This window comes from Anabaena sp. CCY 9402-a, from assembly GCF_963920945.1.
Lineage (GTDB): Bacteria > Cyanobacteriota > Cyanobacteriia > Cyanobacteriales > Nostocaceae > Trichormus > Trichormus minutissimus.
Genome location: NZ_CAWUDL010000026.1, coordinates 1 through 57671, shown reverse-complemented (window position 1 = coordinate 57671; position 57671 = coordinate 1). Strand labels below are relative to the sequence as shown.

53 protein-coding genes (1 of these 53 running past the window's edge) are annotated in these 57671 nt (G+C 41.9%); 29 read left to right on the top strand and 24 right to left on the bottom strand.

Annotated features, from left to right (window positions below; translation table 11 throughout):
• Positions 1 to 854, bottom strand: the 5' portion of a protein-coding gene (locus tag ACM0OR_RS11900; protein WP_414576365.1) for a hypothetical protein. It extends 364 nt beyond the left edge of the window; only the first 854 of its 1218 coding nucleotides appear in the window; the start codon lies at positions 852 to 854; its stop codon lies beyond the left edge, outside the window.
• A gap of 123 nt (positions 855 to 977) precedes the next feature.
• Between ACM0OR_RS11900 and ACM0OR_RS11895 the strand changes: the two genes are divergently transcribed.
• Positions 978 to 1535 carry a DUF721 domain-containing protein gene (locus tag ACM0OR_RS11895; protein WP_414576364.1) on the top strand — a complete coding sequence of 186 codons (558 nt, stop codon included), beginning with the start codon at positions 978 to 980 and terminating at the stop codon, positions 1533 to 1535.
• Between the two features lie 354 nt (positions 1536 to 1889).
• Complete coding sequence (locus tag ACM0OR_RS11890) at positions 1890 to 2204, top strand: hypothetical protein (RefSeq protein WP_190696111.1); 315 nt, start codon at positions 1890 to 1892, stop codon at positions 2202 to 2204.
• Positions 2205 to 2520: 316 nt separating this feature from the next.
• Here ACM0OR_RS11890 and menB read toward each other — a convergent pair whose 3' ends face one another.
• Both menB and ACM0OR_RS11880 read right to left on the bottom strand, forming a co-directional pair.
• Positions 2521 to 3354: a 1,4-dihydroxy-2-naphthoyl-CoA synthase gene (gene menB / locus ACM0OR_RS11885; protein ID WP_414576363.1), complete on the bottom strand. Its 834-nt coding sequence runs from the start codon at positions 3352 to 3354 to the stop codon at positions 2521 to 2523.
• Entirely contained in the window at positions 3320 to 3490 is a 171-nt protein-coding gene (locus tag ACM0OR_RS11880) for a hypothetical protein (RefSeq protein ID WP_414576362.1), read from the bottom strand. Before ACM0OR_RS11880 ends, menB begins: the two co-directional genes overlap by 35 nt.
• Positions 3491 to 3531: 41 nt before the next feature.
• On the opposite strand from ACM0OR_RS11880, the gene ACM0OR_RS11875 reads away from it, so the two are divergent.
• Complete coding sequence (locus ACM0OR_RS11875) at positions 3532 to 4773, top strand: HhoA/HhoB/HtrA family serine endopeptidase (RefSeq protein WP_323266285.1); 1242 nt, start codon at positions 3532 to 3534, stop codon at positions 4771 to 4773.
• A 66-nt stretch (positions 4774 to 4839) separates the two neighbouring features.
• Here the strand turns inward: ACM0OR_RS11875 and ACM0OR_RS11870 are convergent, their stop codons facing one another.
• Both ACM0OR_RS11870 and ACM0OR_RS11865 read right to left on the bottom strand, forming a co-directional pair.
• Entirely contained in the window at positions 4840 to 5211 is a 372-nt protein-coding gene (locus tag ACM0OR_RS11870; RefSeq protein WP_190696129.1) for a sulfite exporter TauE/SafE family protein, read from the bottom strand.
• 24 nt (positions 5212 to 5235) lie between these two features.
• Positions 5236 to 6201, bottom strand: coding sequence for an acetamidase/formamidase family protein (locus tag ACM0OR_RS11865; RefSeq protein ID WP_414576361.1), 966 nt, complete (start codon positions 6199 to 6201; stop codon positions 5236 to 5238).
• Between the two features lie 337 nt (positions 6202 to 6538).
• On the opposite strand from ACM0OR_RS11865, the gene ACM0OR_RS11860 reads away from it, so the two are divergent.
• Positions 6539 to 6775, top strand: a complete 237-nt coding sequence (locus tag ACM0OR_RS11860) for a hypothetical protein (protein ID WP_414576360.1) — start codon at positions 6539 to 6541, stop codon at positions 6773 to 6775.
• A gap of 684 nt (positions 6776 to 7459) precedes the next feature.
• Here the strand turns inward: ACM0OR_RS11860 and glsA are convergent.
• Positions 7460 to 8434: a glutaminase A gene (gene glsA / locus ACM0OR_RS11855; protein ID WP_414576359.1), complete on the bottom strand. Its 975-nt coding sequence runs from the start codon at positions 8432 to 8434 to the stop codon at positions 7460 to 7462.
• 827 nt (positions 8435 to 9261) lie between these two features.
• Between glsA and ACM0OR_RS11850 the strand changes: the two genes are divergently transcribed.
• From ACM0OR_RS11850 to era, 3 genes are all read left to right on the top strand, one after another.
• Positions 9262 to 10377: a septal ring lytic transglycosylase RlpA family protein gene (locus ACM0OR_RS11850; RefSeq protein WP_323269165.1), complete on the top strand. Its 1116-nt coding sequence runs from the start codon at positions 9262 to 9264 to the stop codon at positions 10375 to 10377.
• Between the two features lie 232 nt (positions 10378 to 10609).
• Positions 10610 to 12211, top strand: coding sequence for a bifunctional pantoate--beta-alanine ligase/(d)CMP kinase (locus ACM0OR_RS11845; protein WP_323269164.1), 1602 nt, complete (start codon positions 10610 to 10612; stop codon positions 12209 to 12211).
• Positions 12212 to 13124: 913 nt separating this feature from the next.
• A complete protein-coding gene (gene era / locus ACM0OR_RS11840) occupies positions 13125 to 14099 on the top strand; it encodes a GTPase Era (protein ID WP_414576376.1) in 975 nt (324 codons plus the stop codon).
• Positions 14100 to 14134: 35 nt separating this feature from the next.
• Here the strand turns inward: era and ACM0OR_RS11835 are convergent, their stop codons facing one another.
• Positions 14135 to 16732, bottom strand: coding sequence for a U32 family peptidase (locus tag ACM0OR_RS11835; protein ID WP_414576358.1), 2598 nt, complete (start codon positions 16730 to 16732; stop codon positions 14135 to 14137).
• A 244-nt stretch (positions 16733 to 16976) separates the two neighbouring features.
• Here ACM0OR_RS11835 and ACM0OR_RS11830 point away from each other — a divergent pair, with 244 nt between their 5' ends.
• Complete coding sequence (locus tag ACM0OR_RS11830) at positions 16977 to 19472, top strand: ATP-dependent helicase (protein ID WP_414576357.1); 2496 nt, start codon at positions 16977 to 16979, stop codon at positions 19470 to 19472.
• 99 nt (positions 19473 to 19571) lie between these two features.
• On the opposite strand, the gene ACM0OR_RS11825 is transcribed toward ACM0OR_RS11830, so the two are convergent.
• The gene (locus ACM0OR_RS11825; RefSeq protein WP_414576356.1) at positions 19572 to 20984 is read right to left on the bottom strand and encodes a DUF3370 domain-containing protein; all 1413 of its coding nucleotides are present in this window, start codon (positions 20982 to 20984) and stop codon (positions 19572 to 19574) included.
• Between the two features lie 229 nt (positions 20985 to 21213).
• On the opposite strand from ACM0OR_RS11825, the gene ACM0OR_RS11820 reads away from it, so the two are divergent.
• Positions 21214 to 21600 (top strand): hypothetical protein, encoded by a 387-nt coding sequence (locus tag ACM0OR_RS11820; RefSeq protein WP_414576355.1) that lies wholly within the window; start codon positions 21214 to 21216, stop codon positions 21598 to 21600.
• Complete coding sequence (locus tag ACM0OR_RS11815; RefSeq protein ID WP_190706996.1) at positions 21600 to 21932, top strand: hypothetical protein; 333 nt, start codon at positions 21600 to 21602, stop codon at positions 21930 to 21932. The genes ACM0OR_RS11820 and ACM0OR_RS11815 overlap by 1 nt, the downstream gene beginning before the upstream one ends.
• Positions 21933 to 21946: 14 nt before the next feature.
• Here the strand turns inward: ACM0OR_RS11815 and ACM0OR_RS11810 are convergent, their stop codons facing one another.
• The 3 genes from ACM0OR_RS11810 to ACM0OR_RS11800 form a co-directional block, all read right to left on the bottom strand.
• A complete protein-coding gene (locus tag ACM0OR_RS11810; protein WP_414576354.1) occupies positions 21947 to 22378 on the bottom strand; it encodes an NUDIX hydrolase in 432 nt (143 codons plus the stop codon).
• A gap of 9 nt (positions 22379 to 22387) precedes the next feature.
• The gene (locus tag ACM0OR_RS11805) at positions 22388 to 22840 is read right to left on the bottom strand and encodes a DUF3531 family protein (RefSeq protein WP_190707002.1); all 453 of its coding nucleotides are present in this window, start codon (positions 22838 to 22840) and stop codon (positions 22388 to 22390) included.
• 165 nt (positions 22841 to 23005) lie between these two features.
• Positions 23006 to 23935 (bottom strand): Sll0314/Alr1548 family TPR repeat-containing protein, encoded by a 930-nt coding sequence (locus ACM0OR_RS11800; protein ID WP_323268388.1) that lies wholly within the window; start codon positions 23933 to 23935, stop codon positions 23006 to 23008.
• 322 nt (positions 23936 to 24257) lie between these two features.
• On the opposite strand from ACM0OR_RS11800, the gene ACM0OR_RS11795 reads away from it, so the two are divergent.
• A complete protein-coding gene (locus ACM0OR_RS11795) occupies positions 24258 to 24932 on the top strand; it encodes an energy-coupling factor ABC transporter ATP-binding protein (protein WP_323268389.1) in 675 nt (224 codons plus the stop codon).
• Positions 24933 to 25020: 88 nt separating this feature from the next.
• Positions 25021 to 25758, top strand: a complete 738-nt coding sequence (gene rsmG / locus ACM0OR_RS11790; protein WP_414576353.1) for a 16S rRNA (guanine(527)-N(7))-methyltransferase RsmG — start codon at positions 25021 to 25023, stop codon at positions 25756 to 25758.
• 63 nt (positions 25759 to 25821) lie between these two features.
• On the opposite strand, the gene ACM0OR_RS11785 is transcribed toward rsmG, so the two are convergent.
• From ACM0OR_RS11785 to ACM0OR_RS11775, 3 genes are all read right to left on the bottom strand, one after another.
• On the bottom strand, positions 25822 to 26430 hold the full coding sequence (locus ACM0OR_RS11785) for a Uma2 family endonuclease (protein ID WP_323268392.1): 609 nt from the start codon (positions 26428 to 26430) through the stop codon (positions 25822 to 25824).
• Positions 26431 to 26558: 128 nt separating this feature from the next.
• A complete protein-coding gene (locus tag ACM0OR_RS11780) occupies positions 26559 to 27689 on the bottom strand; it encodes an aldo/keto reductase (RefSeq protein ID WP_414576352.1) in 1131 nt (376 codons plus the stop codon).
• Between the two features lie 304 nt (positions 27690 to 27993).
• Positions 27994 to 28491 (bottom strand): bifunctional nuclease family protein, encoded by a 498-nt coding sequence (locus ACM0OR_RS11775; protein ID WP_190707018.1) that lies wholly within the window; start codon positions 28489 to 28491, stop codon positions 27994 to 27996.
• A 338-nt stretch (positions 28492 to 28829) separates the two neighbouring features.
• Here ACM0OR_RS11775 and ACM0OR_RS11770 point away from each other — a divergent pair, with 338 nt between their 5' ends.
• Positions 28830 to 29507, top strand: a complete 678-nt coding sequence (locus ACM0OR_RS11770; protein ID WP_414576351.1) for a riboflavin synthase — start codon at positions 28830 to 28832, stop codon at positions 29505 to 29507.
• 86 nt (positions 29508 to 29593) lie between these two features.
• Here the strand turns inward: ACM0OR_RS11770 and ACM0OR_RS11765 are convergent, their stop codons facing one another.
• Together ACM0OR_RS11765 and ACM0OR_RS11760 are read right to left on the bottom strand one after the other, a co-directional pair.
• A complete protein-coding gene (locus tag ACM0OR_RS11765) occupies positions 29594 to 31168 on the bottom strand; it encodes a peptidoglycan DD-metalloendopeptidase family protein (protein WP_414576350.1) in 1575 nt (524 codons plus the stop codon).
• A 100-nt stretch (positions 31169 to 31268) separates the two neighbouring features.
• Positions 31269 to 32150: a biotin--[acetyl-CoA-carboxylase] ligase gene (locus ACM0OR_RS11760; RefSeq protein ID WP_414576349.1), complete on the bottom strand. Its 882-nt coding sequence runs from the start codon at positions 32148 to 32150 to the stop codon at positions 31269 to 31271.
• Positions 32151 to 32218: 68 nt separating this feature from the next.
• On the opposite strand from ACM0OR_RS11760, the gene pgeF reads away from it, so the two are divergent.
• The gene (pgeF, locus tag ACM0OR_RS11755; RefSeq protein ID WP_414576348.1) at positions 32219 to 32992 is read left to right on the top strand and encodes a peptidoglycan editing factor PgeF; all 774 of its coding nucleotides are present in this window, start codon (positions 32219 to 32221) and stop codon (positions 32990 to 32992) included.
• A gap of 15 nt (positions 32993 to 33007) precedes the next feature.
• Here the strand turns inward: pgeF and ACM0OR_RS11750 are convergent, their stop codons facing one another.
• Positions 33008 to 33703, bottom strand: a complete 696-nt coding sequence (locus tag ACM0OR_RS11750; RefSeq protein WP_190707031.1) for a potassium channel family protein — start codon at positions 33701 to 33703, stop codon at positions 33008 to 33010.
• A gap of 177 nt (positions 33704 to 33880) precedes the next feature.
• Positions 33881 to 35215 carry a TrkH family potassium uptake protein gene (locus tag ACM0OR_RS11745; protein ID WP_414576347.1) on the bottom strand — a complete coding sequence of 445 codons (1335 nt, stop codon included), beginning with the start codon at positions 35213 to 35215 and terminating at the stop codon, positions 33881 to 33883.
• A gap of 234 nt (positions 35216 to 35449) precedes the next feature.
• Between ACM0OR_RS11745 and ACM0OR_RS11740 the strand changes: the two genes are divergently transcribed.
• The 3 genes from ACM0OR_RS11740 (at position 35450) to ACM0OR_RS11730 (ending at position 37903) form a co-directional block, all read left to right on the top strand.
• Positions 35450 to 36292 carry a methyltransferase domain-containing protein gene (locus ACM0OR_RS11740; RefSeq protein ID WP_414576346.1) on the top strand — a complete coding sequence of 281 codons (843 nt, stop codon included), beginning with the start codon at positions 35450 to 35452 and terminating at the stop codon, positions 36290 to 36292.
• Positions 36293 to 36474: 182 nt separating this feature from the next.
• Positions 36475 to 37431 carry a homogentisate phytyltransferase gene (locus ACM0OR_RS11735; RefSeq protein WP_414576345.1) on the top strand — a complete coding sequence of 319 codons (957 nt, stop codon included), beginning with the start codon at positions 36475 to 36477 and terminating at the stop codon, positions 37429 to 37431.
• A 4-nt stretch (positions 37432 to 37435) separates the two neighbouring features.
• Entirely contained in the window at positions 37436 to 37903 is a 468-nt protein-coding gene (locus tag ACM0OR_RS11730) for a tetratricopeptide repeat protein (protein ID WP_414576344.1), read from the top strand.
• A gap of 129 nt (positions 37904 to 38032) precedes the next feature.
• Here the strand turns inward: ACM0OR_RS11730 and ACM0OR_RS11725 are convergent, their stop codons facing one another.
• Positions 38033 to 39094: a hypothetical protein gene (locus ACM0OR_RS11725; protein ID WP_414576343.1), complete on the bottom strand. Its 1062-nt coding sequence runs from the start codon at positions 39092 to 39094 to the stop codon at positions 38033 to 38035.
• Positions 39095 to 39363: 269 nt separating this feature from the next.
• On the opposite strand from ACM0OR_RS11725, the gene cobA reads away from it, so the two are divergent.
• The 9 genes from cobA (at position 39364) to ACM0OR_RS11680 (ending at position 47980) form a co-directional block, all read left to right on the top strand.
• Entirely contained in the window at positions 39364 to 40917 is a 1554-nt protein-coding gene (gene cobA / locus ACM0OR_RS11720) for a uroporphyrinogen-III C-methyltransferase (RefSeq protein ID WP_414576342.1), read from the top strand.
• Positions 40918 to 40981: 64 nt separating this feature from the next.
• Positions 40982 to 42139 (top strand): DUF58 domain-containing protein, encoded by a 1158-nt coding sequence (locus tag ACM0OR_RS11715; RefSeq protein WP_414576341.1) that lies wholly within the window; start codon positions 40982 to 40984, stop codon positions 42137 to 42139.
• A 185-nt stretch (positions 42140 to 42324) separates the two neighbouring features.
• Positions 42325 to 42690 carry a ferredoxin thioredoxin reductase catalytic beta subunit gene (locus ACM0OR_RS11710; RefSeq protein ID WP_190707050.1) on the top strand — a complete coding sequence of 122 codons (366 nt, stop codon included), beginning with the start codon at positions 42325 to 42327 and terminating at the stop codon, positions 42688 to 42690.
• Positions 42687 to 43079 (top strand): DUF309 domain-containing protein, encoded by a 393-nt coding sequence (locus ACM0OR_RS11705; RefSeq protein WP_414576340.1) that lies wholly within the window; start codon positions 42687 to 42689, stop codon positions 43077 to 43079. Before ACM0OR_RS11710 ends, ACM0OR_RS11705 begins: the two co-directional genes overlap by 4 nt.
• Before the next feature lie 207 nt (positions 43080 to 43286).
• Positions 43287 to 43781, top strand: a complete 495-nt coding sequence (locus tag ACM0OR_RS11700) for an LptA/OstA family protein (protein WP_414576339.1) — start codon at positions 43287 to 43289, stop codon at positions 43779 to 43781.
• 28 nt (positions 43782 to 43809) lie between these two features.
• Positions 43810 to 44538 carry an LPS export ABC transporter ATP-binding protein gene (gene lptB / locus ACM0OR_RS11695; RefSeq protein WP_323268406.1) on the top strand — a complete coding sequence of 243 codons (729 nt, stop codon included), beginning with the start codon at positions 43810 to 43812 and terminating at the stop codon, positions 44536 to 44538.
• Between the two features lie 127 nt (positions 44539 to 44665).
• The gene (locus ACM0OR_RS11690; protein WP_414576375.1) at positions 44666 to 45781 is read left to right on the top strand and encodes an LptF/LptG family permease; all 1116 of its coding nucleotides are present in this window, start codon (positions 44666 to 44668) and stop codon (positions 45779 to 45781) included.
• Between the two features lie 117 nt (positions 45782 to 45898).
• Positions 45899 to 47128, top strand: coding sequence for a hypothetical protein (locus tag ACM0OR_RS11685; protein WP_414576338.1), 1230 nt, complete (start codon positions 45899 to 45901; stop codon positions 47126 to 47128).
• Between the two features lie 162 nt (positions 47129 to 47290).
• Positions 47291 to 47980, top strand: coding sequence for a M15 family metallopeptidase (locus ACM0OR_RS11680; RefSeq protein WP_414576337.1), 690 nt, complete (start codon positions 47291 to 47293; stop codon positions 47978 to 47980).
• 42 nt (positions 47981 to 48022) lie between these two features.
• Here ACM0OR_RS11680 and ACM0OR_RS11675 read toward each other — a convergent pair whose 3' ends face one another.
• Complete coding sequence (locus ACM0OR_RS11675) at positions 48023 to 48496, bottom strand: TspO/MBR family protein (protein WP_190707135.1); 474 nt, start codon at positions 48494 to 48496, stop codon at positions 48023 to 48025.
• A gap of 87 nt (positions 48497 to 48583) precedes the next feature.
• Positions 48584 to 49057, bottom strand: coding sequence for a TspO/MBR family protein (locus ACM0OR_RS11670; RefSeq protein ID WP_414576336.1), 474 nt, complete (start codon positions 49055 to 49057; stop codon positions 48584 to 48586).
• A gap of 228 nt (positions 49058 to 49285) precedes the next feature.
• On the opposite strand from ACM0OR_RS11670, the gene ACM0OR_RS11665 reads away from it, so the two are divergent.
• Complete coding sequence (locus tag ACM0OR_RS11665; RefSeq protein ID WP_323268410.1) at positions 49286 to 49858, top strand: DUF3611 family protein; 573 nt, start codon at positions 49286 to 49288, stop codon at positions 49856 to 49858.
• Positions 49859 to 49897: 39 nt separating this feature from the next.
• Here ACM0OR_RS11665 and ACM0OR_RS11660 read toward each other — a convergent pair whose 3' ends face one another.
• Positions 49898 to 50524, bottom strand: a complete 627-nt coding sequence (locus ACM0OR_RS11660) for a TetR/AcrR family transcriptional regulator (protein ID WP_414576335.1) — start codon at positions 50522 to 50524, stop codon at positions 49898 to 49900.
• A 143-nt stretch (positions 50525 to 50667) separates the two neighbouring features.
• Between ACM0OR_RS11660 and ACM0OR_RS11655 the strand changes: the two genes are divergently transcribed.
• The gene (locus tag ACM0OR_RS11655; protein WP_414576334.1) at positions 50668 to 51963 is read left to right on the top strand and encodes a glycosyltransferase; all 1296 of its coding nucleotides are present in this window, start codon (positions 50668 to 50670) and stop codon (positions 51961 to 51963) included.
• A gap of 18 nt (positions 51964 to 51981) precedes the next feature.
• Here ACM0OR_RS11655 and murD read toward each other — a convergent pair whose 3' ends face one another.
• Positions 51982 to 53364: a UDP-N-acetylmuramoyl-L-alanine--D-glutamate ligase gene (murD, locus tag ACM0OR_RS11650; RefSeq protein ID WP_414576333.1), complete on the bottom strand. Its 1383-nt coding sequence runs from the start codon at positions 53362 to 53364 to the stop codon at positions 51982 to 51984.
• Positions 53365 to 53447: 83 nt separating this feature from the next.
• The gene (glyS, locus tag ACM0OR_RS11645; protein ID WP_414576332.1) at positions 53448 to 55598 is read right to left on the bottom strand and encodes a glycine--tRNA ligase subunit beta; all 2151 of its coding nucleotides are present in this window, start codon (positions 55596 to 55598) and stop codon (positions 53448 to 53450) included.
• 723 nt (positions 55599 to 56321) lie between these two features.
• Between glyS and ACM0OR_RS11640 the strand changes: the two genes are divergently transcribed.
• On the top strand, positions 56322 to 57614 hold the full coding sequence (locus tag ACM0OR_RS11640) for a glycosyltransferase family 4 protein (RefSeq protein ID WP_414576331.1): 1293 nt from the start codon (positions 56322 to 56324) through the stop codon (positions 57612 to 57614).
• The last annotated feature ends 57 nt before the right edge of the window (positions 57615 to 57671 follow it).

Genomic DNA, 57671 nt, shown 5'->3' with positions numbered 1-57671 from the left:
GGTTGAATTTTTGGCTGCAAGCCAACTACATCATTAGGGTCTCTGACTTCAGGAAATTCTTGGGCGGCTAGGTTGGGATATTTGGGTATGGGTGTGAGTTCTGGCTGGAGTTGGGGCTGGGCATTCGTAACAACTGCGTCTGAATTTTCGCTCCTGGGAGAGGAGTTACTGTTGAATAATTTACTTAGATTCAGTTGGGGTAAACTCTTCGGGTTAAATACCACATAGCCTAATGTCAGACTGGCTAATAATAACAGCAGCATAGAACCTATACCCAAAGGTGATAGTAGACTATCACTAGAATTGCTTGGTTGGTTGTCGGCTGATGACTGCTCATCCGTTAAACTACGTAGTAGTGCTTCACTAGATTCTAGGTAGTCATCCGGCTGACTAGGAGTGTCATTAGTTAAAAGCTTGTCATTTTGATTAGTCTGGGTACTGGCCGGAACTATGCTACTAGCAAGGTTGGGTGGAGGTAGAGGAATCTGAGTGTTGGATTCGGTGTGAGTAGACACCGATGTATGTTCTGGTGTTTCTTTGTTGGTAGTAGTTAGTGCTGATTGTTCTGGTGGGGTTTCAGGAACAGGGGTTGTATCGTTTCTAATTTCTACTGTTGGGGGCTGAGGATTACCCACTGTGGTAGTTTTTGTCGTGACATCTTGAGGCGGACTGCTGACATAAGTATGCACTGATGACTGGCTGGTTGTTCTCACTCCCATCCGTGAGCGGCGGTAACGGGCTAATTCTTGCTCTAACTGTACTTCTAAACTCCCTAGTGCTGCTGCTAATGCTGGCTTCAAACTAGGTTTTTTAGGCGATCGCGTACCAGAATCGATCAGGGGTTTTTGACTCATTGCCTCATGCCTCCAACGTGGGCTGCTGGATTAACTTTAGATAATTTTGTGCCAATCGTAACGAAAATTGTTGATTAGTATAGATCCCAGAACTAATCTTTATTTTTACTACTTTTTGACAAGATGTCTTTGAAACCAATTAATGATATTTTAGGTGTTCTGGAACAGCAAGCTAAATGGCGGGAAGACCCATTTCAACTTCTCATCCAGTCCTGGGCAGAAATTGTTGGTACGGTTGCGGCTAAACACTCTCGCCCATTATCAATGCAGCGTGATGTGTTACGCGTGGCAACTTCTAGCGCGGCTTGGGCGCAGAATTTGACATTTAGCCGTCAAGCATTACTTGTGAAGTTAAATGCAAAGTTATCTATGTCTTTGGTGGATATGCGCTTTTCTACTGCTGGCTGGCAAAAGTCAAAAGAGGTATCACAGCCACAACCTAGTTTCTTACCCAGTGAGCATCCTAGTTACTTAGGTGACATTCCTGATTATTCCACTGTTAGTAAAACTACTGAGCAGAATGCCAATCAGGCTTTTGAGTCTTGGTCTAGGATCAGGCAGGCGCGATCGCAAGGCTTACCCCTTTGTCCTCAATGTCAATCTCCCACACCACCCGGTGAACTTCAGCGTTGGGGTGTATGTGCCTTATGTAGTGTTAAACAATCATCAAACAATATTTGAAGGCTTGAGCTAAAAATCTACTTTTAGTATTTAAATTTACTTGTATATCCTATAAAATGGTAAGTAAATAGCTCAAAAGATACATATTATAGATTAGTTGAAAATTTGCATAACATTTAAAACTTTGTTTTTACCGTTGATCCCCAATGAGTTATAGGCAATAATTTATATGTGACCACTACAGCAAATATTGAAAAATATAACACAAATCTAAAAACAATCTAAAGTTTATTTTGGTAGAAAAAGGCTATGATCTAGATATAATCACGGGTTATGGGTTCATTACGTATTTATATCTAGAAGGAAAATAAAAAGACAGAAATTAGCCCTAGACGGCGTTAAAGATGAACCCAAATGAAACCTATTAATTATTTGACATCTGCCTGTCGATATTGCCGCCACTATAAGCCAGAAGGCCGTCGTGGTGGAAATTGCCAACAGTTGGGCGCACCAGTCCAAGCTAATTGGAAGGCTTGCTCTTTAGCTCTACCACCTTTTGCCCCGTCTTGGGAAACGTTGGAAGATGCTTGGAGTTTACCAGATGCAACACCAGTTTTAATTAAATCTGATTGTCAAATATCAACTTTAGATCACGATACTTTTGTTTCTACTCAGGAAAAGACTGCCGCCACTTCTGAACAAACAAAAGTTGAGACAGTATTTATCTAACCAACATTAATATTACCTGACTCTATGTGCAGTCTGTAACAAATTAAAATTTGATTTTAAAATTTTTAGTGCTGTCAAGTGCAACATTTGGAAGAATCGCACCCTGTCTAGAGGTGCGATTTTTTAGTTTCAGGAATTACAGAAATTAAATTAGCCAATTTTGAGAGCGAAGAGAAGGATCATATTTTTCCTCTTCCAATGACTCTGTTTCCTCTGCTCCCTCTGCTACTTCTGCTTACACAGCCGTACCGCTTTTTTAGGGAAGGCTACGCGTAGCATCCCTCAGAGATGAGATATTTGTTCAATTGGAAGTCGTTTAAGGTAGCCAAGGAAAACTGCGGAAATTCGGCGGTCGTTTTTCTAAAAAAGCTTGCTTACCTTCAGAGCCTTCTTCTGTCATGTAATATAACAAAGTGGCATTTCCGGCCAGTTCTTGCAAACCAGCTTGTCCATCACAATCGGCGTTAAATGCAGCTTTTAAACAACGAATAGCAATCGGACTTTTTTCTAAAATTTCTTGCGCCCATTTAATTCCTTCTGTTTCTAATTCATCTACTGGGACAACACAATTTACCAAACCCATATCTAAAGCTTGTTGGGCATCATATTGACGACAAAGAAACCAAATTTCTCGTGCTTTTTTTTGTCCAACTATCCGGGCCATATAACTAGCACCAAAACCCCCATCAAAGCTGCCAACTTTCGGCCCTGTTTGACCAAAAATTGCATTATCTGCGGCTATAGTTAGGTCACAAATTAAGTGGAGAACGTGTCCACCACCGATCGCATACCCAGCGACAAGGGCAATTACGACTTTCGGCATGGAACGGATCAGGCGTTGTAAATCCAACACATTCAAGCGAGGAACGCCAGCATCATCTACATAGCCAGCTTGTCCCCGCACACTTTGGTCACCACCTGAACAGAAGGCGTATTTGCCATCAGTATGGGGTCCAGCACCTGTAAATAAAACTACGCCAATAGTGGTATCTTCGCGAGCATCACAGAAAGCATCGTAGAGTTCAAAGACGGTTTTCGGTCGAAAAGCATTACGTTTGTGGGGACGGTTGATGGTAATTTTGGCGATACCGTCGGTTTTGTGATACAGGATATCTTCATAGGTTTTCACAGATTGCCAGTTGATTTGCATGGGAATGAAGTCCGCTTTGGTGCTTGAGAATTTTATCTCGGACGTAGGGTGTTGCGATCGCTAACGAAACAGTTTCATTATTAATATTGACTTCATATCGCCGCAATATGAGCGCAACATAACTGTAATAAAGCATCGCTACATTAGTAATACATATTGATATTGTTTAAGATAGCCATGCAAAACCAAGTACAAGATGATTCTCACCCATTAAATAGTAAACGTCATAATTACGCACCTTGGAAAAAAACAGCCGCTTCTCTATCACTAGTGTTTCTAGGTTCGGGGATGACCTTAGCAGGTGGTTATCTAGCTGGAAACCATCAGCAGTTAACCAAGAGTGCATCTAACTTGGCGGTGAGTCGAGTTGATGCAGCACCACCTTTACCAACTTTGACAGATGCTAACTTTGTCACGCAGGTAGTGCAGACAGTGGGGCCAGCTGTAGTGAGAATTGAAGCGTCTCGCACTGTCAGAACATCCTTACCTGAAGAATTTAACAACCCATTTTTCCGTGACTTCTTGGGTTCTCAAGTACCGCAACGCCAAGAGAGAGTACAACGTGGTACTGGTTCTGGCTTTATCATTAGCGCAGATGGTAGTATTCTCACCAACGCTCACGTAGTTAATGGTGCTGATACCGTGAGAGTCATACTCAAAGATGGGCGTAGCTTTCAAGGTAAGGTGTTAGGCAAAGATGAATTAACCGATGTAGCGGTGATCAAAATTCAGGCTGAGAATTTACCAATAGTAAAATTGGGTAACTCTGACGAACTACAACCAGGAGAATGGGCGATCGCGATCGGTAATCCTTTAGGTTTAGATAATACAGTAACTACAGGTATCATCAGCGCAACTGGACGCTCTAGTAATCAAATTGGCGCACCTGATAAGCGCGTAGAATATATTCAAACTGACGCAGCCATTAACCCTGGTAACTCTGGCGGGCCATTACTCAATGCTCGTGGTGAGGTGATTGGGATGAACACAGCTATTATCCAAGGCGCACAAGGACTAGGTTTTGCCATCCCGATTAAAACAGTACAACGAATTTCTAACCAATTAATCGCTACAGGTAAAGTACAACACCCTTACTTGGGTATTCAAATGGTCGGGTTGACTCCGCAAATCAAGGAAAATATCAACTCTGACCCTAACAGTGGTTTGAGTATTAATGAAGATAAAGGTGTCTTAATTGTCAGAGTGATGCCAAACTCACCAGCTGCTCAAGCAGGAATACGTGCAGGTGATGTCATACAATCACTGAACGGTCAATCAGTCACCGATGCTAGTAGTGTTCAAAGAGCAGTAGAAAATACGCAAGTCGGCGAACAGTTGCAATTAGCATTAAAACGTAAAGGGCAAAATGTCAACCTAGCTATCAGATCGGGTGCTTTCCCCACTGAGAAATTACAGTAAGGGGTTTAGGGGAGACAAGGGAGAATCAAGGGAGAATGTTTTCCTAGTTCCCAATCTCCCATCTCCCTAACGTATGAATAAATACCGTATACCAATAGCTAACAAAAATATGCCATAAAGCTTTTTCATTATTGCACTGCTAATAAATGGCTGATTGGCAAACATCGCTCCAAACAGATTACCAATTACTAGCCCAATAGCTATAATCACTGCATATTTAATATCAATTTTACCGCTACGATAGTAAACTGCTGCTCCTAAAATCCCAATTGGTAATACTTGGGCGGCGATGGATGTGCCAGTAGCAAATTTTTGATCCATTCCCATTAATAACACCATTGCCGGCACCATAATTGCACCACCACCAATGCCAAACATTCCACCTGCAACGCCAGCAGCTAAACCAATTAGCAATAGTTGAATGAGTAAATTAGACATAGAAAACTGTGAGTTTTGTCTTAACTATAAACTGATTTTAGGTGACAAGATAGCTTTGGGAAGCATACCATGTACACCTTTGTTGGGACTATTTACAACTTGGGTGATGCGAAAATTGACGGCTAAACTACACAAAACATAAGCATCTTCTGGTGATAAATTGACAAAATGCTCCAGAAAATCAATCATATTTTTCAGAGCCATTTCTAAAGCTGCATCTAATGTGGGAGCAAAACCCATTGTGATGATATCAGTCGCTGTTTCTGCAATCGGTGTTTTAATTGGTAAATTCTCACGGAGTTTAATTTTGATGCGGCCGTTCATGGAAGTTTCGATGGCGGTGACATTTACTTCCCCGTCTCCCTGTGCAGAATGTCCATCACCGATAGAAAATAATCCTCCAGGAACGAAAACAGGTAAAAATATGCGTGAGCCTGCTTGTAGTTCGCGATTGTCGATGTTACCACCATAACAGCCAGGTGGAACAGACGATCGCTCGTTTTCTGGGGTGGCGACACCAAGAATCCCAAAAAAAGGTCTGAGGGGAATTTTGATCCCGCTATTAATCGGAAATTCGGCGGTGTTGTTGACTAAATCTAAGGGGATAAATCTCAAAGCAGGTTGAGGAAACTGATTGGGTAATGCTCCCCAACCTGAACGAATGGCATTAAACCCGACTGGTAAACTAGGTGCGATCGCTTCTAATTTTACTTCTAAAACATCCCCCGGTTTTGCCTCTCGAATGTAAATTGGCCCTGTGAGTAAATGAGGCCCTGCGGCAATTTTGCGTTCTGGAGGTAAGTTTTTGCAGATATCTAAAAATTCAGGGGTGATAAATTCTGGTGGTGCTTTGTCGTAAATGTAGTAACCAGTATAGGTTTCTACGTCAATTGTGTCGCCAGAATCAATAGTTAATACAGGTTCTAGTCTGTGAGAAAAACCCCCTAGATGCACATTTGATTTGGTGGCTTTTAAAATGTGGTGGGTCATTACCGCTATATTTGTTTTGTCAGTAGTATTGATTAGAATAGCGGGATTGTAGTGATTATAGATATCTATTGATATCTCTAGCAGCTAGTTATAAGAATTGAAAAGTTTATAAATTAAACATCTTAAATATATTCACTCAAAGCTTAATTAAGCTTTGTTTAACTGCCTCAATCAACAAACGCATACACGAATGAGGTTTACATGAATTTTTGTTGCAAAACTTTACATTGTGTATTTTATTTACGTAAAACCAAAGTTTTAGTTAAATTATCATTTAAATCAATATTTATAGGGTAGGTAAAGTGGCAATCACTACTATGTTACCCAGAGGATAAAAGTGTTTCTACTTACTTATGATTGGAGCTTAGTTTATCTTTTAGCTCAAAGTGACTCAAGTGCTGGAGCTGGTGCTGGAGGTTTATTTGGTTTAATATTTGGGCTTGTGGGCTATGTTTTTGGTTCTTATTGCTTCTACACAATTTATCAAAAGCTAGGAGAAGCTAACGCTTGGTTTGCTTGGGTTCCCATTCTCAATACTTGGATCATGTTAAAAGCAGGCGATCAGTCTCCTTAGTGGATTATCGGATTATTCATACCTCTTGTGAATTTTGTGGCTTTAATTTTCTTGATTATGGCCTTTGTAAATATTGTCAAGAAGTTAGGTAAAAATCCTTGGCTGATTTTGTTAATGATTGTACCTTTAGTTAACTTTGTAATTTTATACAATTTTGCTTTTGGTTAATTGCTGATTCAGCAATAAAATTAAAGGAATTAAAATGTTAAGTCAAAAAACATCCCATAGCAAATGCTTAAATTTTAATTCCTTGCGCCCCAGATTCAGTACGAACTGTTTCGTTTTGTAATGTAACTTTAACTAAACGTAAACTTTCTCGTTCAATAATTTCAAAATTTGCCATTTTATTTTCCTGACTGTACCAAATTTGCAGAATTTACCTATAGTTTTGGCATCTCTTTTTCTAGATGGCAAGTCAGAAATTTAGTGCTGAGTGCTGAGTTTTGAGTGCTGAGTTTTGAGTTTTGATTCTCCGAGATCCATGTTGGGTTGCGCTGCGCTTAACCCAAGCTCGTATATTGAGAGAAGTAGTAGATAGTCCAGTAGGGTATGTTAGGCGTAAGCATAACGCATTGATATTTTTAAGTGCAAGTGCAGGCTACGCCAACATAAATCAAATCGGATTCCTATATATGGATTCCTATATATATATATATAGATATAGTTGCTCTAAAAGTGTCTCCATTAAACTTGCGAACCTGAGCAATCAAATAGATGTAAGCCTAAACGCTGGGATAGTTCTTCACAAACTTTTACTCCCCTGACACTGTTACCACGGCTATCTAAAGGTGGTGAAAACACAGCAATTCCCATTTGATGGGGAACAACGGCCATAATTCCGCCACAAACACCACTTTTAGCAGGGATACCAATTTTGTAAGCCCATTCACCTGCAAAGTTATACATCCCGCAGGTGTACATGACGCTGAGAATATCTTTGATGTAACACTTATCTACAGCTTGTTCACCTGTGACTGGGTTTGCACCTCTGTTGGCTAAAGTAGCAGCCATGACGGCCAAGTCCCGGCAGTTCATCATCACGGCGCATTGTTGAAAATATAGGTCTAAGGCTTCTTCAATATTTTGGTCAATCATGCCAAAGTTGAGCATTAGATGTGCAATTGCGCGGTTGCGATGTCCTGTGCTGCGTTCGGAGGTAAATACGGAAATATCCACAAATACATCATGACCAATGTACCGCCGGAACATATCCAGTAACCGATTGAGGCGTTCTGTTGCTCCCGCTCCTTTAATTAAACTGGTTGTGGCGATCGCTCCAGCATTTACCATTGGGTTATAAGGTCGCTTTGATTGCTCATCAAGGATAATCGCATTAAATGCCTCCCCTGTTGGTTCTACTCCGACTTTAGTCAACACATAATCCCGTCCATGATCTTCTAAGGCCAGTCCGTAAGCAAATACTTTAGAAATTGATTGGATAGTAAATAGCTGTTGATAATCCCCAACTTCGTAAACCTGACCGTCTACGGTAACAATACAAATACTAAATAAATCTGGGTTAACTTTTGCTAGTTCGGGAATGTAATTCGCTAATATTCCTTCCTTCAGTGACTGGTATTTAACGTGCAATTCATTGATCACCTTCAACAGTGGAGAGGAAGTTATTTCTAAATTTTCTTGATTTCCTGGGTTGGGCATGAGGCTAATAGCTTGATATTTAAAAGCTTAGTTGATCAACTGACTTAAAATTTACTGTTCAAGTGTAACTTTTAATACTTAGCAAAATAGTCTACACACTTTTCGATGATAATTTTTCACTTTTTCCTAATCAACTTTATTTTGATGAAATAAAATATCTGCTACAGTAAGTGGCATCTTTTTTTACTCATGATTACTGTAGTGCTATGTCACTGTCACTACATCTTTAAGCTACCTAAAAAGTATTATTACAGATTCTGCATTATAAAAAATATATAAATTTATTTCCCTCTTTTTACTAAAATACAAAACTATTCTGGCTATAAATCTCTATGTGACTAGTTTGTAAGATAATGTAAAAAAACATAAAATAAATTAAGTTCAATAAAACTTTTGCTATTTTTTTGTATTATATGGGATTACTATTGGTATTATCAGTAAGATTTATACCATTCAAAATATTACATTAGTTGTTAGAAAAATTACTGATAGAGTTATTCTTCATCCCAGCATTTTAAAATCCGGAAAATCTTAAGTTTAAATAAAAAAATGTTAGTAGTTTGAAAAAAACGTTACATAGGCGAAATCCGCATTTGACCAAGGTTTAGCCCTTGTCCTCAGAACTTAAATTGGAGAAACATGATAATTTCTACGCTAAAACCCTGATCCCCAAGCTTAGAACTTCGTGCTAGTCTGTTGCAGTTATAAACAGAAAGTAAAAGCGGAACGAGTTCGCATCTTAGGAGAGTTTGCTAATAAATAAAATTTTTTACAAGCTCCCAACTAATAAGAAACTGCTGTTCTATAGTCGCTTTAAAATCGGACGCATGAATCAAAGACATTTTTGGACTATTGTCGCCCTGTCTCTGACCATAGGGGGTTCACCCTCAGTTGGTCGGACTCAAACCACTAATCTAAGTACACCAGCTGCACCAAAAGCAGCAGCTGGTGATGTAGTCAAAGTGGGAGAGTTGAAAACTTCAACAGGGGGAAATACCTCTGATGCTGTGAATACGAGCATTCATCCTCACAACGTTGGCGGTCGGAGGGCGGCGACCCTGTATATCCGAAACATTCCAGTTATTACCTTTTTGAGTTCTAAACCAATTGCCAGCACTGAAAAGAAAGTAGGTGTGGTGGGAGAAGATGATCAGGGCGTGCAATTGTACGCCCTTAATACTGGGAACTCATTTCAGGTAGCGAGTCTAGGCAATATAGCAAATGCCAAGAAGATTCCAACTGGCTCGCTGCAAGATGACCCAGTGCATAAAGCCGGTCTCATAGCAGCCAGGATCAACCAGATGATCCGCAATAATGTTAAAGCTGATCAAATCAGCGTCAGTTGGAAAGGACAAGACGAAGCGAGAGTTGCCAATCCATCTCGAAACAAAAACGTCTCAATCCAACAACAGCCAGGCGATCGCTACACCATCAAAATCAACAACCAAGAATTGGTGGAAATTAATCAAAATACCCGCCTGGCAGATACCACCAATGACCTAGCAAAAGACGCGTTGCAAGCCACAAACCGCCTACGGAGACTCATCGGCAACGCCTCTCCTCTCAAAGAGATTGCTAACTTACCATCACGTTCAGGTTCATCACAGTCAGTAGCTAATTTGCCCCAACAAATTGCTAGCAACATTAGACTCAGCTTCCAAGGGATAGCATCCTTTTACGGTAGTGGTTTTCATGGTAGACCCACTGCAACAGGTGAGAGATTCAATTCAGAAGCCATGACCGCCGCCCATCGCAGTTTACCCTTCGGTACAAGGGTGCGTGTTACCAATACCCGCAATGGTCGTTCTGTTGTAGTGCGAATCAACGACAGAGGCCCATACATTCGGGGGAGAGTGATTGACTTATCGACCGGTGCAGCCAGAATGATAGGCATGATTGGTAGTGGCATTGCACCAGTGAAAATTGAAGTCCTGGGTCGATAGTTTGGGGGAAGGTGACAGGTTACAGGTGACAGGTTACAGGTTACAGGGGAAGTTTTAAATTTTAGATTTTGGATTAGGGATTTTTCAAACTAATCCAAAATCCCTAATCCCCAATACCCAATCCCTAATCCTCAATCCCCAATCCCTAATTTCCCCTAGTTCTTTCTCTTACCCCTAGTTCAGATATAAACTAACGGAGGAGAGGCGAAAGAAGAACTAGGGGTATTTTTTTGTGCGTCTGCTGACAACAGTTGCAGCTTTACGTTGCTATTTAAATCAACATCGCTGGGAAACTCAGCTTACAGGAACAGATGATCTAGTCCTGGATGGGATGAGCGGTTGGTATCAGACAGCCATTGGTCTAGTACCAACGATGGGGAGTTTACATCAAGGGCATTTAAGCTTGATTGCACGAGCGCGACAAGAAAATTCGGCGGTGATTGTGAGTATTTTTGTCAATCCCCTGCAATTTGGCCCCAATGAGGATTTTGAACGCTATCCTCGGACTTTGGAACAAGACCGAAAGTTGTGTGAACAAGCTGGGGTCAATGCGATTTTTGCACCGACTCCGGAAGAAATGGGAATAGACAAGAATATACAAGAATATAAGGTAACACAAGTAATCCCTCCATCTGCTATGATATCTGGCTTGTGTGGTCGTTCTCGGCTAGGTCACTTTCAAGGTGTGGCGACGATTGTGACTAAGCTTTTTAACTTAGTACAACCTGACCGAGCCTACTTTGGTCAAAAAGATGGTCAGCAACTAGCTATCATTAAACGGTTAGTGGCTGATTTAAATTTGCCGGTAGAGATTATTGCTTGTCCGATAGTGCGGGAAGCTTCGGGTCTGGCCTTGAGTTCTCGCAACCAGTATTTGACTGCGGAGGAACAACAGCAAGCAGCCGTATTGTATCGCGGCTTGCAACAAGCTGAGACGGTATTTTGTGCAGGTGTACGCGATCGCAATCAGTTGATAGCAGCAGTAGAACAAGAATTAGCCAAGGTCAGTACAGTCTCAGTGGAATATATTGAATTAGTTGAACCGACTACATTGATGTTTTTAGATAAAGTTACGGAGGAAGGAATGCTTGCGATCGCAGCTCGTCTTGGGTCTACACGGTTGATTGATAATACCATCTTGCGCGATCGCCAACCTATCATCGCTATTGATGGGCCAGCCGGGGCTGGAAAATCCACAGTAGCCCGTCAGGTGGCAGCAAAGTTAGGTCTAGTTTATCTAGATACAGGCGCGATGTACCGTGCTATGACTTGGTTAGTCCTAGAACAAGGTATTGCCATTGATGATGAGTGTGCGATCGCCCAATTAGCTAATAAATGTAAAATTGAACTGACTCCCAGCCCGGACTTGCAATCTCCGGTGCGGGTTTGGATTAATGAAACTGATGTGACTCAAGCCATTCGTTCTATTACCGTTACATCTCAAGTATCTGCGATCGCTGCCCAAGGTGCTGTCCGGGAAGCCTTGGTGAAACAGCAGCAAAGCTGGGGCAAAAAAGGTGGTTTAGTGGCTGAAGGTAGAGACATTGGTACTCATGTATTCCCCGATGCGGAAATCAAAATCTTCTTAACCGCCTCCGTTGGTGAACGCGCCCGTCGTCGCCAACAAGACTTTCAAAAACAAGGACAACCAGAAGTCAATCTAGAACAACTGGAACGAGATATTGCTGAACGTGACTGGAAAGATAGCACTCGCAAAGTCTCGCCCCTGAAAAAAGCAGCAGATGCCATTGAACTTCAAACCGATGGTCTTACCATCTCTGATGTTACAGAAGAAATTGTTAAGCACTATCAGCAACGCTTATCTCAAGGCTGAGAGGATGTTTGAAAAGTTTTGGGCAAATATAATTTGCTACTACACAGGCTAAGTCCTGATGATGTGCGGACTAACCAAACATTAGGTCTTTTAAACCCACGTTCGCCCTTCTCTGCGTTCTCTCCGTTCTCTCCGAGAGGCTGCGCCAACGCGAAGCGTGTCCCAAAGGGAAGGGTAGGTGGGTTTTGTCTGTGTAGCCAAGCCACTGCTTTGGGCGGGTTTCCCGACTTGTAGCAAGTGGCGCGCGATTTATAATCGCCAGGGTTGGTTTTTTTATATTCTAATTACTATTAGTTAAACATCAAAATAGGGATTTAGAATCAAATTTATCAGGAAAATCACCTACCTAGAGTCGTTGATATATATGCGATTAAAGATTGCTTAGTTGATAACTGAAGTTGCAATTGTAGCTTTATTAAGCTAATAAAACTTACACATTGACAGAGAAGCCAAAATAACGGGTATATTTTCAAGGCTTATCACTAGATTTTTTCATGATATTTTGGCGGTGGTGTTCTGTTCACCACAAGCGATGGCGTACCCGCCCACCGGAGGTGATCTCAACCCATCAAGCGTGATCGATAAAAGACTGAAAAAAACATATTTACGTTAATACACAAGATAGTTATTTTGTACAGTGCGTAAGTCTTAGATAAATATATATTCTCGATGCTTTGTAATTAAACGTAATTAGAACATCACAACATTAAACTAAAAGCAATCCTCTCTAAGAAATATAATATTAGAGATTTTTTTCGTTATCATCTCATTTTTTGAGATTAAAGCAAAATATATTTAGTAGTAGATTAAACTAAAATTAAAGACTAGTTCCCCGCACATCTCAGGGTGAATTGATGTTTTGTTGAGTATGTTCGTAAAAAAACTTATAACCACTATATCCCAACTATAAAATATAACGGTGGAACTGACAGTGACTAGTATTGATAATCACATCTTATCTTTTTCAGAAGGGGTATCGATTCCCCAAGCTCCCCCTGAATTTAAATCAGGTTTTATCGGCATTATTGGCCGTCCTAATGTTGGTAAATCTACGTTGATGAATCAATTAGTCGGGCAAAAAATTGCTATTACTTCGCCAGTAGCACAAACTACACGCAACCGTTTAAGAGGGATTGTTACAACACCAGAGGCACAATTAATATTTGTTGATACACCAGGAATCCACAAACCACATCATCAATTAGGTGAGGTATTGGTGCGGAATGCCACAATAGCGATTAATTCGGTGGATGTAGTCTTGTTTGTGGTAGATGGAACAGTAGCTTGTGGTGCAGGCGATCGCTTTATTGCTGACCTACTAATCAACAGTAAAACACCAGTGATTTTGGGTATCAATAAAATTGATCAACAGCCAGCAAATGCCCAAAACATCGACGAGAGTTATCAAAAGATGGCAGATTCACATAAATGGCCGACAGTCAAGTTTTCTGCGATGACTGGCGCAGAATTACCCGAACTGCAAACATTATTAATTGAACATTTAGATCATGGGCCGTTCTACTACCCACCGGACTTAGTAACAGATCAACCAGAACGGTTTATTATGGGCGAGTTAATTCGAGAACAGATTTTGCTGCTAACTCGTGAAGAAGTACCCCATTCTGTAGCGATCGCAATTGATAAAGTAGAAGAAACACCAGCTATTACCCGCGTCATGGCTACCATCCACGTTGAACGCGATTCCCAAAAAGGGATTCTCATCGGTAAAGGTGGCTCAATGCTTAAAGCCGTAGGTAGTGCAGCGCGAGAGCAAATTCAAAAGCTGATTTCTGGCAAAGTTTATCTAGAGTTATTTGTCAAAGTCCAACCCAAATGGCGACACTCCCGCGTCAGGTTAGCAGAATTGGGCTACCGTGTGGAAGAATAATTACGAATTACGAATTACGAATTACGAATTACGAATTACCTTAACGGCCCACGAGTTACACCTAATTGACTCTGCAATTTTAACTCGCGCCAGAGTTGAGAACCTGTGATTTCACCTTTTAATAGATGATCATATTGCTGTATTGTTTTCGTCACCTGTTCTGGAGTTTCATTCACAAATTCAATCCGAAAGTGACGCAATCCTAATTCTATCAGACGCTGTACGTACTCTGCTCCAGTTTGGGCTATACCATTAAATACCGTATTGCGGCAACCTGCATCAGCTTGCAGAACGTGTTCACTACCGACGCGATGTCTACCGACAAGCCTCTCTGTGTCTACGCGTAATTTCACTTCATGCTTATCGCAAGGTCTGCCACAATTAGTATAGTCTGTCCCCTCAGAGAGAAACGCACAAAAAACGCAATGTTCCATATGGAACATCGGCATATGTTGATGAATTGTCACCTCAAACCATTCACTAGGGCAAGTTGTCAGTAAATCTTCCAGTTGCGTAATATTCAAGTCATAGGATGCTGTTAGCCGTTCCAAACCAAAACGCTGCTTGAAATAGTCTGCTGTTAAAGGATTAGCAACATTAAGAGAAAAATCACCTATACAACGGTCTGCGGCAAAAAATTCGAGTTGGTCGTAATTCCGCACCAAATAGCCATCAGCTTCGGAAGCGCGTACTTGTTGCAAAATCCAGTTTTCCCCAGGTTTGGTAATGCGGGGAGGGGCGACCCAAATGCAGGGGACAGGGGACAGGGAACAGGGGACAGGGGATTCACGAACTAACTGCACGGCTTCCCGATAAGCGCGGGGGTCGTCAAATTCACAGTAAAGTGTCTCCACACCTGCTTTTAGAGCGGCTTGGAGTTGTTTGAGGTTGCGGACTAGGACGATGAGTGAGGGAGATGTGGGGGATGGGGGAGATGTGGGGGGGAGTAGGTCTTGGAAGGAAGCGTGAGGATTTAGTTCCCAGCGTTTAGGTTGACTGCGTAACTCTTCTAACTGGGTGACGATTTCGCGCCGCATCCGGTTTAATTCACTTACAGGTAACATCACGTTACCACTGAGATGATTCGTTAATGTTCCCAAACGGAAGGGGGTGTTACCAAGACGACCAAACTGTTCTTTAATGCGTTCAATATGTAGAGGTTTGGTGTGTGCTTCCACCACGGGAATTTCTGATTTTACCTGTACAATGTTACCGAATTCATCGCGGGCGATCGCAATTAATAATTCACCAATCTCTCCATAAATTTCCACGTCAATCGGACGCTGAAATTGGGGGTTATCCCCGGCGAAAGTCTGGCGTAATTGTTTATCTAATTCTGGGTCACTGGTTTTCCATAGCTTATCGCCTATATGAACACGCTGGAAGTTGACATTACCTCGGCCAAATGTGATCACAGCTTCTTTTCCCTGCTGTACCACCCCATAGACTCGACCGCCTTCTTCCTTAGTCTCTGGATGACCACAATCAAATACCACACCGTCCCCAGGTTTCAGGGGGGCTGCTAATTTAAGTGTCACCTGTTCATTACGAATGCGGGTAACTTCGCCTAAATAAACCCCCCGCTTCTTTCCGAACCGCGCATGAACTAATTCTTGATTATTAATCCCCTCAAACCAACCCGTGTAAAGTCCGCGAGAAAATGCCATCTCTAGGTTGTAGCGTTCTTGACCTCTCCCGTTGTTCGATGTAGACAGGGAAGCTTTTATTCCCCCTTCCCTAGTAGGGAAGGGGGTTAGGGGGTTAGGTCTTGCCAATTTTCCCATCACCTGGTCTAATGCTTGGCGATAAACACGGGTGACATTAGCAACATACTCCGGTGCTTTTAAACGACCTTCAATTTTGAGACTAGTTACCCCAGACGTAACTAAATCAGGTAATACTTCCAAGCCGGCTAAATCTTGGGGACTAAGTAAATATTTGCGTTCGTCTAAGTCTATAATTTCCCCATCAACAATTAAATCATAGGGCATCCGACAAGCTTGAGCGCATTCACCCCGGTTCGCTGAACGTCCGCCTAAAGCTTCACTAGTTAAACACTGACCAGAGTAAGCCACACACAACGCACCATGCACAAACACCTCAAGTGGTAGCGAAACGGCCTGTTGTGCAATTTGCTGCTGAATTTTGTTAATCTCTTTTAAAGAACATTCACGAGCTAACACCACTAACTGACAACCGAGAGATTTAGCAAACTCTACCCCAGCTGCACTGGTGACAGTCATTTGTGTTGAGGCGTGGATGGGGAAATCTGGGGATAGATGACGAATTAGGCGACAGATACCTACATCTTGAACAATCATTGCATCCACGCCAGCCGCAATAATTGTGCGGAGATATTGCTGCGCTTCTGCTAACTCTTGCGGGAAAATCAATGTATTGACAGTGACATAACCTTTCACACCTCGATGGTGCAAAAATGTCATCAATTCCGGTAAATCAGCCTCAGTAAAATTTTGCGCCCGCATTCTGGCGTTAAACCGATCTAAACCAAAATAAATTGCATCCGCCCCATTTTCCACAGCAGCTTTAGCACACTCCCAATTACCAGCAGGTGCAAGGATTTCAGGACGTTGTAAAGAAGATGGGGGATGGTGAGAACTAGCAATTTCCATTAGATTTAAATTAGATTTATATGGCTGACACGGATTTTTGATTTTAACTCAATATATCAAGTGGCGTTGCCTAATTGTGGGGTGATTTATCGCTAGATGCAGCAATGCTTATCCAGTTTGATCAATCTGAAAAATTATATAAACAAACTCATCATCAAAGATAATAAAGCAATCATATATAGTTAGCTTGCTAGAGGCGATCGCAATTAATTACGAATTACGAATTACGAATTACGAATTTTAAATGTCAGATACTAACTTTACTGCTATTGCACCGCCAGCATCTCAAGCGTCATCGATGGAAGTTTTACAGGAGAAAGTTTTAGCCATTCGTAAGACACTGCGCCCTGGACAACAGCAAATGGCTGATTGGCAATCAGGCCCACTGGCTGTTTCTGCTGTTCCTGGTGCTGGTAAATCTACGGGGATGGCGGCAGCGGCGGCGATCGCAATTGCTAGGCAATATCAAAATACAATACAGTCGCGCCCATCTAATCGTCGTCAGTTGGTGGTAGTAACTTTTACGCGATCGGCGGCTGCGAATATTAAATTAAAAATCCGCGAATACCTCAAACAATTATCTTTACCTCAAACAGGTTTCACTGTTTATACCTTGCATGGTTTGGCGTTAAATATTGCCAGTCGTCACCCAAATTTATCTAGTTTAGAGTTAGAAAACGTCACCCTAATCACACCCAATCAAAGCCACCGCTTCATTCGCACCGCCGTAGAACAATGGGTGGCTAATCATCCCCGACTGTATTTGCAGTTATTAGAAGGACAGCAATTTGACGGCGAAGAAACAGAAAGATTACGTCGTCAGTCGGTGTTAAGAACAGAAGTTTTACCAGATTTAGCCACTACCGTCATTCATGAAGCCAAAAGTTCCGGTATCTCCCCAGCCAAACTGCGGGAATGGAGCGAACAAACCATAGATGCGTATGAAATTTTAACTATAGCGTCAGGATTGTATGAAGAGTACCAGAACCTGATGCGATCGCGTGACTTCATTGACTACGACGACATGATTTTAGCTGCCCTACGCGTCCTAGAAAACGACAGCGCACGCCGCATCGAGCAGAACCAAGTTTTTGCTGTATTTGAAGACGAAGCCCAGGATTCTAGCCCATTACAGACCCAGCTATTAGAGATTTTGGCAAGTGATGGAAGTTGGGGACTGGGGACTGGGGACTGGGGATTAGGAAGCAAGGGAGCAGGGGGAGCAGGGGGAGCAGAGGAGAATACTAATAATTTCACACTCCCCACTCAGCACTCCCCACTCAGCACTCAGCACTCCCCACTCAGCACTCAGCACTCAGCACTCAGCACTCAAAATTCCCCACTCCACTTAATCAGAGTTGGCGACCCCAACCAAGCGATTAACTCGACCTTTACCCCAGCTGATCCGATTTACTTTCGGGAATTTTGCCAAGAGTGCGATCGCTCTGGCAAACTAGCAACAATGGATCAAGCTGGTCGCAGTACCCAGATGATTATCGAAGCGGCTAATTTTGCGCTGCAATGGGTGAATAGCTTTTATGGGGCTAAAAATCAAAAGTCTCCCCATCTTCCTAGTCCATTTAGTTTGCAAATGATTCGTCCTGTCAACCAAGCTGATGTCAATCCAGCCGCAGTAGGTGGAGGATTAGAGTTATGTACGCCCCATGATATTCATCACACAGCCGAATTGCTAGGTAATAGGGTGATTGAGCTATTAACAGCAGACCCAACTAAAAGCGTGGCGGTATTAGTACGGGAAAATCGTCAGGGACGTTGGTTATCACAGGCACTAGAACCACTGTGTAAAGAGCATAAAATTACTATATTTGATGTCGGAGAAAGCGATCGCCGTTCCCATGTTCCCCAGGAAATTTTAACACTGCTGCAATTTTGCGATCGCCCCCATTCTCCCGACTACCTCAAAACCGCCTTAGAAGTATTGGTAAAGCGTCAATTAATTCCCACCCAAGACCTCAACGCCCTAGCCAGTCTCCCAGAAGAATTTCTCTATCCCGGCCCCTTAGCTACACCCCAAGCAGAGACGGTACAAAAAGCCTCTCACATATGCCGTAGTTTACTCCGCGCCCGCTTGGAATTGCCTTTATATCAGCTAATTTCCTTTTTAGCTTTAACTTTAAATTACGACCAAGCCGAACTAGCCACGGCTGATAAACTCTCCGAACGAGTCAACAAGCAAATCGCTGGTAATAACTCAATGGGGTCAATGCTGTCAGTTTTAAGTGAAATTGTCAGTTCTGAACGCTTTGAACCAGTGGAAACAGAGGATGTAGAAGCCCGTTACACCCGCGCTGGTCAACTAACAATTATCACCATGCACAAAGCCAAAGGGTTAGATTGGAACTATGTATTTCTACCCTTCCTCCATGAAAACCTCATTCCTGGGCGGTTTTGGGTCCCTCCCCAAAGCCAATTTTTAGGTGACTTTACCTTATCAGAAGTCGCCCGCGCCCAGATTCGCGCCGCCCTCCACGGTGAAGTCAGTATTCCAGAAGTAACCCCAGCGTGGGAACAAGCCAAACACCTCAAAACAGCCGAAGAGTATCGTTTACTATATGTGGCGATGACCAGAGCCAAGCAATTATTATGGATGTCTGCGGCAAAAAAAGCCCCCTTCACCTGGAGTAAACCAGAAAACCTACAAGAACAAGCACCCTGTCCAGTATTTTCAGCCTTAAAACGACAGTTTCCTGAGAGTGTAGTTAGGGGTGTAGGAGTGTAGGGCTATCAGGAAGTTGGAGGAACAGAAAAGCGAAGGAACTGGAATGTAGGACTTAACGCTTTGTTGGGTTGCACTATCGCTTAAGAGAACCGTATTGTTTTATAAAGTTCTCACAGTCAAAACCTGTGGTGGTGTCGAATCTGGGGGATAAATTACATCTACCTGCACATTACGTCTAGTTGCAGGCGGCATAACAAACTGTACCAATGGTTCTAAAACTTGACCAGTTCTATGCCAGAGATGAACATAACGCGTTTGTTGTTTCCCTTGGTCATCAAAATAACTCAGCTTTACCGTACCTCGGAAAAATGGAAAATCTAGGGATGGTTTCCGAAAACGCACGCCACCTTGCGATAATTTATCTTCCTTCAAAGGTGTTTCTAAAGTAACTGTCACCTTTTGAGTTTGATTGGTATTATTTTTCAAGGGCAGACTGAGATTATATTCCACGCCATAATTACCATGCGCTTCATAGGCTGTATCAGAATAACGTACCAACATTTTTGCGGTTTGGTTTTGTGCAGTACCCAAGCGACCACCCCGCAAAGTTACTAAGGGATAAGAAATTCCTTTCCCAGCTTGAGGAATAGTGAGTGTTTTTGCTTGAGGATTATCCACTAAGTTCGCTTTCCATTGTGAACCTTTGGAAACACCAGCTACCCGGCCATAAATCAACACCCCACTGGTAGCATTAGGAGGAGAGGGAGTTTTATCTCTTGGCCCAGCGAAGTTACCGTTATTGAGTAAAGCTTGCCATTCAGCCTGAGTTGGCGCACGGTCTGAACCATTAGCATTTTTCTTGGCAAACATCGCCATACTAGCCGTGTAAACTTTGCCATTACTCCGCAGGCGCATAAAGCTAGACCGACCATTGACAGGTCTTTCTAAATTCCGCACCGGGATAGGATGATTGATTAACATTCGGCTTTGTCCTGGTGGAATGACTAGTTTTGCTGGAAATTCAGCCTGTCGCACCCCCCGCAGTACATCAGCCACAGCCCTAGCCCCTGGCCCGGAGTATACTTTACCATCATTATTTTCTCGGTAAGGGGGTAAGGTGACAAAGGCTGCATCCTGCATCAAATAACTGGCTGCTTGTAATACGCCAATCGTTACAGGTTTTTTACTAGGGTTCTGGATAATTACCCCTATGTATAGGGTTTGTAAATCTTTGGGGGTGTGAGTATAGTGGTGAGCAAATAAATCAAACCGTCCCTGAAAAGGAAAATTGAGGTGGGCGGCTGGGGTTTTCTTATTAGGTGAGGGGAAGGTAGACAGTAAAATTCCCTCTGTTTTAATCCATTCTGGGCTATTGCTGTTAAATACAGGGATATTATCTAATTTGCCAGGTAAAGGTCGTATTTCTCCAGGTTGGACGATGATTTGAGGTTCTGGCTTGGGTGAATTTTGAGCAACGGCTGAATCATCTTGACGATTAGTGCATCCAGCAGTGGGAGTCAGAGTCAGCCCTAATAAAATTATGAATAAAGGTGATACTAATTTAGTTGGCATAAGAAATTGAGTGCTAGAGATAACCTATGCTAAATACAATTGTATTTAAGCTTATTTCTGAAGGCGATCGCTATATTTATGTAATATTTAACTTAGTAAATGGAGCTATAATTATGAATCTATTTATATTATTTGTTTTTTATATGAATATAGTTAGAATAGTTTCAAGCTATCTAGATATACGTTAAATTTGAAATAAGTTTAGTATTTCAGGACTAGAATCAGTTAAATGGAAATACTTATTGAATCAACAAAAGATTTTGAGCAGGATTTAGATAGATTTAAAAATAAAGAAAAATTTAAAATTATTAAGAAATTAAATCGATATGTTGAAATTCTTTCAAAGAACAAAAAAATATTAGAAACTCAGGCTTTTAAACTCAAAGAAATTAAGCTTAGTGATGATTATGATTCTTCGCTCTACGCCTTAATTATTGATAAAGATATCAGATTAATTCTGACTATTGATGATGACCCTATTTTTAACACTACAGTAATTACATTATTCAGGGTTGTTAATACTGAAGATGCTGCAATTGCATACACTGCAATTGCGGAGTCTCTCTACCAAGACTTTAGCTTCAAACATCAAGAAATTGAGGTTAGTCCTAGCTAATGCCACGGATTAAACCACTTCTAGATGAGCATGGTATTATCCATGAAGCTATGGAGATTTTACCTGATAATCTCAAAATAGATTTTCTAGAAGCTTTGGCTGAACTGGAAGATAATGAATGTCATAGAACCAGAACGTTTCCCAAGACGAGACTTCGTAAAGTTAAAGGTATTAAGCAGGCAATATACCGTGCTGATATCGATAAATTATCTGGATGGCGTATTCATTTGCAATATATTGACGGGAAAATTCACTTAAATGACATTATTGAAGGTCAGCGTCATGATGATGTAATTGAAGTGATTAAATCTAAAAAGCATAGATACGATTAGTGTATAAATTTTATTTATACATAATTAAAAAATTCCTCTGGGACTAATCTAAGTTCACCAGATTGGAAGCGGGTAATATCTATCCACAGTGCGGTATGCTGATGATGCTCAGATTCAGAGAACACTAAACTTTCTAATTGATAAAATTTAGAATCGGTAAAATCACATTGATAAAGTTGAATAATTTCATGTCCTTTGCGACCATTGTATATGAATATATTTTCTATACAACCTAAGTAGCGAATATTAGTTAAATCTGCCTGAATCTCTTCTTGGAATTCTCGTTTTAAAGCTTCTATACTAGTTTCACCAAAGTCAACACCGCCACCCAAAGCGCGGTAAAATTTTGATTGTTTCACAGGGTCATAACCTTCAGAGACAAAAATTCGTTTTTCATCCTGAATTAGCCCCAAGGCTATCACCCGGATTTCATTGTGTTTACCCATTGTCTTTAATTAATTATCGTAAATAGAGTAAGTACGACTATCACTATCTTCGACAGGCCAATCTTCGTTTTCGCCGCCAATATACAAGGCTTCGATGGTGACATATTCTTGACTGATTTGGGTGAGAGCATTGATTAAAATATCTAAAGCGATCGCATCGCTTGTTCCCAAGTCAAACCAACAACGTCCCCACTCTCCTTCATACTCAAATTCACCCATATTGTGCATTAACGCCAGTAGGCTTTTGTCATAACCTTGGGTGTCATAGTCCATATAACTTAAATCCAGCCCTGTTTCCTGCACTTGCAAATTTTCAGCATTAAATCCACCTAACTTTCCTAAGTAAAACCAGGAATTAAATACTTCCTCTATATACTGTTTTTCACGTTGAGAAGGGACTGTACTAAATTTCAGCCAAATCCAAACATCAAATTGATTAACTTCACGAAATTGAATGTACATCTTGGTTATTAGGGAGTGGGGAGTTACTTCGACTGCGCTCAGTAACCAGGGGAGCGGGAGACAAGGGAAACAAGGAAGACACGGGAGGTAAAAGGCAAAAGAAAAGAATCTTTTTACTTTTTACTGCCCAATTCCCTATGCCCAAGTCTTAATCACCCACCTGAATTATTTATTTAAACTGTTTACAGCACTATTGCGTTCACGTTCGATTTGTTTTACCAAATCTCCGGGGAGTTGAGATTTTTTGGTTAAGGCTTTGTCAAAATTAGCGATCGCTTCTTTAATTAGTGGCTGGTTTTTGTCTTTTGTACCCTGTTCTTTGAGAATTTGGGCTTTTAGATAATACAACTCTGGGTTGTCTGCTGCAACTTTTATGGCGCGGTTGGCGTAATCTAAGGCTTGAGAGTATTGTTTTAAGTCACGATAAGCGATCGCAATCCCTCGATGAGCTAAATATTCAGGTGCTGCATTGGTTTCTAAACGTTCAATTGCTTCATCTGGGTTAGCAAAGGGTAAACTAACAGCCAGCATCAAATCCATATAACCCTTAACCAAGTTCAGTTCTGGGTCTTTAGGAGAAATCGCCTCAGCTTTATCTAGATGTTGATAAACTTGTCTGAGCCGAGTTAAGGCTTTGGGTGCGCCTTTGATTGTCCCTTCACGAGTAAGAATGACTGCTCCTGACAAAAATTGCCCGACAGCACTGTATATATTACCCCGTAATTCGTCAGTAGCAATCAATTTTTGCCCAGTTTCTAGAGTTTTTTGGCTGAAATTGTCTAGTCCTGCCAAATCCCCGTTAATGTATGCTAAAGATGCCTTCATCGCATAAGCTAGCGGTTCATTTGATTCGCTAGACACTGCTTGTTTGAGATAACGTTCTGCGGCTGGATAATCACCTTTGTAAAAAACTGCTTTAAACGCCGCTTCTGTGTTGTCGCCAATCTTACGTGGCTCACTAGTACGAAACGGATCACCAGCTAGAGTTGGACTTAGTGAAAGATTCAGTGCGATCGCCACACCAAAAGTCACCTGAGCTAGTCTAGTTAATTGGGAAAATCTTAGCATTTGAGGAGAAAAGAACTTTTTAGTCATTACTAGCCTCAGAAAAATTGCGGTTGAAATGGTTTTATATGTTACTTAAAATGCAGAAAAAAGGTAACTAAAAATCACCTCTGTTTAAGCCGTAATCATCTATATACTTAGACACAAGTAATTTTTCCAAGTTCCCATATTGGTTGTAGCTATTACTAATGACTGAATTTGTCAGAATGAGAAAATAAAGATAATTGTGACTGCTTGATTTGGAATTTTAATGAATAATACTCTATGAACCCTTACCGAATTTTCTAGTTGCTCTGGTTGTAGTTAATCTTAATTAGTGAGTTCTTCGCCAACTTTTTAGTAATCTTAACAAATGCTCTATCTCAGAAATCTAACTTATCATCCCACAGCTTGCCCAACAGCAATTCTTAAATCTGTTAATTTGGAATTACCACCCCAAAAGCTAGGTTTAATTATTGGCCCTAGTGGTTCTGGTAAAAGTACCTTACTGGAGATATTATCTGGGCTGGCTGAACCGACATCAGGTAATGTTTTTTGGCGAGAACAAGAACTTATTGCTGAACAGCTACAACAATTAGCTGGGTTAGTATTTCAGTTTCCAGAACGGCACTTTTGCGGTGGTACGATTTTAGAAGAATTACGTTTAGGGCATCCCGAACTAGGAACTGAACGTGTTAGGCAAGCATTAAGCGAAGTAGGATTAGAGCATTTATCCCTTTCCGCCGCACCTCATGCTTTAAGTGGAGGACAGCAACGCCGTTTAGCCTTAGCAGTGCAACTGATTCGCCAGCCAAACCTATTATTATTAGATGAACCGACAGCAGGCTTAGATTGGTCAATGCGTCGGCAATTAGTGAGTTTATTAGCAAAACTCAAACAAGATTGGACATTGTTAGTGGTAACACATGATGCCGGTGATATGCTAGCGATCGCAGATCGTTGCTGGACACTCAAACAGGGTGAACTAGAATCAGTAGACCCTGCAACACTTGAAGCTAAGGCGAAAGAAGCTCAAGCGGCGGTGTGAAATATGGGTGTAGGGAGACAAAACAGACAAGGTAGATTATATCTTTTATGCCCAATCCCCATTGACCTTTTTTTAATTGATTCGACTAATGACTAACTCATTGCCAGAAATGGCAGAAATTTGGCAGCAAACTCTTAATTGGCAACCTACTGACGAACAGAACACGGGATTTCAGCAACTGTATGAATTAATCTTGGAAGGGAATCGTCAGTTAAATTTAACTCGCATTACCGAACCTCAAGAGTTTTGGGAAAAGCATCTTTGGGACTCTTTGCGGGGAATTGCACCACAGCAAAAATTTATCTCGACTCTCGAAACGGGTGCATCTGTAATTGATATTGGTACAGGTGCTGGGTTTCCTGGTATTCCTGTAGCCAGGATTGCACCTAATTCGACAATTACCCTGGCCGATTCTACCCGCAAAAAAATTACTTTTATAGACCAAATATTGAGCGAACTTGCTGTTACCAATGCTAAAACTCTTATTGCAAGGGCTGAAGAAATTGGTCAGCAAACACAACATCGAAAACACTACGATATAGCATTAATCCGCGCTGTTGGTAATGCCTCAGTGTGTGCTGAATATACTCTCCCTTTACTCAAGGAAGGCGGTTTAGCAGTAATTTATCGTGGTACTTGGACGGAAGAAGAAACTACAACTTTACAAAATGCAGTCAATCAATTGGGTGGCGAAATTGAATCAATTGAAGAGTTTACGACACCTCTAACTAACAGTATTCGTCATTGCTTGTATCTACGCAAGGTAGCAGCTACACCAGCTAAGTTTCCCCGTGCTGTAGGTATACCTACTCAAAATCCACTTTAACAGAAAAATATTTGTACAAATAATCAGCCATGACTGACTTTCGGGCGCAGATAATTGCATTCCTCACTCCACATCAACACTCTCCCCCTGCGATTCCACAAGGTCAAACTTCACCTTGTTATATAAATCCTGTAAGCAAATTTCAAAGGGGATATTAACCAAAGATATTTTTTCATCTTCTGCGTCATACTCGCGTAAATTCCATTGCTTTTTACCCGTTTTAGAAAAATGTTCTATGTAGATTTGGGTTTGATCAATTAATACATATTCTTGGAAGGTAGAAATTGTCCGATAAATCTGAAACTTATATTCGCGGTCATAACCTTTGGTAGACTCAGATAAAACTTCAACTATTACCTGTGGGTTGAGAATCATATCTGTGCGGTTATGAAAAAATTCCGGTTCACCCGCCACAATCATGACATCTGGGTATGTGTAAATACGCCTTTGAGGTATCCATAAACGAACATCACCCATATAAACGCGATAGTTTTGCTTTCTGAATGCAAAATTCAACTCAGTGCTTAAATTAAGTGCTATTTGATTATGATTTACTGTTCCACCTGCCATTGGAATTATTTGCCCGTCAATATATTCACTTTTGTATTCAGCCGCTTCTTCTAGTGCTAAATATTCCTCTGGGGTGTAATATCGCTGTTGCGTTATTTGCATAATTTTATTAGGTAGCGACAGCCTCAACAGATTTTAACAATCTTACTAAACACTTTAACTCAGTCGTTAGGCAAGATATGCTACTGCTCTATATTCTAAATTACGAATTACGTATTACGAATTACGAATTATCCCCAAAGTCTTCTACCAGATTTTCCTTTAAGTCGATCGTGCGTATCTGCTAATAAAGCAGGAATATCTAAGTTTTCTGGACAACGAGGTAAACAATCACCGCATTCTGTACAACGGTTGGCTTTCATTCCTGGAAACCAATGACCAGCGTTTTCAAACATACCATAACGATATTGCCCGTAATCTGTCATGTCATAGGCTACTGCTAGATTGTGTAACCGCAAAACTTCGGGAATATTAATATTTTCTGGACAGGGTAAACAATCATAGCATTGACTACATTTTTCAGTTTCTAAAATTTGGTTTTGATGATTTTCTAAATTTTGAAAAATTAACTTTTCGGCTGATGTTAGCTCACCATTACTATCAGCAACTTGTAACGGTTCGATTAATTCTTCTGGGTTAGCTGACCCTATACTCAGGGTATTTATGCGGTTGTCACTTAATAAAAACCGATAGTTTAATTCTAAAGGTGAAAATGGCTGACACAAATCTTTGAGGGTTTGCGGTGGCGTGTATAGCCGTCCTCCCTTGTCTGCTGGAGAAATAATAAAAACGCCCATGTCCTTCTCAGTTGCTAACTGAATCGCTGGCGCGTTTCTTTGGAAAAAATAGTAATAATGCAGATTGACAAATTCAAATAAATCTGTATTTATTGCACCTTGAATTACTTCTAATGATCCGTGGGTGGAAAAGCCAACGTGTCTGACTCTACCGTCAGCGATCGCCTCCGCAACGGCTGTCATACAGCCACCTTGGGCTTGCACTAACTCCAGATGTTCCCAAGTATTTAAACCATGAATTCCTAAGCAATCTAGATAATCTAAGTTCAATCTAGTTAAGGATTCATCGATGCACCGCCGCATACTATCAGCATCAGCAGTGGGTGGAATTTTGGTAGTAATATACACTTGGGAACGGGTTACTGATAATCCAAGAGCGATCGCTGCACCCAGATACTCCTCACTTTTACCGTAACCTCTGGCTGTTTCTATATGATTAATTCCCATTTCTAAGGCTTTGGCTATAGTTCGCTGTGCGGTTTCAACATCAGCAAGATAGCGCATTGTACCTAGAGAAAAAACAGATAGATAGAGATTTGTTTTCCCAAAGCGTCGGTAGTGCATAAATTAAGTTTTGAGTTGAAAGTGCTGAGTTTTGGTAATTCGTAACGATGCTCCGCCCCGCTACGCTCTAAGCGCAGCTATGCCGCAGGCTTTACGTAATTAGGAAATTAGATTTTGTTTGGGGTTCAGGTTTGTACTTGTAGCTATTTAGCACGCTGCTCATACCCCGCTAACAGCACTTAGCACGCTGCTCAACGCCCCGCTACCGCTAACAGCACCGACTAACGCCGCGCTACCGCTAACAGGACTCAGCACTCAGCACTGGCTAAACGCCGCGCTACCGCTAACAGCACTCAGCACTGATTTAACTTTCGTCATTACCAAATCGTTTAATTAAATCTTCAGGACGAAGGTTAGAAATAAATTCTCGAAAGGCTTCTTGTTCTGCTTCATCAGCATCCCGATCAACAGGAATAGAAGCATCAGCAATGACTTCTTCCATTACCCAAATTGGAGTATTTGTACGCAGTGCTACAGCGATCGCATCACTAGGACGCGCATCAATTTCTTTTTTAACTTCGCCTTGTTGAACAATTAATGCTGCATAAAATGTATCCTTCTGCAAAGAATGAATAATTACTTTTTCTAGAGTCATACTCCAGGTTTCTAGAATATTGACAATTAGGTCATGGGTTAAGGGTCGAGGAGGCTTTTGATTCTCCAATGCGCCCATAATTGCCCTAGCCTGTTCTTGACCAATATAAATTGGCAACGCCCGCCGATCTGAGGCATCTTTTAACAAGACTATTGGGCTACGGGTTATGGCATCTAATGCTATGCCAGCGACTTTCATTTCAATCATTGGCTAACCCTCTACACTCCTTTGAGTGCTTAATCGTTAAGTGATAAATCATACCCTCAAGCAGGTAACTAGGATCAGGAATAAACATAGGCATCGTTCTCTATAATTGCTTCTATTAAACTCCGAACTGGTTGTGAACACCAGAGTAAATTAAATGGGTCTTTGTAGACAATAACCTTCTTAACCAAGTATGACTTGTGAAGGATGCGATTGTGTTAATTACCTTATAATAAATACAGTCAGAAAATATACTCAAAATTTTCGACATTCTTGTGAGAATTACCAGTGGATTTTCGGACAAATTAGGCAATAAATAGAGTTAGTTTTGCAAAATAACAGTGTTTACAGGATTAATTCAAGCATTAGGAACAATCAAACCTTTAGAGGGTGATTCATGGCAAATCACTTGTGTGAGTCAGTCATCCTCAATTATGCAGGATCTGGCTTACGGTGACAGTGTTGCTGTAGACGGTGTTTGCCTAACAGTAGAAGAAATTTTGCTAGATGGATTTATCGCCTCAGCTTCCCCAGAAACTTTGCGCCGTACAACTCTAGGCTACGAACAGACACAACAGAGTTACGTTAACCTAGAAACTTCACTACGCGTTGGTGGTAAAGTGGGGGGTCATTTTGTTATGGGTCACGTAGACGGTGTAGGCAGCTTGCTAGATGCTCAACAGACTGCTAGTTCTTGGGAAATGACTTTCACTGCACCCGAAGCGATCGCTCGTTACATTGTCCCCAAGGGTAGTATCACTGTCAACGGCATTAGTCTGACGGTAGCTGCTTACGATCCCGAATTATCTCAGTTTAGCGTAGCGGTTATTCCTCTCACCTATGCTGACACCAATCTTCGCTATCTCGTTTCTGGCAGTTTGGTAAATTTAGAAGGCGATATTCTCGGCAAATACGTGGAAAAGTTGCTTCACCCTGGCAAAAAATCTCTCACAACCACAGATGATTCCAGTTTCAATGAAGTTACACCCGCATTCTTAGCAGAACACGGGTATTTATAGGGATTGGGGATTGGGGATTAGGAAAAGTCTTGCTTAACTCCCCCTGCTCCCCCTGCTCCCCCTGCTCCCCCTGCTCCCCCTGCTTTCTACTCCCTCTTCAAAGCCTGTGCTGTTTGTACACCTTGCAATAACTGGCTGAGGGCAACCTGTAATTGTACACCGGGGTCAACAGCCACCCATCCATTCTGTGTGAGGTGACGGACTTCAAAGTGGAGGTGGGGGCCTGTGGAGTTACCAGTGCTACCCACTCGCCCAATTACAGTTCCTGCTTCTACCCACTGTCCTGGTTGAACCAAGATTTCTGACATATGACCGTAGAGGGTTTGTTGTGCAGAACTGTGGTTGAGGACGACGGTTAAACCATAACCACCCAACCAATCAGCAGTGGATACTTGACCTCTAGCAGTTGCCAAAATGGGTGTACCCAGAGGCGCACCTAAATCAGTACCAGCGTGGAAACGGCGATCGCCTGTAATGGGGTGAACTCGCCAGCCAAATAAAGATGTAATGGGCGATGCTACAGCGAGGGGATACATCATACCACTACCACCACGGTAGGCTAATGTACCTGTGTAGGGAATTTTTGGCAATACTGATGCCAAGGGGATGTCATAAGCTACGCTGCTCACACGAGGAGCGATGTTTCCTTCTGCCATTGGTGGGGTTAGTGTACCACCACTGGGTGCAATGGGAGTGGCACTAACTCTAGTGGTGGCAAATTCGTTGGGGTTGGGAATAAATCGGTTAGATTGAAAAGCCCCTTTATTGACGCTACCAGAACTCACCTGAGAACCACGCCATCTGCTTTGGCTGTTCGCATTAGCTAGGGGACGGACTGGTGATGTCGTAGCTAACTGAGCATTTTGACTTTTTCTCAGCCATGTGGGGGATGATTTACCACTGGAATTAGCTACAGATGGTGTTTGAGCGCACGCGCTACCAGCTACCCCTTGTCCAGAAGACAAAATCGTGCGACAACCACTAGAACGTTCTGTGAGAATTACAGAGTTTGGTGCTTGATAAGTACCCGCAGTATTAGGGTTGTAATCTTGGGGGTCAATATAGGCGTTGTTATAATCCTGCTTGGGTTGCCGAACTGTAATGCTTTGATTCTTATCCGATTCGTTAGATGGCTGGGCAACTACTGGTTTTTTATTAGTTAAAGATGGTTGAGCAACTGCTGGTTTCTTATCAGGTACGGAAAGTTTCGGGGTAGTTACTTCTAGTTTTGGTTTAACCTTTGAATCTGGCTCTGGTGCAATTTGGGAAGTTTCTACTTGCGGTTGTGACTTTTTCACACTCAAAACTGGCTCAGTCGGCTCAATCTCAACTTTGGGTTTAGATTGTCTGACTGGTTTTGGTGATTGAGAAACTTCTGGTTTACGTAGTCTTTGTCTGAGTTGGGTTTGCCGTTCAGATAATTTTGGTTGGGGTTGAGATGCTGTTGGTACAACAACATCTTTTTTCACGAAATTTGTTGTTGCTGTCGGTTGGGAATTTTCAATAGTAGGAACGATGTTGTCTATTGATTTTTCTGTTTGAGCAAACACCATACCGCCACTTAGGAGGCTAAAGCTACTTAACCAACACAGACTTTGTGCTGGTAGAGTATGGGCTAGGTGTTTTTTTGGATTATGGGCAGATTTATTGCGCTGCGTCATTTTTTCTCTCAGTTGAGTTGTGTCTTCTTGGTCTAAAGAGATGATGCTAGTGGTTTGTCTTGCCCAAAGAGCGAAATTATGAACAAACCTAATATGAACCTCAAGACTTACGATAACCCAAACTAATCTTACCGGGTTCTAGATAAATTTCTGGTGTTTTCATATCATTTATGCGATCAGTCTCTAAGGATACTCGTAAACTCCCTTGAGGTGTTACGCCGACAACATTGCCTGCTAGATCGTTGACGTAAACGCGATCGCCCATGTTCACCAAAAATTCTAAATAGCGAGACAATAGTACACTTACTCCTTCTTGCAAAAGGCAAGCCATACCGGATTCTATTCCCAGTAAAACCTTACAGGTTAGCATTTCCAGACAAGGGATTGGGGATTGGGGATGAGGGATTGGGGACTGGGAGACAGAATTTGTATAAGTATTCTCCCCCTGCTCCCTGCCCCCTGCTCCCCTGCTCTGTTGCCATGATTGTAAATTGATGCCTGTCTCTGGCACTGGATTTGACCAGTTAATGCCAACGCCAATCACAGCTTGTGTAATTTTGCCTTGGTTAACTTTGGTTTCTGTTAAAATTCCGCCTAATTTACGACCATCTAATACTAAATCATTCGGCCATTTAATCCCTACACTAATACCACATCGACGCAACTGATGAGCAATGCCCCAAGCAGTAGCTAGCGTGAGTTGGTAGCTGGCGTTAGCTGCTAAATTAGGAGCGATCGCCACAGAAAGATATAGTCCCCCTGTTGGGGAAGTCCACTGTCGTCCCCATTGTCCCCTGCCGGCTGTTTGCTGTGTGGCAATAACTACAGTTCCTACACCTGCCCCTTGGTTGATTAATTCCCATAGGGTGCGGTTAGTGGAAGGAACACTGTCAAAAATATGTAGAGAAAACGGTAAATCATCATACTCACGCCCTGCGGTGAGGGCGGCTAATAATTTTTGCTGATCAAGTTCCACAGCCATTAAGCGAAATTCCGTTGTTCAAGTTAACATTGATTGGCGGATAAGTTTCTGTTTAGGTTGGGTTCAAGATGCACACTTGGCATTGGCATAATTGGGAGGGACTACCATACCTAACTTGTAGTCTCTTAAAAAATTGGCAGCACGGCTTTTTTACACAGCAGTTTTGGCCGCGATCGCCCCAGGAATTAACGCAGGTGCTGCACCCAGAAGCATCAGCATATCGCTTAAAACAGGTACATGGCAACACAGTTCTCACCCCCACGGAAATAGAGAGCAACCTGGATGTAGAAGATGCCCTAGCTTTGGCAGATGGTTTAATGAGTGAACTACCCTTACAAGCAATATGGGTAGCAAGTGCCGATTGTACACCTGTTTTAATTGGGGATGTGAACACTGGACAGGTGGCAGCATTACACGCTGGTTGGCGGGGTACAGCTAAGAAAATTGTCCCCGAAGCGATCGCCCGAATGCAAGCTCAAGGTAGTCAGTTATCAGACTTACGGATTGCGATGGGGCCAGCTATTGCAGGCGAAGTTTACCAAGTCTCTGTGGAGGTAGCAGCAGAAATTGGATGCAGTATCTTACCACATAATGACACCCACAAAATTGTTCATGGGTTACACGAGCTACCCCATTCACCATTATTAGCTGACCCCGAACCAGGAAGGGTAAGGCTAGATGTGCGCCGAGTCAATGCTTTGCAAATAGAAAATTTAGGTATTAGTGTAGAGCAAATAGCGATCGCACCTTATTGCACTTACCAAACTCCAGAGCATTTCTTTTCTTACCGACGTGAGCAACAAAAAAAAGTGCAGTGGTCAGGAATTGTTAGTGCGACTTGAAGCGAAGTTCCATGTTCAAATCGGCAAGCGATTAATATCTTTATTACAACCAATCACTACCATTGCTGAACCGCGTTCTAAACGCTTGTAAGGGTCAGGATTAATTTGAAATTTACCATCATGACTCACAGCTAACAAATTTAACCCATAACGGTTACGCAGTTGGAGTTCTGCAACAGTTTTACCGTGAAACTCATCAGGTACGATGACTTCAACAATACTGTTATCTGGGTCAAGGTCAAATCTGTCTAATATAGATGGTTTAGTAAGTGTACGTGCTAAAGCACAACCTGCTTCATATTCAGGAAAGACAACATGATCAGCACCTACCCGTTTTAACAACTTGTAGTGAACTTCACTAGAAGCTTTAGCTACTACGTGAGGTACACCACATTCCTTCACATTTAGAGTTGTGATAATACTTTCCTGAACATAGTTGCCAATAGCTACAATTACCGTATCAAATTCATATATGCCTGCTTCTTTAAGTGCAGCCGGCTCAGTAGAGTCTAATTGTAAAGCATGACCAACTATGTCTTCAGTCAATGCTGCCGATACGCGTTTTTCATCAATATCTGTTGCTAACACTTGGTAGCCTAATTTATGCAGTGTTGAACAAACAGAACGACCAAAACGACCTAACCCAATTATGGCGAATTGGTGGTTATCTCTACGTAAACTACGAAAAAAACCTAACGATGAAAGATTCACAATGTAATCCTTATGATCAATCCCTGTATTTAGGGCAAAAACGTTAGACTGACTTATTAAAAAGTTTTATTTTTTGCCTGTTCTTTTACATATTATCAGGAGTCAATAGTCATGAACCATTCTCTTTCTTGTCTTCTTTCTCGCCTTGTCTTCTTCCCCTACGTACCTACTCCCTAACTAACCCACGAGTAAATTTTCTTCAGGATAGTGAATCCTGGTAGGTTTGGGATCACCTAATAGAGATGACATCAGCAATAAAACACCAACTCTACCTACATACATTGTGATAATTAAAATTATTTTTGCTGCTGTGGAGACGCTGCTGGTAATACCAGTAGAAAGTCCTACTGTGGCAAATGCTGATACTACTTCAAACAAAATTTGAATAAATTCTAGTTTGGGGTCTGTAAGAGCTATGATAATTGTGGACAAAATAACTGTAGAGACAGAACCGACTAAAACACCAACAGCTTTTAAGATTAAAGGAATTGCTATTTTACGCTCATACAATAATACTTCTTCTTTACCTTGAAGAATTGCTTTAGTGCAGCTAGTTAATACGCGTAATGTAGTGGTTTTGATACCGCCACCCGTCCCACTAGGACTAGCACCAATAAACATAAGTGCAATAGTAATAAATAACCCAGCAGTTGTCATTTTACCGATATCTATAGAGTTAAAGCCAGCAGTTCGAGTTGTAACTGATTGAAACCATGCTAATAATAAATGGTTGCTAAGACCTTGTAAGCCAAAAGTGTTGGGGTTTCTCATTTCTATACATAAAAATGCAACTGTCCCCAAAGCTAAAAGTATTAATGTTGTGCTGGTGGCAACTTTAAAATCTAGAGAAAATACTAAGGTAGCCTTTTTTTTGACCAGGCGATCGCGCAACCATATATACATTTCTAAAATTACCTGATATCCAATCCCTCCAAAGATAATCAAAAAGGTAATCGTGAAGACTACTAACCAAGATGACTGATATTTTACTAAACTATCTTGAAATAAACTAAATCCGGCATTATTCCAAGCACTAATACTATGAAAAATTGCTAACCAAATACCTCGATTCCATCCATAATCAGTGACAAAAGTTGGTAGTAATAATAATATGCCTGTAATCTCAAAAATCAGCGTTGTGGCAATAATGGAGCGAATGACTTGCGTGCTACCACTCATCCCTGGACGGTCTAAAGCTTGTTGGATAGCAACTTTTTGGCGTAAATCAAACCTACGTCCAATCAGCAAAATCAGAAAAGTTGTAGTTGTCATGTAGCCCAATCCACCAATTTGAGCCAACATCAAAATAAACAACTGACCCCAAAAGGAAAAATAAGTACCAGTATCCACTACTGCTAAACCAGTAACACAAACTGCGGATGTTGATGTAAACAATGCCACTACAGGATCATTCCATGTACCATTACTGGTAGAAAACGGCATCATCAGTAAGATAGTTCCTACGGCGATGACAGCCAAAAACCCCAAACAAATTGTGCGAGAAACAGTCATAAACAATTCAAAATTCAAAATACCCTACGGGAAGGCAAGCCTACAAAATTGTGTAATCTGGTACTTACTGCTGTATCAAGTAAGACAGGAAATTAATCAATAAATTTTTCCTGGGAGAGTTGATAAACTTTAACCTCCCAGGAAACAAAAACTTTCTTATTTAATTAAAAACACACATGGTAGCCTACGAATATGTTTTTTTAAATTTAGCTTTGTCTTAACACTGCTTTTTTCATGAGTGCAACACTTTACCAGCGAATCCAGCAATTTTACGATGCGTCCTCTGGTCTGTGGGAACAGATTTGGGGCGAACATATGCACCACGGCTATTACGGTGTGAATGGGACTGAAAAAAAAGACCGTCGTCAAGCGCAAATAGATTTAATCGAAGAACTGTTGAGTTGGGCAGGGGTAGAGACAGCAGAAAATATTTTAGATGTAGGCTGTGGTATAGGTGGTAGTTCTCTCTACTTAGCAGAAAAGTTTCAGGCTCAGGCTACAGGCATTACTTTAAGTCCAGTACAAGCTGCTAGGGCTACAGAACGAGCTAAAGAAAAAGGGTTGAGTGCTAAAAGTCAGTTTCTTGTAGCAAATGCTCAAGCCATGCCTTTTGATGATAATACTTTTGACTTGGTATGGTCACTGGAAAGTGGTGAACATATGCCAGATAAAACCAAATTTATGCAAGAGTGCTACAGGGTGTTAAAACCTGGTGGTACATTCATTATGGTTACATGGTGTCATCGCCCTACTGATGAATTGCCACTATCAGCAGATGAACAAAAACACTTGCAGGATATTTATCAAGTGTATTGTTTGCCCTATGTAATCTCTTTGCCTGAGTATGAAGCGATCGCACGCCAATTACCATTAAACAATATCCGCACTGCTGACTGGTCGCAGGCTGTTGCCCAATTTTGGAACATCGTTATAGATTCTGCGATTACTCCCCAAGCAATATTAGGATTATTGCGTGCTGGTTGGACTACCATTCAAGGTGCGTTATCCCTGGGTTTGATGCGCCGGGGTTATGAGCGTGGGTTGATTAAGTTTGGGTTACTGTGTGGGAATAAGTAGGTGACAGGTGACAGGTGACAGGCTTCCGCCGTGAGCGTCAGCCGTTCGCGGTAGCGTCTCTAAAAGAGAACGGTGACAGGTGAAAAATTTTCCCTTGTATCCCTTATCCCTACTCTCTGCTCCCCAAATTCTGTGACAATGGATGAACGTCCAGCCGCAATATCTACCTATCCAAGCTACTCATGACTCAGAGTTCTCAAAACAGTCCTTCGCAAAGTAAACAATTGCCGTCACCTTTCCAGTGGCTTTATGCTTTTTGGAAGTTTTCGCGCCCACACACAATTATTGGTACAAGTTTAAGTGTATTGGGTTTATATTTAGTCGCTGTGGCAATTAGTTCTACAGGTTTTGCTGTGACTCAAATCATGCCTGTTTTGGGTGCATGGATTGCTTGTTTATGTGGCAACGTTTATATTGTGGGGCTAAATCAACTAGAAGATGTTGATATTGACAAAATTAATAAACCTCATCTCCCCCTAGCTTCAGGAGAATTTACCCGGAAACAAGGGCAAATAATCGTGATGATTATGGGGATTTTAGCTTTAGTTTTAGCATTACTAAATGGCCCTTATTTATTGGGCATGGTGGCTGTGAGTTTAGCAATTGGGACAGCTTATTCTTTGCCACCAATTCGTTTAAAACAATTTCCGTTTTGGGCAGCATTGTGTATTTTTTCTGTGCGGGGGACTATTGTTAACTTAGGGTTGTTCCTGCACTTTAATTGGGTACTACAGAAAAATCCATCAATTCCTTTGGCAGTATGGGTATTAACTTTATTTATTTTGGTATTTACTTTTGCGATCGCTATTTTTAAAGATATCCCTGATATGGAAGGCGATCGCCTCTACAATATCACCACTTTTACTATTCAATTAGGTTCACAGGCTGTATTTAATTTGGCACTTTGGGTAATCACAATTTGCTACTTAGGTATGGTGATAGTTGGGGTGCTACGTGTAGAGTCAATTAACCCAGCATTTTTAGTCATTACCCATTTAGTAGCATTATGTTGGATGTGGGTGCGGAGTTTAGCGGTAGACTTACAAGATAAAAGCGCGATCGCTCAATTCTATCAATTCATCTGGAAGCTATTTTTCTTAGAATATCTCATGTTCCCCATTGCCTGTCTTTTGGCGTAAAATCATGTTAGATAATTTACAAATAAATGATATTTTAGCAATTATTGTAGTTGCTATGGGAATTTTCTTGTTGATTTACTTTGCTGGCAAAACTTTAATTACAGCCAACTTATTTCAACAAGGTGTTAACCTTTCTCAGCAAAAAGACTATCAAGGTGCAGAAGCTGCTTTTCGGAAAGTGATTAATATCAACTCTACTAATGATGTAGTACGCTTATTTTTGGGTGATGTTTTAAAAGCGCAAGAAAAAACAAAAGAAGCCACAGAATTATACCAAGAAGTAATTCAGCGCAGTCCTAAAAATCCTGAAGCTTATCTACGACTAGCCAATATTCTGATGCAACAAAATCAACAGGAAGAAGCCACAATTAATCTCAGAAAATCTCAAGAACTATTTCAAAAACAGCGTCAACCTCAAAAAGCTGCAAGAATTAGTCAAGTTTTAGATAAAATGAGTGCTAAATCAACGTGAGTCTCCAACAGAGGCACACGTTAAATCAAGTTAATTTCAAATGTGTGGTTAATTGTATTGGATTGAGTGGATAGTTTCCACTCAATCCTATTTTTGTGGCTTACGCTGTGATTAGACGGTTGTCTTCTTTTAACCTTTCTTTTTCAACTTCCAAGCAGCTACAATACCCAATAGCAATGTACTAACTACAGAAGTTGGTTCTGGAACAGTTTCCCAAACACCAACATTACTCGCGACCAAATCAATACCACCAACAGCATTGGGTGTATCTTGAGGGAATATCACAGCATTTGTCCAATCAAGCAGGTTAGCAGAATCACCACCGTCATTAACATCTGGAGCAAACAGCGAATAACCGTAGATAAGTCCTGTAATTGATAAATCAGATAGAGGAATGAGCAAGCCGCCTACTTGTTGGCTAACACTCAAAACGTTGCTAAAATCCCCTGAACTGTTAGTCAGAACTGTGGAATTCACGTTATTATCAGCAGCACCACCAGGTCTAAGGTTTGTTTGTCCCCAACCAGCTGCAATGGAAATAAGAGAGCCGTAACTTGTGGGATTTCCAGAACTATCAATACTTAAAATAGGGGCAATTTTAAAAGGATCATGGGCTGCATTCGGGCCACGGTCAAAAATTGCGATCGCACGTTTTTGGGAAGTTTCCACCCCTGTATTGATGACAAAATCAACCCTTTCAATATCGCTTTGAATACCGTTAATATAACCAGCGTTAACAAATACGTTGTCAGCACCTTGAAGAATGCTATTTTGGCTGAGAGATGCTTGAGCAGTGCTTGGTTGAGGTATCCGTACAGTTGATTCTGGATCTCCTGGTAATCGCTCACCCCAAACTACCTGTCTATCGTTAAAGTTGGCAAAGTCGTCTGTAGCAGGATAACCACCTCTTCTGATAGTGATTACAGGCGCAGCAAACATACCAGGAAGCCAATTGTTTGAGTTCGCAGTCAAACCTGTAATTGGTAATGATTGATTTAAATAGGTAACACCATTAACAGTTGAGTCTGATTCATCTACCAAAGATCCGAGACTGATAGAATCAACAGTGAATCCTGCAGCCATTACAGGTCTGATCGCAAATTCTAAAGTTGCTGTAAAACTTACACTAGCTACTGTAAATGTACACAAAAATGGTTTGAGTTGATTGTGTAATATTTTTTTTATTTGCATAAAAGCTGATATGGCTGGCAAAAGCAAAAAAATTGCTAATTGGCATAATGTTTACGAGTTGAATAATATCATTAACTTCTATTTAAAAACCGTATTTATACGTAAAAGTCTAAGATATTTCAATAAAAAAAATTACCTATTTTTATTTGTTGCGAGATAATATTTCCTTAACCTAAGAATCAGTCATAACAAGGGTTTTCACTCTATCGCACAATGATATTGAGCAAGGGATAATTTAAAGATTCTATAAAGTTAACCAATTTGACATAATGAATCAGGAAAATGGCAAAGTTTATCTTGTGGGTGCAGGGTTGGGAGATGCAGCTTATCTGACGGTAAAAGCTGATAATCTTTTGGCTATGGCTGAGGTTTTAATTTACGATGCCCTAGTTGATGAACAATTATTAGAGTGTGTATCACCTGATTGCTTAAAGTTGGATGTCGGGAAACGTGGTGGAAAACCTAGCACATCCCAGAGGGAAATTAATCATTTACTAGTACAGCACTGTCAAGCAGGTAAACAAGTCGTCAGGCTAAAATCAGGTGATCCGTTTATTTTTGGACGATGTACTTCAGAAATTGAAGCATTAAAGGCTTTTGGCTGTAAATTTGAAGTCATACCAGGAATTTCCTCAGCTTTAGCTGCGCCTTTACTAGCGGGGATTCCCTTGACAGATCCGGTTTTGAGTCGCTGCTTTGCAGTGTTGACAGCCCACGAACCAGAGGTTTTAGACTGGGAGGCGTTGTCACGGTTAGAGACACTAGTCATATTGATGGGTGGGAGACATCTGGGGGAAATTGTAGAGAAATTGCAGCGACATGGGCGATCGCACTTAACACCCATAGCCATTATCCGATGGGCAGGAACTTCTCAACAACAGATTTGGACTGGTCAACTAGGCAATATTCTCGAACAAACGGCTGGGTTATCGCTTTCCCCATCTGTCATCGTCATTGGGGAAGTCGTGGAGCTACGTAATTTCCTACAACCTGAGACAATATCCTTAAAGCATTCGACTACAGCTATGTCTCACAACCTACCTCTCACCGGTAAAACTATCTTAGTCACCCGTTCTGTTGGACAATCGAGTCAATTTAGCGATCGCCTCACTTCTTTTGGTGCTAAAGTCATCGAAATGCCAGCTTTAGAAATTGGCCCTCCTTCCAGTTGGGAAGCATTAGACAGGGAAATCAATAATTTATCTAAATTTCACTGGTTAATTCTGACTTCCACCAATGCCGTAGATTATTTCTTTGACAGGCTGAAAGTCCAAGGGAAAGATAGTCGTGCTTTGGCTGGGGTGAAAATTGCTGTTGTTGGTGAGAAAACTTCCCACAGTCTGCAACAGCGCGGACTCCAAGCCGATTTTATCCCCCAAAATTTTGTCGCTGATTCTTTAGTACAAACCTTTCCTGAAGCACTACAAGGGAAAAAGCTTTTATTTCCTAGAGTAGAAAGTGGTGGTAGAGAAGTTTTAGTTAAGGAATTTACCGCTAAAGGCGCAGAAGTTGTTGAAGTTGCGGCTTATCAATCTTGTTGTCCCAGTAGTATCGCACCAGCCGCAGAATTCGCTTTAAAAAATGGCGAGGTAGATGTGATTACCTTTGCTAGTTCTAAAACTGTCCAATTTTTCTGCCAATTGGTAGATAGTATCTTTACGAGTAATGTAGCCAATGCTTTAAGGGGAGTTTGTATAGCTTCCATTGGCCCGCAAACTTCAAAAACTTGTCATGCTTTTTTAGGGCGTGTCGATGTTGAAGCCGAAGAGTACACATTAGAGGGTTTAAGTCAAGCCTTAATTAAATGGGTAGAGAATTTTTAGCTCACGTTCTAGACACACGGTGAATTAGTGTGAATTTGCATCAGTGTTGGGTTAAAAAAGAAACATGAAAATGATCAAACCCATCACTAACTGGTTAGAAATCCATGCTAGTTCCCCTGCATATACCGGTTGGGTACTAGCGGGAATTGCTGTTTGTTTTTTTGGTGCAGCGATTAATACAATGGCTGGCTGGCTTTACGCTATTAGCGGCGTGAGTTTTGCCCTATTAGGTATAGCGGCATTTTTACCACCGCGATCGCTCACAGGTTTATCTGTCAATCGTCGCCCGATTCAACCGGTATCCGCCGGGGATGACTTAATCTTAGAATTAGAAATCCGCAATCAAACCAAGCAATCTGTCAGTTTATTGCAAATTGCAGATATATTGCCTTTTGTCTTAGGAAAACCAGTCCAACAGGGGATTGAATCCATCGCCAGTCAAGAAAGTTACCGTTGGGTGTATGACCAACCTACCCAACACCGGGGTGTATATCGTTGGCATAATGTTGAACTGGGTACAGGTGCGCCTTTAGGATTGTTTTGGAGTCGCCGTCAGCATCACTGTGAAGCTACAGCCATTGTTTATCCTACAGTCTTACCTTTGACTACTTGCCCTCTTGTAGATGAAATCGGACAAGCAGAAAGTAACAGGAGTGAGTATCGGGGGAAACCTTTGCAGACATCAACATCAGGATTAGTGCGATCGCTCCGTCCCTACCGTCTTGGCGACCCCACCCGTCTGATTCACTGGCGAACTAGTGCGCGTTACGGTGAATTGCGGGTGCGGGAGTTAGAAATAGTTACAAGTGGGCAGGAAATCATTATTGCTCTGGATAGTGCTAGTAGTTGGGAAGCGGAGAACTTTGAACAAGCAGTAATTGCCGCAGCATCACTGTATTTTTACGCACAGCGTCAGCAATTACAGGTGCAACTATTCACAGCCGCCACAGGATTAGTTAAAGGCGATCGCTCAGTTTTAGAAACTCTAGCAGCCACTAGATATCATGAAGATGCTAGCAACCTAGAATTGCGGCATCCCTTGATTTGGTTAACACAAAACTCTCTGAGTCTTTCTACACTGCCTCAAGGTAGTCGTTGGGTGCTGTGGCAAGATATACAATCAGCGACAGAGCAAGTAGTAGTTAATCGAGATTATCCTGGGATGATCATCGACAAAGAACAGGCGTTGCGATCGCAATTACAGAAACCCTTAGATTCATGAATGCTGACAAGTTAAACATTCTGGGTGAGACATTTCATCTTGATCCCAACATTTTAGCAATCTGAGCCTCAGCAAAAATTGTCGTCAAATTTAAAAACACTGTTTGGGGACATCTCCCCAACAATAGCCTAGTGTTGCTGCGGTACAATGCAAAGAAATATTTAAATTATGAGCTGCCGATCCCAATGATCTCATCAGAAGCGAACACAACATCCACCGATAAAAGTCTAGAGGCGATGCGCCACTTTTCAGAACAATATGCCAAGCGTACAGGAACTTACTTTTGTGCTGAACCTTCCGTGACTGCGGTTGTGATTGAAGGACTAGCTAAACATAAAGACGACTTGGGTGCGCCTTTGTGTCCATGTCGCCACTATGAAGATAAAGAAGCCGAAGTTAAGGCTACATATTGGAACTGTCCTTGTGTGCCAATGAGAGAACGCAAAGAGTGCCATTGTATGCTATTTCTCACCCCAGACAACGAGTTTGCGGGACAACAGCAAGAAATTGCACTGGAAACCATTAAAGAAGTGCGAGAGAGTATGGGATGAGCGAAACCATGCCCCCGGAGTATTGGCAAGGCGTAGAACAATTTAACTCTGGACAGTTCTATGCCTGTCATGACACCCTAGAGGCTTTATGGATTGAAGCTAGTGAACCGGAAAAAACCTTTTATCAAGGCATCCTCCAAATTGCTGTGGCTCTTTATCATATGGGTAATCGTAACTGGCGGGGTGCAGCCATTTTATTAGGAGAAGGTAGTAATCGCCTGCGGCGTTACCCATCTAGTTACGGTGGTATTGATGTAGATGAATTACGAAACCAGAGCGCAGTCTTATTACAGGAAATACAACTGATCGACTTAGATAAAAATAATACTGATAACCTTAGTAACAATCCAGCCTTACCCTTACCCAAAATTGTGTTGATTGATGATTGAAAATTAAAGATGACAGAACCCCGGTTTCTCAAAGAAACCGGGGTTCTAGATTTATGCTTAAGTGTTGCAGAAACTTTAAGATTTAGTGAAGCGTCAAAGCTTTAGCCAGTATTTAGCCCAATTGATTCCCGATTGGAGCTTTTATTTATGGAAAAAATGCTGGAGATACCTTAATATATCATCCACCATCCCGAATCTGAAATTGCTATGATAACCCGCTATCAATCTTCTTCAAAAATACGCCGCCTTGGATTAGCTTTGGTGTTACAAGCTACATTCTTGGGTACTTTAGCCTTCTCCAATCAACTACAAACAGCTACTGCACAAACAACAGCTGGAAATCGTCCCCTGACTATCCGCTCTGATATCCAAGAATATGACTCCAAAAATCAGGTGATAACGGCTCGTGGTAATGTACAGATGTTGTATCCTGCTCGCCAGATTCAGGCTACAGCAACTCAAGCCCAATATTTCAGCAAGGAACGCCGGATTGATTTCAGTGGTAATGTCTATATTTTGCAACAAGGCGGTAACAGTATGCGCGCCGAAAAGGTAACATATTTGATTGATGAAGGGCGATTTGTCGCCTTACCCCAATCTAGTCGTCAAGTAGAGTCTATCTATATGGTGGAAGATTCAGAACTTAACGCTGGAGATACTACACCTGCCCCCAAAACACCAGTATTCAAACCTGCTAATTAGCATCAACCATTAAGAAAGTCCGCAAATAGTGAAAATTGTTTTAGAAAATATTCACAAATCTTACGGCAAGCGAGTAATTGTGAATCGCGTCAACCTTTCTGTAGCTCAGGGTGAAATTGTCGGTTTACTTGGCCCCAATGGGGCTGGTAAAACAACCACATTTTACATTGCCACAGGTTTAGAAAAACCTAATCAGGGGAAAGTTTGGTTAGATAGTTTAGAGATTACTGGATTGCCAATGCACAAAAGGGCGCGGTTGGGCATTGGCTATCTAGCACAGGAAGCGAGTGTTTTTCGACAACTGTCAGTCCAAGATAATATTTTGTTGGTGCTAGAGCAAACCAATGTACCGAGACGGGAATGGTCACAACGATTAACAACTCTATTGAGGGAGTTTCGTTTAGAAAAATTAGCTAGAAGTAAAGGGATTCAACTATCTGGCGGAGAAAGACGACGTACAGAATTAGCCAGAGCCTTAGCAGCAGGGAGAGAAGGGCCAAAATTCTTACTTTTAGATGAACCCTTTGCAGGGGTTGACCCGATCGCAGTTCATGAGATTCAACACATTGTCGCACAACTACGCGATCGCGGCATGGGCATCTTAATCACAGATCACAATGTCCGAGAAACCCTAGCCATCACCGACCGCGCCTACATCATGCGCGAAGGACAAATCTTAGCCTATGGTACGGCTGATGAACTATACACCAATCCACTAGTGCGACAGTATTATTTAGGCGATAACTTTCAAGTTTAGGGGAACAGAGGAGATTTTACGCCCATTACGAATTACGAATTACGAATTACGAATTACGAATTAAATTATGGTGTCCAAAAATTTCCCATCTTTCTACAGCCTCAACTCATTGCTGCCTTTGACGATTATGGATCGCTACCTTGCTAGCGAACTGCTACCAACGTTTTTATTTGGGGTTGGGGCTTTTTCTTCAATTGGTGTCACCATTGATGCAGTATTTGAGCTAGTACGCAGAATCGTAGAATCTGGACTACCCATCAATATCGCCGTTCAGGTTTTTTTGTTAAAGCTGCCTAATTTCATCGTTTTAGCCTTTCCCATGTCTACACTGTTGGCGACTTTGATGGCCTATAGTCGTCTTTCGAGTGAGAGCGAACTAATTGCTATGCGAGGTTGTGGGGTAAGTGTCTATCGCATGGTGTTAACTGCGATAGTGTTGAGTTTTGTTGTAACTGGCATGACTTTTGTATTTAACGAACAAATTGCACCAGCCGCAAATTACCAAGCTACTCTTACCTTAAACGCCGCCATCAAGTCAGACAAACCAACTCTTAGGCAACAGAATATTTTTTATCCAGAATACCGGGAAGTTGTAGAGGCGGATGGCAGAAAAAACAGAATGCTGACGCGGCTGTTTTATGCTGATCAATTTGACGGTAAGCGGATGAAAGGCTTGACTATTATAGACCGTTCTACGGAAGGTTTAAATCAAATTGTGGTAGCAGAATCAGCCGAGTGGAATGGCTCGCAAAGTGTTTGGGATTTTTATAACGGTACAATTTATTTAGTAGCTCCCGATCGCTCTTATCGCAATATCTTAAGATTTGAAAAGCAACAATTAAAGCTTCCCCGCACACCCTTAAGTTTGGCAGAAAAAAGCCGCGACTATGGCGAGATGAATATTGCAGAGGCTTTAGAACAGCTAACCGTAGAAAAATTAGCAGGCGATCGCCAAAAAATTCGTAAACTAGAAGTGCGGATTCAGCAAAAAATTGCCCTCCCGTTTGTCTGCGTAGTTTTCGGATTAGTTGGTGCAGCAATGGGAACTGTACCCCAACGCACCGGACGCGGCACAAGTTTTGGTATTAGTGTTATTGTAATCTTTTCTTATTACCTACTCAGCTTTATTACTGGGGCTTTAGGGCAAGCCGGTGTCCTTTCTCCCTTTGTCGGTGCTTGGTTGCCTAACTTCATTTTCTTGGGAGTAGGTACATTTTTATTAATGCGTGTTGCTCAAAGGTAAATTTTAGGGGGAGAATAGGGAGTAGGTGACAGGTGACGGGGAAAAATTTAGACAAGGTAGAAAATCACTAATACCCAATTCCCATTAAATACACATTAAATTTACTTATATTTCATTATGCCAAATCGTCGTTATCCCCCTGCTTACTTACGCTATCTCAAAGCCAGATTAATGAATTTGGGGCGACCTAGTTTTTGGGGAACAGCAATTTTTCTATCTGTAGTTGGTCTAGTGATTCAAGAATATTGGGCAAACCCGGGTCTATTTGGTGAAAGGCCAGATAACGCGGTGAGTGCTTCAGATCCTCTAAGTGCTTCATTTTCGGCTGAAGATAGAGCGATCGCCGCAGATATTGATAATTTACCATTATTGTTTGGCACAAATGAACAATTGAGTTTGCCAGTACCTACAAATAATCCTCCAGACGATAAAAGTAAAAACTCCTTATTGGATGCTGCTAGTAAACAAAAATCTACAGATCAGCAATCAAAACCTATTGCTAATAGTTTTAATACCACAGCTACCTCTCAAAACCAGAACTTGTTTGTATCACAAACCCAAAGTCTATTAAGGTTTGGAGCGACTGATAATAATCATTTATTAGGTTTTAAATCTTTGGATTCATCGGCTGAATCAAGAGCAGCCAATGCCAATTCTCCGGGAGTAGAAACAGGACTGTTTAATCAAACTAATCAGAATCAAAATAATAACTCAACTAATCCTTTGACAACCGTTGTCAACTCATCAACTAGTCAAAATTCATCCAGTGTCAATAGTGAAACTGCATCACCAATTAACTCTGTAGGCAGTTCTTACTATGGGAGAGTCATACAAACTTCACCCAACATCATCTCACCTAGCCAAACTTTCTCGCCTAGTGGAAGAATCAATTCACCAACTAATTACATTCAGCCAAGTGGATACAATAACTTCAATAACGGTCAAACTTTTTCACCGAATACAGGACTAAATTCTTCCACAAATTATATTCAACCAAATACACCCAATCTTCAGCCTGGTGTTGACAATAACCTCAACAATCAGCCTCTTACATCTAGCCCAGGTTATGTCCAACCAAATACAACTAACATCCAACCGGGTTTTTATAATAACTTAAATAACGGTCAGGTTTCGCCTAACCAAGTACAAGTAACATCACCAGTCATCACGCGGACATCACCAATTATTGGCCCCTATACTATCCGCAATCCCAGCCCAGGTGTTGTAACAAACACGATGCCGTTAGTACCAAATAGTTATGGCAATTCCATCTGGCAGCAACCGAATCAAGTTCCCCAACCTAATGTTCCATACAATCCATATACTAGCCAACCCCAACGGAGATAAGTATTCTTGAACTTCTTAACTCTGTGTTCTCTGTGCCTCTGTGGTAAAAAATAATTTAATTAACCACAGAGGCACGGATACACAGAGAATAAAGCAAAAATTTTTCGCTAGTTTGAGTATTTATCTGAAATTTGTGGTTGTGAGTGAATGCAAACTTATCAAATGAGGCCGTATCATCAGATACCCATTCTGGAATGTGGTGAACGGCTGGTGAAGATTCCCTTAGAAATGTTTGCAGTGGAATCTCCTCATCCTTATGAAAAGCTAGGTGCTAGTTATGGGAATTATTCTCCTTATTATCTCCGCGAGAGTGTAGTTAAGAATTTAATTCAAGCCCAGAATTACCTGCAATTGCTGCGTCCTAATTGGCACATTCAGATATTTGATGCTTATCGTCCGGTGGCTGTGCAGCAGTTTATGGTAGATTACAGTTTTGCTACGGCATTAGAGGAACGAGGACTAACTGAAGCTGAGTTAACACCCAAACAACGCCAAGAGATTTGGGAAGCGGTGTATGAAATTTGGGCTGTACCCAGTATGGATGAAAAAATGCCACCTCCTCATAGTACAGGTGCAGCAGTAGACATCACGCTGGTAGACGAAGTTGGACAGATTATCAATATGGGTTCGCCGATAGATGAAATGTCAGAGCGATCGCATCCCGATTACTATGCTCATAGGGATCATCCAGATGCACACTACCATCACACCTATCGTCAGTTATTGTCCGATGTCATGTTAAAAGCTGGTTTTCAACGTAACCCCAAAGAATGGTGGCATTTTTGTTACGGTGATCAAATGTGGGCTTGGCTAAATCATCAAGCCACAGCCTTTTATGGACGTTTGTGCTGAAGTGTCCCCTATCACCTGTCTCCTGTCCCCTGTCCCCTAAGTTTACGCATCCTCTGGATTCATTTGCCTTAATTCTTCAGTGGTGTATGTACCAATGGGACTCCAAAGTAGGTAGGGGATGAGTAACAACGTCGCTAGCCCAGAAATTGGTAGGATACAGATGGCTAGCAACACTGCTGACATGAAACCACTTATACCAATAATTTCCCCAGTTTTGAGGCTGCGAAATCTTAGCATTAAAGGTATATAAGCTACAGTGATTATTTCTACTAGGAGGTATAAACCCATCAGTAGCCAAGTAATCACACCGCCTGGATTATGTAGCCAAACAAGATGAGCAGAAGCCGCACCGCAAATAAAAATTACAGTCCAGATCAGGGGGATAAAAGGTTCAAAAACTAGCCATCGGGGACGGCTCAACTGTGCAAACCATTTAGCATCACGCGGTGTGATGAAGAAACTACCTACTGCTACTAAGAAAGTTACAGCCCCGATTACCATCCAAGATGGAATCATCATTTTCCCAAATTTATCTTTTGTCAATTAATACACCGCAAGTTTGACAATTGATGATATGGGTTAAATCATTCGCTGGTAGTAACCTTAAGCATCTTGAGGATTAATTTTAATCATTTGCCAAGTGGTGTATGTACCAATGGGACTCCAAAGTAAATAGGGAACTAATAATAATGCTGCCCAACTAGAAACTGTTAAGACTGTAATGGCTAAAATAATACAGATAGTAAAACCTGTGCCACCAAGAACTGTACCCACATGAAGACTGCGAAGCCTGAACATAACTGGTGTATAGGCGATTGTGACAATTTCTAGTAGTAAGTATAAACCCATGAGTACCCAGGTCGGGTTTGTGTCTGGTTGGCGTTCCCAAACAATATAAGCTGACCATGCACCGCAGATAAAGATGACAGTCCAGATAAGAGGAATTGCAACTTCAAAGGTCAGCCATTTAGGTCTTTGTAAGCGGTTGAACCAGTGACGATCACTTGGTGTAATCCAATTTGCTGCCAATGCCACGACAAACGCTACACCTCCAATTACCATCCAAGATTTAATCATGTCTTCTGTTCCTTGCGATCACTTACGGCGGTGCGTAGCGTTTCAATATTAGTTATTCTGTCGAAATTATGTCAGATTACAGCCAAATTCCTCATCAATCCTAAGTTCGAGATGTTGTGTTTGTCTAATTTTATGCCTGGAGATGTGGCAGTGGTTATGTCTGTGGGTGGGGGTAAAGGCTGAGAAGTAAAAATATGCTGGTGATTGGGATATCAGGAAGTCAGATATATGCAAGCTGAAACAGAAACGCGATCGCTAGCACATAGTTCGCTGCATGGAATTGCCAAGACTATTAATCTCACAGGCTGGGTTACTTTTTGGGTGCAACTGACACTAGTTGTAGTTTCCGGACTAGTCCTGTTGTTTGCTTCCACTGGTCGTGACTTTACGGCTCAACCAAATGCTGGACTTGGTATTGGTATATTCTGGGCTATATGCGGAGTCGTGGCATTAATGTTTAGCGTGTATTGGGATTTTCGTTACACCCGCATCGGTAAGCGATTGGATAATCCTAACCCAACTCTACATCCTAGCAAGGCAGAGACTACTAGAATTATTCAAATAGGCATAATTGTAGGTTTAGTAGGGATTCTATTAACTATTTTAGGTGCGGGTGCAACCTTGGGAGTGTTGATAGCAAAATCTATTTCCCAACCCCCAGGGGTAGCCATAACTGATCCTAATAAAATTATCCGCGCCTTGGATGTGTTTGTAATGGTGGCAAACATCAATGGTATTGCTGCTCACTTTATCGGGACTGTAGCTTCGATGTGGTTATTAGAAAAAGTGCATCAACATTAAAATTAAATATTCAGTAGGCTGTTCTTGGAGTCCCAACTATCACTCAAATACCAAAGGCTCTAGAAATTTGAAAGCGATCGCATGAGCATCAGCAACACCCAGTGTTTTGAGAATAATTTTAGCGATCTGCTCAGGGTAATCTGGCTCTGTCCGTCCTTCCAGAATACTACGCATTGCCATCAACCCTGTTCCCAAAATCAAATCGATCGCTGCCTGTAAGCTATCAACCTGAAAACGATTCAGTCGTATGCCTGCTTCCAGATCGGTCATCACGCCTCTTTCTATGGTTTCACTCAGTGGGGCTGCTACTAATCCGATTCGGACAATTACCCATCCCCATGTAGAATCCTGAATCGATTGATGCAGAAATTGGCGAATAGCGATCGCCATTCTTTCGGCAGGGTCAGCGATCGCCACAGACTGCGCCCAAATCTTTTGATTCATCTGATCACTCAGAGATGCCGCAACCGCTTTCAGCACATCCTCTCGTGTTTGGAAATAGTTATAAAATGTTCCCCTGGCAACGCTCGCTTCAGCAATGATGTCGTCAATCGTCACGGCATCTGCTTCTTTTCGAGCAAATACTCGATAAGCTGCCTCAATCAGATTTAATCTTGTCCGTTCCCGTTTTTCTAAACCAATTGATGCTCGACGAGATGGCTTCATATTGCAGCATGAAGATAGCGATGATCCTAGTATAACTCACAATTGACACTCTCATCAAAATGACTATAATATCAAAATGACGCAGATGTCATTTATTCACACTGCCCAACGAACGCTAATCATACAGAACAGGAGTGTCATTGATGCGTATAGCTATCATTGCTTTGGGAAGTCGAGGGGATGTTCAACCTTATATTGCTTTGGGGAAGGGCTTAAAAGCAGCAGGTCACTTTGTGCGTCTATTGACCCATGAAAACTTTGACGTGCTAGTTAGTTCGCATGGTCTAGAGTTCTGTCCTATGCAGGGTAATGTGCAAGAAATCATTGAGACTCAGGAAATGCGCGAGCTTTTGGAGAAGGGTAATTTTTTTGCCATTACGTCGTACACAGCAAGATTAACCCAGCGTACAGCTATAAATTGGGTAAAAGCAGGTTTAGTAGCTTGTCAGGGCATGGATTTATTGCTGACAGGAGTTGGGGGACTGTTCGTTGGTCTTTCACTGGCACAGAAGTTAGGTCTTCCTTTGCTTCCAGCCTATGTTTTTCCCTTTACACCTACAAAAACATTTCCTGGTGTTCTCTTTCCCCAGTTTATAGCCAAATTCGGCGGTACTGTAAATTGGCTTTCCCATCATTTGATTAAACAGATAATGTGGCAGGGATTTCGGACAAGCGATGCTTTAGTACGAAAGCAAGTGCTTAACTTGCCCGTAAACTCATTTTTCGGCCCCTACAATGCCGCCCATCTCCATCGCTATCCAACTCTCTATGGTTTCAGCCCATCTGTGATTTCCAAACCATCGGATTGGCAGAATACCCATGTCACTGGCTACTGGTTTTTGGATGCAGCACCCGATTGGAGTCCACCCCCAGCCCTAATAGAATTTCTGGAAGACGGCCCACCTCCTGTGTATATCGGGTTTGGAAGTATGGGCAACCGAAATCCAGAAGAAACCGCCGATCTTGTCTTGCAAGCACTTGCACAAACTCAACAACTAGCCATCATCCTCTCTGGCTGGAGTGGTCTGCATAAAGAAAATTTACCAGACAGCGTTTATCTTGTGGACTCAATACCCCATTCATGGATATTTGGGCGTGTCGCGGCTGTCGTGCATCACGGTGGTGCGGGTACTACAGCTGCTGGTCTCAGGGCGGGTGTTCCTACAATTATTATTCCGTTCTTTGGAGATCAGGGCTTCTGGGGGCAACGTGTAGCGGAATTAGGGGTGGGAACTAAACCGATTCCACGTAAACAACTCACTGCTGAACGACTTGCACAAGCAATTCAAAAAGCTGTGACAGATCAGACTATGCGCCAACGTGCGGCTGATTTAGGGGCAAAAATCCGAACCGAAGATGCGATCGCAAATGCCATTGCCGTCATAGAGGAAATCAAAAACATAAGCAATGCCTCCCCACAGACTGGAAGTCTGCCTTAATAGGGATAAGACGGACTATTACAACCCTATACCCTCTTTTACAAATTCTAAACATAACTGCCGAAAGCGATCGCCTCGTACTTCAAAATTCGGGTATTGGTCGAAGCTAGCACAAGCTGGAGATAGTAATACTACAGATGCTTGATGTTGTTTGGCTAACTCTGCACCTCTAGGCACTGCATTCTCCATAGTTTCCACAATTTCATAATTGCTATAACCTACTGCTTGCAGACGTTGGGCAAATACTGGTGCAGCCGCACCTATGAGCAAGACAGCCGCCGCTTTAGTTTGAATACTTGCTAACCAGCCAATATCATCCCCTGGTTTAGCTTCTCCACCAGCAATTAACACCACTGGACTACTCACCGATGCTAGTCCGACTTCCGCCGCATCGTAGTTAGTGGCTTTGCTGTCGTTAATAAAATCAATGCCTTCCCAAGTGCAGATATGCTCTAAACGGTGGGGAACTCCAGGGAAGTCTCGCACGGCTTTATCTATCGCCTCTGGTGCAATCCCCGCCAATCGTGCTGCGGCTACGGACATGAGGAGATTTTGCTGATTATGCGCTCCTACCATCCGCAAAGCTGAGGCTTCAATGATTTTTTGGGGTGTAGAATCGGCTTGTAACTGCTCTACAACCCAATCATCCTCAATATAAAAGCCTTTTTCCCCAATCAGAAAGTCTTTACCTTTAACACTTGTCCAGTAGGCATCAGGCCAGTCAGTTACACCCACTTTTTGCAGATAAGCATCATCGCCGTTGAAGACTTGCAATTGAGACTGACGTAACAGCTTGGCTTTGATGTTGTAATAATTTTCTATAGTTTGATGACGAGCTAGGTGATCTGGGGTAAAAGTCGTCCAGATGCTAATCTGAGGAGCTAAAGACACAGAAGATTCTATCTGATAGCTGCTCATTTCTCCGATTACCCAGTCTGGTGCTTTTTCAGCTAAAGCTACTTCACAGGCAGCATAGCCAATATTACCACAAGCTGGGGCATCAAATCTAGCCGTTTGAAAGATTGCAGCGATTAAGGCGGTGGTGGTGGTTTTGCCGTTAGTGCCGGTGATTCCGACCCAAGGCACTGTTTGCAAATTTCGCCAAGCTAATTCCATTTCGCCAATTGTTTCTATGCCTAATACTCGCGCTTTTACTAACGCTGGGTTGTCCCAAGGCACACCCGGACTAACAACAATTAAATCGGGTAAATCAGCACCATCTAATTCTAGTGAATGCCCCAATTTAACGGTGATTTGTTCCTCGGCAAGTGCTTGTTGTTGTTTGAGAAGGATTTCGGAGGTGTTGCGATCGCTCAGAACTACCTCCCAACCTTCCCTTTTCAACAATCTCGCCGCAGCAATACCGGATTTTCCGAATCCAATGATATGGGCTTTGGACATAGACTGTGGCAGAGTTCCCTGGTTAAGCACTCATTATGTTACCGCTAATTGGCAAAAATTACACCATCTTTTGTTGCTTTACGCTACAGATTTTTTACAATTGCTCCAAAGTCGGCTAACACACGGGCGTGATTTCGCAATAATCCCAGCAAATTTAACCGATTCCGCTTAATTTCTGGATCAGGATCAATCACTAAAACGCTATCTGCACCATCGAAGAAATTACCCACCGTTGGCGCGATATTTTCTAATCCTGCTACTAATAGTTGATAGTTGCGTGATTGTTGTGCGGCTTGGGTTTGCGGTACTAGTTTGACTAAGGCTGCATAGAGGGCTGATTCGGAAGACTTTTGGAACAGTTCGGGACTGACTACACTTGTGGGGTCTAGCTGCTTGGTATCCAAATCACCTTGGGCGGCTAGCCGTGTAGAACGGTTCACGGTTTCGTAGATTTTATCTAGTGTACCGTCACGGCGGATTTGTTGCAGATATAAGGCGCGATCGCGCACGTCTAATAAATCCTCTAATGCCCTTTCTGTATATTCTGGGTCATTTTCGCCTAACACAGCGTTTACTAAGTCGTAATCAATTTGTTTTTCTTCTTGCAACAAGGTGCGAATCCGTTGTAAGAAAAATTCTTGTAAGGCTGTGGTTAATTGGGCTAGGTCTTTGTTGTATTGGGTAGCAAAGTCAGAGGCGATTTGTTCTAAGAGGGTAGCTAAATTGATTTGCAAATTCGCCGCCCAAGTAATGTTAACTACAGCGTTAGCGGCGCGTCGCAATGCAAAGGGGTCAGAAGAACCAGTGGGAATTAACCCCAAACCAAAGATACTAACTAAGGTATCGAGTCTATCTGCCAAACCGACAACTTGACCTGTTAAGGTTTGGGGAAGGATATCATCAGCACCCCGTGGTAAATAATGTTCAAAAATTGCTGTGGCGACTTCCGTTGATTCCCCGCTAGCGATCGCATATTTTTGTCCCATAATCCCCTGTAACTCTGGAAATTCATAGACCATTTGGGTTACAAGGTCGGCTTTACATAATAATGCTGCTCTTTCGGTCTGTTGAGAATCACTTGCAGTTAATTGCAGTTGGCTGCTAATTCGTCCTGCAATCTTAACTATCCGATCTATCTTAGCACGCAAAGAACCCAAATCTTCTTGGAAGGTGACAGTTTCTAGTTGGGGTAAGTAATTCTCCAACGCCTTAGATAAGTCAGATTTATAGAAAAACTGTCCATCAGCTAACCTGGCTCTGATTACCCTTTCATTCCCTACGGCGATAATCTCTGCTTTGTTGGGGTCGCCATTGCCAACGGTGACAAAATATGATTGCAGTGTAGTTGTACTCCCAGCCTTAAACACCGGGAAATAACGCTGGTGACTGACCATGACAGTAGTAATTACTTCCGTGGGTAAGGCTAAAAATTCTGTTTCAAATTTACCCACCACTGGGGAAGGCCACTCTACAAGGTTAGTGACTTCCGCTAACAAGTCGGGATACATTTCTGTACTACCGTCTAATTTCTGCACCGCCGCCTGTACTTGTTCTTGAATTAAATTGGTACGTTCCTGGGGGTCTACAATTACGTGAGCATAGCGCAGGGTTTTAACGTAATCGCTAGCATTGTGAATGGTGACAGGTTCGGGATGTAAAACGCGATGACCGTGAGAGATGCGATCGCTCTGAATCTTAATTGCACCATTTTCTAATGCAATGGGCAACACCGACTCATCTAACAAACTTACTAACCAGCGAATGGGGCGAGAAAACCTCACATCCCCATCCCCCCAGCGCATCAACCGCTTACCTTCCAAAGTGTAAATCCACTGGGGGACAAGTTCCGTCAAGATGTCCGCTACAGGCTGGCCGGGGATACTTTTCTGCACAAACACAAAATCCCCTTTTTCGGTGGGGCGCACTTCTAACGCTTCAATCGCTACACCTTGCTTTTTAGCGAAGCCTAGAGCAGCTTGGGTAGGCTGACCATCTTTAAAAGCTGCTTGGGCTGGTGGCCCTTTGATTTCTTCTTCCCGGTCTGGTTGCTGGGATGGTAAACCTGTAATCAGTACCGCCAAACGTCGGGGTGTACCGTACACTTCTACAGATTCATAGGCGAGGCTGTGGGCCGCTAAACTTTGGGGAATACGCGATCGCCATTGTGCGATCGCACCACTCAGAAAGCTTGCAGGTAGTTCTTCTGTACCAACTTCTAATAAAAATGCCGACATAGGACTCTGTTTTTAACGTTGCGTAGCTTAACTATATTATTGGTCAATTCCAACAGTTTACCTTGCCACAATGCTGACGTAGACTATGCCAAGCTACTAACGCATGACTTTCTTGCTAGTGTCGGTGTTTAGTGTGATGCGATCGGCCATAGCCAAATACTGGGTTCTTGGGGATATTTTGAAGTTGTTTAAAACATCATAAATTGGCGTTGCATATTGGCAGCATGAATTGAGATTTTTAATCAACGCTAAAGGCATAACACGCTTACAAATAATTTGACATACATAAAAATTTAATATTTGAATGAAAATTTGCCGAAAATTTTAAAGATTTGATAAATCACCCGTAAAAACCCTCAGGCATGGTGAATATAAAGCTACAATTATTGTTTTAGAAGGAAATTAACGATACCAAGCACAAATATCAACACCCACAAAAATCTATTGTTTTGATAATTTCATTTAGATGAAATCTAGAAACCAATAACGTTAAGTCTTAGAAAGAGATTGATATCCTATTCCTAAGTAATTTCTCTAGAGTAACTCGTAAATATTTGTATTATGTATTTCTATAATCACCTGAAAAGTAAGATTGTATCTCTCGATAAAAGTATGTGTGCTGCAAAAGTTTTCCAAAAACAGCCCTAAGCACTGCATCAAAACTTAGTTGACATTGACTGTACACGTTTTTTCAGGCTGATCTACAAAACTTATCTACAGCTCATGCAAATTCTGATTTATTCTTACAACTACCATCCAGAGCCGATTGGCATCGCGCCTCTGATCACCGAACTAGCAGAAGGTTTAGTAGAGCAGGGTCATGAAGTACGGGTAATTACGGGAATGCCTAACTATCCCCAACGAGAAATTTACGAAGGATATCGGGGTAAATGGTACGTTACAGAAAAAAAGAATGGCGTGAAGATTCAGCGTAGTTATCTGCGAATTAAATCAAAACCCAATTTGATAGATCGGTTGCTTTTAGAATTAAGTTTTATATTTACCAGTTTACCGCAAGCCTTTAATGGTAAACGGCCTGATGTCATTCTCCTCACAATACCGCCACTCTTAGTTTCACTACCAGCAATCTTACTAGGTCGTCTGTATAAATGTCCTGTAATCCTGAACGTACAAGATATTTTACCAGAAGCAGCTATTCGTGTCGGACTGATGACAAATAAGCTAATGATTCGCTTCTGTGAAGCCATAGAAAAGTTTGCCTATCGTCATGCTACTAGAATTAGCGTAATTTCCGATGGCTTTTTAGAAAATTTAGTGAATAAGGGAGTCAATCCGCAAAAGATGGTTTGTATTCCCAATTGGGTCAATGTTAATTTCATTCGTCCCTTAGCTAAGAGTAACCCTTGGAGAACCACTCACCAGCTAGATGGCAAATTTGTGGTGATGTACTCTGGTAACATTGCCCTGACACAAGGCCTAGAAACTGTCATCGCCGCCGCCGCTTATTTGCGCCATATTCCAGATATTAGTTTTGTGATTGTGGGTGAATCTACAGCCTTGATTCGATTGCAGCAACATTGTCTAGCTTGTGGTGCAGATAACGTTTTACTCCTACCATTGCAAAAGAGAGAACAATTACCCCAAATGTTAGCAACTGCTGATGTGGGCTTAATTGTGCAGAAAAGTAATGTGATTTCCTTCAATATGCCTTCTAAAATTCCCCTATTGTTAGCATCTGGCCGTCCGGTAGTGGGTTCAGTACCAGCCACTGGAACAGCAGCCAAAGTAATTGCTGAGAGTGGTGGGGGGCTAATTGTAGAACCAGAGTCTTCAGAAGCATTAGCCGCAGCAGTGTTGGAGTTATACAATGATTCTGAACTAGCGGCTACGTTAGGATATAAAGGTAGACAATTTGCTCTAGAGAAATTTTCTTTTGAGCAGGCAATTGAGAATTATGAAGATTTATTTTGTGATGTCATAGGTCAAAGACGACCAAGTTTAGATAAAGCAAAAAAATTGAGTCAGCAGAAATCAATTGTAGACATTTCCAAATAACCCCTGTCACCTGTCACCTGTCACCTGTCACCTGTCACCTGTCACCTGTCACCTGTC

What these genes read in the sequence shown, in the direction of transcription:
- ACM0OR_RS11830 (WP_414576357.1), top strand. Translation starts at nt 16,977, where the DNA reads ATGTCAGATACTAACTTTACTGCTATTGCACCGCCAGCATCTCAAGCG.
- ACM0OR_RS11820 (WP_414576355.1), top strand. Translation starts at nt 21,214, where the DNA reads ATGGAAATACTTATTGAATCAACAAAAGATTTTGAGCAGGATTTAGAT.
- ACM0OR_RS11665 (WP_323268410.1), top strand. Translation starts at nt 49,286, where the DNA reads ATGCAAGCTGAAACAGAAACGCGATCGCTAGCACATAGTTCGCTGCAT.
- ACM0OR_RS11895 (WP_414576364.1), top strand. Translation starts at nt 978, where the DNA reads ATGTCTTTGAAACCAATTAATGATATTTTAGGTGTTCTGGAACAGCAA.
- ACM0OR_RS11795 (WP_323268389.1), top strand. Translation starts at nt 24,258, where the DNA reads ATGCTCTATCTCAGAAATCTAACTTATCATCCCACAGCTTGCCCAACA.
- ACM0OR_RS11780 (WP_414576352.1), bottom strand. Translation starts at nt 27,689, where the DNA reads ATGCACTACCGACGCTTTGGGAAAACAAATCTCTATCTATCTGTTTTT.
- pgeF (WP_414576348.1), top strand. Translation starts at nt 32,219, where the DNA reads ATGCACACTTGGCATTGGCATAATTGGGAGGGACTACCATACCTAACT.
- ACM0OR_RS11890 (WP_190696111.1), top strand. Translation starts at nt 1,890, where the DNA reads ATGAAACCTATTAATTATTTGACATCTGCCTGTCGATATTGCCGCCAC.
- ACM0OR_RS11690 (WP_414576375.1), top strand. Translation starts at nt 44,666, where the DNA reads ATGGATCGCTACCTTGCTAGCGAACTGCTACCAACGTTTTTATTTGGG.
- ACM0OR_RS11870 (WP_190696129.1), bottom strand. Translation starts at nt 5,211, where the DNA reads ATGTCTAATTTACTCATTCAACTATTGCTAATTGGTTTAGCTGCTGGC.
- ACM0OR_RS11745 (WP_414576347.1), bottom strand. Translation starts at nt 35,215, where the DNA reads ATGACTGTTTCTCGCACAATTTGTTTGGGGTTTTTGGCTGTCATCGCC.
- ACM0OR_RS11825 (WP_414576356.1), bottom strand. Translation starts at nt 20,984, where the DNA reads ATGCCAACTAAATTAGTATCACCTTTATTCATAATTTTATTAGGGCTG.
- ACM0OR_RS11640 (WP_414576331.1), top strand. Translation starts at nt 56,322, where the DNA reads ATGCAAATTCTGATTTATTCTTACAACTACCATCCAGAGCCGATTGGC.
- ACM0OR_RS11760 (WP_414576349.1), bottom strand. Translation starts at nt 32,150, where the DNA reads ATGGCTGTGGAACTTGATCAGCAAAAATTATTAGCCGCCCTCACCGCA.
- ACM0OR_RS11730 (WP_414576344.1), top strand. Translation starts at nt 37,436, where the DNA reads ATGTTAGATAATTTACAAATAAATGATATTTTAGCAATTATTGTAGTT.
- ACM0OR_RS11710 (WP_190707050.1), top strand. Translation starts at nt 42,325, where the DNA reads ATGATCTCATCAGAAGCGAACACAACATCCACCGATAAAAGTCTAGAG.
- ACM0OR_RS11850 (WP_323269165.1), top strand. Translation starts at nt 9,262, where the DNA reads ATGAATCAAAGACATTTTTGGACTATTGTCGCCCTGTCTCTGACCATA.
- ACM0OR_RS11680 (WP_414576337.1), top strand. Translation starts at nt 47,291, where the DNA reads ATGAGGCCGTATCATCAGATACCCATTCTGGAATGTGGTGAACGGCTG.
- ACM0OR_RS11880 (WP_414576362.1), bottom strand. Translation starts at nt 3,490, where the DNA reads ATGCTTTATTACAGTTATGTTGCGCTCATATTGCGGCGATATGAAGTC.
- ACM0OR_RS11800 (WP_323268388.1), bottom strand. Translation starts at nt 23,935, where the DNA reads ATGACTAAAAAGTTCTTTTCTCCTCAAATGCTAAGATTTTCCCAATTA.
- ACM0OR_RS11765 (WP_414576350.1), bottom strand. Translation starts at nt 31,168, where the DNA reads ATGACGCAGCGCAATAAATCTGCCCATAATCCAAAAAAACACCTAGCC.
- ACM0OR_RS11740 (WP_414576346.1), top strand. Translation starts at nt 35,450, where the DNA reads ATGAGTGCAACACTTTACCAGCGAATCCAGCAATTTTACGATGCGTCC.
- ACM0OR_RS11715 (WP_414576341.1), top strand. Translation starts at nt 40,982, where the DNA reads ATGAAAATGATCAAACCCATCACTAACTGGTTAGAAATCCATGCTAGT.
- ACM0OR_RS11805 (WP_190707002.1), bottom strand. Translation starts at nt 22,840, where the DNA reads ATGTACATTCAATTTCGTGAAGTTAATCAATTTGATGTTTGGATTTGG.
- ACM0OR_RS11700 (WP_414576339.1), top strand. Translation starts at nt 43,287, where the DNA reads ATGATAACCCGCTATCAATCTTCTTCAAAAATACGCCGCCTTGGATTA.
- ACM0OR_RS11785 (WP_323268392.1), bottom strand. Translation starts at nt 26,430, where the DNA reads ATGCAAATAACGCAACAGCGATATTACACCCCAGAGGAATATTTAGCA.
- ACM0OR_RS11815 (WP_190706996.1), top strand. Translation starts at nt 21,600, where the DNA reads ATGCCACGGATTAAACCACTTCTAGATGAGCATGGTATTATCCATGAA.
- ACM0OR_RS11875 (WP_323266285.1), top strand. Translation starts at nt 3,532, where the DNA reads ATGCAAAACCAAGTACAAGATGATTCTCACCCATTAAATAGTAAACGT.
- ACM0OR_RS11670 (WP_414576336.1), bottom strand. Translation starts at nt 49,057, where the DNA reads ATGATTAAATCTTGGATGGTAATTGGAGGTGTAGCGTTTGTCGTGGCA.
- ACM0OR_RS11810 (WP_414576354.1), bottom strand. Translation starts at nt 22,378, where the DNA reads ATGGGTAAACACAATGAAATCCGGGTGATAGCCTTGGGGCTAATTCAG.
- glsA (WP_414576359.1), bottom strand. Translation starts at nt 8,434, where the DNA reads ATGCCCAACCCAGGAAATCAAGAAAATTTAGAAATAACTTCCTCTCCA.
- cobA (WP_414576342.1), top strand. Translation starts at nt 39,364, where the DNA reads ATGAATCAGGAAAATGGCAAAGTTTATCTTGTGGGTGCAGGGTTGGGA.
- murD (WP_414576333.1), bottom strand. Translation starts at nt 53,364, where the DNA reads ATGTCCAAAGCCCATATCATTGGATTCGGAAAATCCGGTATTGCTGCG.
- ACM0OR_RS11660 (WP_414576335.1), bottom strand. Translation starts at nt 50,524, where the DNA reads ATGAAGCCATCTCGTCGAGCATCAATTGGTTTAGAAAAACGGGAACGG.
- ACM0OR_RS11735 (WP_414576345.1), top strand. Translation starts at nt 36,475, where the DNA reads ATGACTCAGAGTTCTCAAAACAGTCCTTCGCAAAGTAAACAATTGCCG.
- ACM0OR_RS11725 (WP_414576343.1), bottom strand. Translation starts at nt 39,094, where the DNA reads ATGCAAATAAAAAAAATATTACACAATCAACTCAAACCATTTTTGTGT.
- ACM0OR_RS11655 (WP_414576334.1), top strand. Translation starts at nt 50,668, where the DNA reads ATGCGTATAGCTATCATTGCTTTGGGAAGTCGAGGGGATGTTCAACCT.
- ACM0OR_RS11675 (WP_190707135.1), bottom strand. Translation starts at nt 48,496, where the DNA reads ATGATTCCATCTTGGATGGTAATCGGGGCTGTAACTTTCTTAGTAGCA.
- rsmG (WP_414576353.1), top strand. Translation starts at nt 25,021, where the DNA reads ATGACTAACTCATTGCCAGAAATGGCAGAAATTTGGCAGCAAACTCTT.
- glyS (WP_414576332.1), bottom strand. Translation starts at nt 55,598, where the DNA reads ATGTCGGCATTTTTATTAGAAGTTGGTACAGAAGAACTACCTGCAAGC.
- menB (WP_414576363.1), bottom strand. Translation starts at nt 3,354, where the DNA reads ATGCAAATCAACTGGCAATCTGTGAAAACCTATGAAGATATCCTGTAT.
- ACM0OR_RS11865 (WP_414576361.1), bottom strand. Translation starts at nt 6,201, where the DNA reads ATGACCCACCACATTTTAAAAGCCACCAAATCAAATGTGCATCTAGGG.
- ACM0OR_RS11835 (WP_414576358.1), bottom strand. Translation starts at nt 16,732, where the DNA reads ATGGAAATTGCTAGTTCTCACCATCCCCCATCTTCTTTACAACGTCCT.
- ACM0OR_RS11685 (WP_414576338.1), top strand. Translation starts at nt 45,899, where the DNA reads ATGCCAAATCGTCGTTATCCCCCTGCTTACTTACGCTATCTCAAAGCC.
- ACM0OR_RS11775 (WP_190707018.1), bottom strand. Translation starts at nt 28,491, where the DNA reads ATGATTGAAATGAAAGTCGCTGGCATAGCATTAGATGCCATAACCCGT.
- ACM0OR_RS11705 (WP_414576340.1), top strand. Translation starts at nt 42,687, where the DNA reads ATGAGCGAAACCATGCCCCCGGAGTATTGGCAAGGCGTAGAACAATTT.